Annotated in this window: 54 protein-coding genes (2 of these 54 cut by a window edge); 22 read left to right on the top strand and 32 right to left on the bottom strand. The window is 63.8% G+C overall.

Annotation, left to right across the window (positions count from 1 at the left end; all coding sequences use genetic code 11):
* The 5 genes from FJ426_RS22075 to FJ426_RS22055 all read left to right on the top strand — a co-directional run.
* Positions 1–571: the 3' portion of an RNA methyltransferase gene (locus FJ426_RS22075; protein WP_140560244.1), read on the top strand. The gene continues 290 nt to the left of window position 1, outside the view; only the last 571 of its 861 coding nucleotides appear in the window; the start codon falls outside the window, past its left edge; it ends in the stop codon at positions 569–571.
* 13 nt (positions 572–584) lie between these two features.
* Positions 585–1,073: a signal peptidase II gene (lspA, locus tag FJ426_RS22070; protein ID WP_140500223.1), complete on the top strand. Its 489-nt coding sequence runs from the start codon at positions 585–587 to the stop codon at positions 1,071–1,073.
* A 62-nt stretch (positions 1,074–1,135) separates the two neighbouring features.
* Positions 1,136–2,128 carry an MDR family oxidoreductase gene (locus FJ426_RS22065; RefSeq protein WP_140500225.1) on the top strand — a complete coding sequence of 331 codons (993 nt, stop codon included), beginning with the start codon at positions 1,136–1,138 and terminating at the stop codon, positions 2,126–2,128.
* Positions 2,129–2,213: 85 nt separating this feature from the next.
* The gene (locus FJ426_RS22060; protein ID WP_140500227.1) at positions 2,214–4,523 is read left to right on the top strand and encodes a PAS domain-containing hybrid sensor histidine kinase/response regulator; all 2,310 of its coding nucleotides are present in this window, start codon (positions 2,214–2,216) and stop codon (positions 4,521–4,523) included.
* 183 nt (positions 4,524–4,706) lie between these two features.
* A complete protein-coding gene (locus FJ426_RS22055; protein ID WP_140500229.1) occupies positions 4,707–5,594 on the top strand; it encodes a GNAT family N-acetyltransferase in 888 nt (295 codons plus the stop codon).
* 145 nt (positions 5,595–5,739) lie between these two features.
* Here FJ426_RS22055 and FJ426_RS22050 read toward each other — a convergent pair whose 3' ends face one another.
* Both FJ426_RS22050 and grpE read right to left on the bottom strand, forming a co-directional pair.
* Positions 5,740–6,372, bottom strand: a complete 633-nt coding sequence (locus tag FJ426_RS22050; RefSeq protein ID WP_140560243.1) for a trimeric intracellular cation channel family protein — start codon at positions 6,370–6,372, stop codon at positions 5,740–5,742.
* 123 nt (positions 6,373–6,495) lie between these two features.
* Positions 6,496–7,131 (bottom strand): nucleotide exchange factor GrpE, encoded by a 636-nt coding sequence (grpE, locus tag FJ426_RS22045; protein WP_140549492.1) that lies wholly within the window; start codon positions 7,129–7,131, stop codon positions 6,496–6,498.
* A 239-nt stretch (positions 7,132–7,370) separates the two neighbouring features.
* Between grpE and FJ426_RS22040 the strand changes: the two genes are divergently transcribed.
* Positions 7,371–7,571 carry a hypothetical protein gene (locus FJ426_RS22040; RefSeq protein WP_140500234.1) on the top strand — a complete coding sequence of 67 codons (201 nt, stop codon included), beginning with the start codon at positions 7,371–7,373 and terminating at the stop codon, positions 7,569–7,571.
* Positions 7,572–7,736: 165 nt separating this feature from the next.
* The gene (locus FJ426_RS22035; protein ID WP_140560242.1) at positions 7,737–8,759 is read left to right on the top strand and encodes a fatty acid desaturase; all 1,023 of its coding nucleotides are present in this window, start codon (positions 7,737–7,739) and stop codon (positions 8,757–8,759) included.
* 110 nt (positions 8,760–8,869) lie between these two features.
* On the opposite strand, the gene FJ426_RS22030 is transcribed toward FJ426_RS22035, so the two are convergent.
* The 5 genes from FJ426_RS22030 to cysG form a co-directional block, all read right to left on the bottom strand.
* The gene (locus FJ426_RS22030; RefSeq protein ID WP_140500236.1) at positions 8,870–9,403 is read right to left on the bottom strand and encodes a DUF934 domain-containing protein; all 534 of its coding nucleotides are present in this window, start codon (positions 9,401–9,403) and stop codon (positions 8,870–8,872) included.
* A gap of 161 nt (positions 9,404–9,564) precedes the next feature.
* Positions 9,565–10,329: a phosphoadenylyl-sulfate reductase gene (locus tag FJ426_RS22025; protein WP_140500238.1), complete on the bottom strand. Its 765-nt coding sequence runs from the start codon at positions 10,327–10,329 to the stop codon at positions 9,565–9,567.
* Positions 10,304–11,974: a nitrite/sulfite reductase gene (locus FJ426_RS22020; RefSeq protein WP_140500240.1), complete on the bottom strand. Its 1,671-nt coding sequence runs from the start codon at positions 11,972–11,974 to the stop codon at positions 10,304–10,306. Before FJ426_RS22020 ends, FJ426_RS22025 begins: the two co-directional genes overlap by 26 nt.
* 48 nt (positions 11,975–12,022) lie before the next feature.
* Positions 12,023–12,316: a DUF2849 domain-containing protein gene (locus FJ426_RS22015; RefSeq protein ID WP_140584591.1), complete on the bottom strand. Its 294-nt coding sequence runs from the start codon at positions 12,314–12,316 to the stop codon at positions 12,023–12,025.
* A complete protein-coding gene (gene cysG / locus FJ426_RS22010) occupies positions 12,313–13,758 on the bottom strand; it encodes a siroheme synthase CysG (RefSeq protein WP_140522532.1) in 1,446 nt (481 codons plus the stop codon). The genes FJ426_RS22015 and cysG overlap by 4 nt, the downstream gene beginning before the upstream one ends.
* A gap of 432 nt (positions 13,759–14,190) precedes the next feature.
* On the opposite strand from cysG, the gene FJ426_RS22005 reads away from it, so the two are divergent.
* Positions 14,191–14,640, top strand: coding sequence for a host attachment family protein (locus tag FJ426_RS22005; RefSeq protein WP_140500246.1), 450 nt, complete (start codon positions 14,191–14,193; stop codon positions 14,638–14,640).
* Positions 14,641–14,856: 216 nt separating this feature from the next.
* Positions 14,857–16,641, top strand: a complete 1,785-nt coding sequence (locus FJ426_RS22000) for a cation:proton antiporter (RefSeq protein WP_140558380.1) — start codon at positions 14,857–14,859, stop codon at positions 16,639–16,641.
* Positions 16,642–16,767: 126 nt separating this feature from the next.
* Here FJ426_RS22000 and FJ426_RS21995 read toward each other — a convergent pair whose 3' ends face one another.
* Positions 16,768–17,205, bottom strand: coding sequence for a VOC family protein (locus FJ426_RS21995; protein ID WP_140500250.1), 438 nt, complete (start codon positions 17,203–17,205; stop codon positions 16,768–16,770).
* A gap of 90 nt (positions 17,206–17,295) precedes the next feature.
* The gene (locus FJ426_RS21990) at positions 17,296–18,105 is read right to left on the bottom strand and encodes a helix-turn-helix transcriptional regulator (RefSeq protein WP_140558379.1); all 810 of its coding nucleotides are present in this window, start codon (positions 18,103–18,105) and stop codon (positions 17,296–17,298) included.
* Positions 18,106–18,248: 143 nt separating this feature from the next.
* On the opposite strand from FJ426_RS21990, the gene FJ426_RS21985 reads away from it, so the two are divergent.
* On the top strand, positions 18,249–19,169 hold the full coding sequence (locus FJ426_RS21985; protein ID WP_140558377.1) for a zinc-binding dehydrogenase: 921 nt from the start codon (positions 18,249–18,251) through the stop codon (positions 19,167–19,169).
* A gap of 27 nt (positions 19,170–19,196) precedes the next feature.
* Here FJ426_RS21985 and FJ426_RS21980 read toward each other — a convergent pair whose 3' ends face one another.
* From FJ426_RS21980 to FJ426_RS21945, 8 genes are all read right to left on the bottom strand, one after another.
* Complete coding sequence (locus tag FJ426_RS21980; protein ID WP_140500256.1) at positions 19,197–19,949, bottom strand: SDR family oxidoreductase; 753 nt, start codon at positions 19,947–19,949, stop codon at positions 19,197–19,199.
* A 50-nt stretch (positions 19,950–19,999) separates the two neighbouring features.
* Complete coding sequence (locus FJ426_RS21975; RefSeq protein WP_140825524.1) at positions 20,000–22,264, bottom strand: transglycosylase domain-containing protein; 2,265 nt, start codon at positions 22,262–22,264, stop codon at positions 20,000–20,002.
* A 219-nt stretch (positions 22,265–22,483) separates the two neighbouring features.
* A complete protein-coding gene (locus tag FJ426_RS21970; protein ID WP_140825523.1) occupies positions 22,484–23,560 on the bottom strand; it encodes a type I restriction enzyme HsdR N-terminal domain-containing protein in 1,077 nt (358 codons plus the stop codon).
* Between the two features lie 185 nt (positions 23,561–23,745).
* Positions 23,746–23,892 (bottom strand): hypothetical protein, encoded by a 147-nt coding sequence (locus tag FJ426_RS21965; RefSeq protein WP_140500260.1) that lies wholly within the window; start codon positions 23,890–23,892, stop codon positions 23,746–23,748.
* A 23-nt stretch (positions 23,893–23,915) separates the two neighbouring features.
* A complete protein-coding gene (locus FJ426_RS21960) occupies positions 23,916–24,170 on the bottom strand; it encodes a GlsB/YeaQ/YmgE family stress response membrane protein (protein WP_140500262.1) in 255 nt (84 codons plus the stop codon).
* 110 nt (positions 24,171–24,280) lie between these two features.
* Positions 24,281–24,484 carry a hypothetical protein gene (locus tag FJ426_RS21955; RefSeq protein ID WP_140657278.1) on the bottom strand — a complete coding sequence of 68 codons (204 nt, stop codon included), beginning with the start codon at positions 24,482–24,484 and terminating at the stop codon, positions 24,281–24,283.
* 83 nt (positions 24,485–24,567) lie between these two features.
* Complete coding sequence (locus FJ426_RS21950; protein ID WP_140500266.1) at positions 24,568–25,188, bottom strand: ribonuclease D; 621 nt, start codon at positions 25,186–25,188, stop codon at positions 24,568–24,570.
* Positions 25,189–25,336: 148 nt separating this feature from the next.
* A complete protein-coding gene (locus FJ426_RS21945; RefSeq protein WP_140500268.1) occupies positions 25,337–26,719 on the bottom strand; it encodes a M20/M25/M40 family metallo-hydrolase in 1,383 nt (460 codons plus the stop codon).
* Between the two features lie 472 nt (positions 26,720–27,191).
* On the opposite strand from FJ426_RS21945, the gene polA reads away from it, so the two are divergent.
* On the top strand, positions 27,192–30,143 hold the full coding sequence (gene polA / locus FJ426_RS21940; RefSeq protein WP_181176984.1) for a DNA polymerase I: 2,952 nt from the start codon (positions 27,192–27,194) through the stop codon (positions 30,141–30,143).
* A gap of 39 nt (positions 30,144–30,182) precedes the next feature.
* On the opposite strand, the gene FJ426_RS21935 is transcribed toward polA, so the two are convergent.
* The 8 genes from FJ426_RS21935 to FJ426_RS21900 form a co-directional block, all read right to left on the bottom strand.
* Positions 30,183–30,587 (bottom strand): Fur family transcriptional regulator, encoded by a 405-nt coding sequence (locus FJ426_RS21935; RefSeq protein ID WP_140500273.1) that lies wholly within the window; start codon positions 30,585–30,587, stop codon positions 30,183–30,185.
* Between the two features lie 183 nt (positions 30,588–30,770).
* Positions 30,771–31,817 (bottom strand): L-glyceraldehyde 3-phosphate reductase, encoded by a 1,047-nt coding sequence (gene mgrA, locus FJ426_RS21930; protein ID WP_140560237.1) that lies wholly within the window; start codon positions 31,815–31,817, stop codon positions 30,771–30,773.
* 134 nt (positions 31,818–31,951) lie between these two features.
* On the bottom strand, positions 31,952–33,094 hold the full coding sequence (locus FJ426_RS21925; protein WP_140560236.1) for a Gfo/Idh/MocA family oxidoreductase: 1,143 nt from the start codon (positions 33,092–33,094) through the stop codon (positions 31,952–31,954).
* A gap of 11 nt (positions 33,095–33,105) precedes the next feature.
* Positions 33,106–33,852 carry a sugar phosphate isomerase/epimerase gene (locus FJ426_RS21920; protein ID WP_140560235.1) on the bottom strand — a complete coding sequence of 249 codons (747 nt, stop codon included), beginning with the start codon at positions 33,850–33,852 and terminating at the stop codon, positions 33,106–33,108.
* Between the two features lie 39 nt (positions 33,853–33,891).
* Positions 33,892–34,992: a sn-glycerol-3-phosphate ABC transporter ATP-binding protein UgpC gene (gene ugpC, locus FJ426_RS21915; protein WP_181172749.1), complete on the bottom strand. Its 1,101-nt coding sequence runs from the start codon at positions 34,990–34,992 to the stop codon at positions 33,892–33,894.
* The gene (locus tag FJ426_RS21910; RefSeq protein ID WP_224618053.1) at positions 34,992–35,885 is read right to left on the bottom strand and encodes a carbohydrate ABC transporter permease; all 894 of its coding nucleotides are present in this window, start codon (positions 35,883–35,885) and stop codon (positions 34,992–34,994) included. The genes ugpC and FJ426_RS21910 overlap by 1 nt, the downstream gene beginning before the upstream one ends.
* A gap of 34 nt (positions 35,886–35,919) precedes the next feature.
* Entirely contained in the window at positions 35,920–36,813 is an 894-nt protein-coding gene (locus tag FJ426_RS21905) for a sugar ABC transporter permease (RefSeq protein WP_140500283.1), read from the bottom strand.
* Between the two features lie 99 nt (positions 36,814–36,912).
* On the bottom strand, positions 36,913–38,151 hold the full coding sequence (locus tag FJ426_RS21900; RefSeq protein WP_140500285.1) for an ABC transporter substrate-binding protein: 1,239 nt from the start codon (positions 38,149–38,151) through the stop codon (positions 36,913–36,915).
* Between the two features lie 404 nt (positions 38,152–38,555).
* Here FJ426_RS21900 and FJ426_RS21895 point away from each other — a divergent pair, with 404 nt between their 5' ends.
* Positions 38,556–39,599, top strand: coding sequence for a LacI family transcriptional regulator (locus FJ426_RS21895; protein WP_140500287.1), 1,044 nt, complete (start codon positions 38,556–38,558; stop codon positions 39,597–39,599).
* A 102-nt stretch (positions 39,600–39,701) separates the two neighbouring features.
* Here FJ426_RS21895 and gndA read toward each other — a convergent pair whose 3' ends face one another.
* The 6 genes from gndA to FJ426_RS21865 form a co-directional block, all read right to left on the bottom strand.
* Positions 39,702–41,150: an NADP-dependent phosphogluconate dehydrogenase gene (gene gndA / locus FJ426_RS21890; RefSeq protein WP_281405498.1), complete on the bottom strand. Its 1,449-nt coding sequence runs from the start codon at positions 41,148–41,150 to the stop codon at positions 39,702–39,704.
* Between the two features lie 115 nt (positions 41,151–41,265).
* Positions 41,266–42,903, bottom strand: coding sequence for a copper resistance CopC/CopD family protein (locus FJ426_RS21885; RefSeq protein WP_140560234.1), 1,638 nt, complete (start codon positions 42,901–42,903; stop codon positions 41,266–41,268).
* A 51-nt stretch (positions 42,904–42,954) separates the two neighbouring features.
* A complete protein-coding gene (locus tag FJ426_RS21880; protein ID WP_140560233.1) occupies positions 42,955–43,473 on the bottom strand; it encodes a YcnI family protein in 519 nt (172 codons plus the stop codon).
* 38 nt (positions 43,474–43,511) lie between these two features.
* Positions 43,512–44,054, bottom strand: coding sequence for a copper chaperone PCu(A)C (locus tag FJ426_RS21875; protein ID WP_140522558.1), 543 nt, complete (start codon positions 44,052–44,054; stop codon positions 43,512–43,514).
* 102 nt (positions 44,055–44,156) lie between these two features.
* Positions 44,157–44,513 (bottom strand): DUF2946 family protein, encoded by a 357-nt coding sequence (locus FJ426_RS21870; protein ID WP_140549462.1) that lies wholly within the window; start codon positions 44,511–44,513, stop codon positions 44,157–44,159.
* A 138-nt stretch (positions 44,514–44,651) separates the two neighbouring features.
* Positions 44,652–45,554, bottom strand: coding sequence for a GntR family transcriptional regulator (locus FJ426_RS21865; protein WP_140513783.1), 903 nt, complete (start codon positions 45,552–45,554; stop codon positions 44,652–44,654).
* A gap of 252 nt (positions 45,555–45,806) precedes the next feature.
* Between FJ426_RS21865 and FJ426_RS21860 the strand changes: the two genes are divergently transcribed.
* From FJ426_RS21860 to FJ426_RS21835, 6 genes are all read left to right on the top strand, one after another.
* Entirely contained in the window at positions 45,807–47,312 is a 1,506-nt protein-coding gene (locus tag FJ426_RS21860) for an altronate dehydratase family protein (protein WP_140825521.1), read from the top strand.
* Positions 47,313–47,424: 112 nt separating this feature from the next.
* On the top strand, positions 47,425–48,423 hold the full coding sequence (locus tag FJ426_RS21855) for an aldo/keto reductase (protein ID WP_140560232.1): 999 nt from the start codon (positions 47,425–47,427) through the stop codon (positions 48,421–48,423).
* 336 nt (positions 48,424–48,759) lie between these two features.
* Positions 48,760–49,755, top strand: coding sequence for an ABC transporter substrate-binding protein (locus tag FJ426_RS21850; RefSeq protein WP_140513786.1), 996 nt, complete (start codon positions 48,760–48,762; stop codon positions 49,753–49,755).
* A gap of 62 nt (positions 49,756–49,817) precedes the next feature.
* The gene (locus FJ426_RS21845) at positions 49,818–51,371 is read left to right on the top strand and encodes a sugar ABC transporter ATP-binding protein (RefSeq protein ID WP_140500305.1); all 1,554 of its coding nucleotides are present in this window, start codon (positions 49,818–49,820) and stop codon (positions 51,369–51,371) included.
* A complete protein-coding gene (locus tag FJ426_RS21840; protein ID WP_140825520.1) occupies positions 51,368–52,336 on the top strand; it encodes an ABC transporter permease in 969 nt (322 codons plus the stop codon). Before FJ426_RS21845 ends, FJ426_RS21840 begins: the two co-directional genes overlap by 4 nt.
* Positions 52,337–52,397: 61 nt before the next feature.
* Entirely contained in the window at positions 52,398–53,417 is a 1,020-nt protein-coding gene (locus FJ426_RS21835) for a zinc-binding alcohol dehydrogenase family protein (RefSeq protein WP_140513788.1), read from the top strand.
* Positions 53,418–53,540: 123 nt separating this feature from the next.
* On the opposite strand, the gene phnF is transcribed toward FJ426_RS21835, so the two are convergent.
* Positions 53,541–54,290: a phosphonate metabolism transcriptional regulator PhnF gene (gene phnF / locus FJ426_RS21830; protein ID WP_140825519.1), complete on the bottom strand. Its 750-nt coding sequence runs from the start codon at positions 54,288–54,290 to the stop codon at positions 53,541–53,543.
* A gap of 116 nt (positions 54,291–54,406) precedes the next feature.
* Here phnF and phnG point away from each other — a divergent pair, with 116 nt between their 5' ends.
* The 4 genes in view from phnG to FJ426_RS21810 are tightly spaced (at most 2 nt apart) and all read left to right on the top strand, a layout consistent with a single transcriptional unit that may run on beyond the window.
* Entirely contained in the window at positions 54,407–54,868 is a 462-nt protein-coding gene (gene phnG / locus FJ426_RS21825) for a phosphonate C-P lyase system protein PhnG (RefSeq protein WP_140560231.1), read from the top strand.
* The gene (phnH, locus tag FJ426_RS21820; protein ID WP_140500314.1) at positions 54,868–55,479 is read left to right on the top strand and encodes a phosphonate C-P lyase system protein PhnH; all 612 of its coding nucleotides are present in this window, start codon (positions 54,868–54,870) and stop codon (positions 55,477–55,479) included. Before phnG ends, phnH begins: the two co-directional genes overlap by 1 nt.
* A gap of 2 nt (positions 55,480–55,481) precedes the next feature.
* Complete coding sequence (locus FJ426_RS21815; RefSeq protein ID WP_140560230.1) at positions 55,482–56,594, top strand: carbon-phosphorus lyase complex subunit PhnI; 1,113 nt, start codon at positions 55,482–55,484, stop codon at positions 56,592–56,594.
* Positions 56,591–56,663: the 5' portion of an alpha-D-ribose 1-methylphosphonate 5-phosphate C-P-lyase PhnJ gene (locus FJ426_RS21810; protein ID WP_246675580.1), read on the top strand. It continues 887 nt past the right edge of the window; only the first 73 of its 960 coding nucleotides appear in the window; its start codon is at positions 56,591–56,593; its stop codon lies off the right edge, out of view. Before FJ426_RS21815 ends, FJ426_RS21810 begins: the two co-directional genes overlap by 4 nt.

The raw sequence follows: 56,663 nt of genomic DNA, 5'->3' as shown, positions 1-56,663 counted from the left end.
TGTCGCCATAACCCGCCGCGACAATCCGCAAATGGTGATCGGCGTTTTCTCGCAGAAATTCCTGGCCCTGAAGGATATCCGCGCCGACAATGGCGATGTCTGGGTGGCGCTCGACCGGGTGCGTGATCCCGGCAATCTCGGCACCGTCATCCGCACGGTGGACGCCGTAGGCGCGAAGGGCGTGATCCTGGTCGGAGACACCACCGATCCCTTTTCGGTGGAGACGGTGCGCGCCACCATGGGCTCGATCTTCGCCGTTCCGGTGGCCAAGGCGACGACCGACGCATTCCTCGCCTGGCGCGGCGGGTTTTCTGGCCTCGTCGCCGGCACGCACCTCAAAGGCGCGGTCGACTACCGCTCGGTCGATTTTTCCCGGGGGCCGGTGCTGCTGATGATGGGCAATGAACAGCAAGGCCTGCCCGAAAGCCTGGCGGCGAGTTGCGACAGGCTGCTCAGGATTCCGCAGGCAGGCCGAGCCGATTCGCTCAATCTTGCCGTCGCCACCGGCGTCATGCTGTTCGAGATCCGCCGCGGCGCGCTGAAGCTGGATCCAATGGTGGATCCGCAATGAGGGTTGCCCAATCGTGAAATCATGGTCTCCCTATGCGCTGCTGGTCGTCGCGGCGATCGCGCTCGACCAGTGGATAAAACATTTGGTCGAGATCGGCCTTCCCTTTCAGGAAAAGCTCGATCTCCTGCCCTTCCTGGCGCTGTTTCGCACCTATAATACCGGCATCGCCTTCTCGATGTTCTCATCCTTCGGCGATACCGGGCTGGTGATCATCGCCGTTCTCGTCGTCGCCTTCGTGCTCTATCTGGCCACGCACACGCCAGCGGGCCATGTTATTGCCCGCACCGGCTTTGCCCTGATCATCGGTGGCGCGCTCGGCAATCTGATCGACCGCGCCGTCTACGGCCACGTCATCGACTACATCCTGTTCCACACTCCGGTCTGGTCCTTCGCCGTGTTCAATCTCGCCGATGCCTTCATTTCGGTCGGCGCCGCGCTGGTCGTGCTTGACGAAGTTTTGGGCTGGCGGCGCCAGCCCAAGCCCCAGGGTCCCGACGCCTGACCGATTGACCCGGCGCGGCCGCCGCAGCAGAGTCCAAACGTCGATAGATCGAGGAGAGAAAAATGCCCGAAACCTTCAAAGCCATCCTCGTTTCGCGCGACGCCGAAAAGAAACAGTCGGTGGCGGTGACCGACCTCACCGAAGCCGATCTCATGGACGGTGACGTCACCGTCGCAGTCGAAGCGACGACGGTGAACTACAAGGATGGGCTCGCAATATCAGGCAAGGCGCCGGTCATTCGCCGCTGGCCCTTGGTGCCAGGCATCGATTTCGCCGGAACGGTCTTATCCTCTTCCCATCCCGACTGGCGCAAGGGAGACAAGGTCATCCTGAACGGCTGGGGTGTCGGCGAGACGCATTTTGGCGCCTATGCCGGGCGCGCCCGCGTCAACGGCGACTGGCTGGTGCCGCTCCCCGACGGCATCAGCGCGCATGACGCGATGGCGGTCGGCACCGCCGGCTATACCGCAATGCTGTGCGTCATGGCACTGGAGCGGCACGGCATCGTGCCCGATCGCGGGCCCGTGGTGGTGACGGGCGCGGCCGGCGGCGTCGGCTCGGTCGCGGTCTCCATCCTGTCCAGCCTGGGCTATCACGTCATTGCCTCGACAGGGCGCAATGCCGAAAGCCCGTATCTCATCGATCTTGGCGCCGCGGAGGTGATATCGCGCGACGAACTCAGCCAGCCGACCAAGCCGCTCGCCAAGGAGCGTTGGGCGGGCGGCATCGATTCCGTCGGCAGCCACACACTGGCCAATGTGCTCTCTATGACCTCCTATGGCGGTGCCGTCGCGGCCTGCGGCCTGGCCGGCGGCATGGACCTGCCGTCGAGCGTGGCACCTTTCATCCTGCGCGGCGTTTCGCTGCTCGGCATCGATTCGGTGATGGCGCCGAAACCGGTGCGGCTCGAGGCCTGGCGCCGCATCGGCGCCGACCTGGATCTGCGCAAGCTCGCCAGCCTGTCCACGACCATCGGCTTCGACAACATCATCGACGCCGCGCGCGACATCGTCGACGGCAAGATCCGCGGCCGCGTCGTCGTAGACATGCAGTGAGTTCGCCGGGGTAAAACAACCTATCCGCTAAAATTCGAACGATCCCCCGCAGGCTTCCATAATTTCTGTCCGGTAGGGTTTTCGCATGGTCGCGGAATCCGGCATCCAGGAAGCGGAGACTGGCGAAGACGTCGATGCGGTACCCCCGCCGGCGTCGGCGCGGCGGTTCGTCGCCGCACCGCCGCTGGCGCCTGAGCCGCAACAGGCCAGGAATGAGCCGCGATTGGCCGGCCGCGAAGGCTTGCCGCTGCTGACCTTCGTCGCCATCATCATGCTGGCGGGGTTGACCCACCTGACCGGCGCGCCGATCTTCATCAGCCTCGCTTTGCTGGCGACCGGCCTTGCCGGCTTCGGCCTGCACCTGCGCGCCAGAAGGAACGAATACCGCACCGCCGCGCTGCTTGATGAAACCACGGCTCGCAGCCGTGCCGAGATCGAGACGCTGGCCGATCGCATGTGGGAGATGCAGGAGAGCGAAGAGCGCTTTCGCGGCCTGATCGACGCGCTTGGCGATCTCGTCATTCATCGCGACCGCGACGGCTATATCGTCTATGCCAACAAGGTGTTCGCCGATCTCGTCGAGGTCGATCAGCGCGACCTCGCCGGCAAGACCCTGGCGGAACTTGGCATCGAAGTCGGTATCGTTCCCGACGCCGCCTTTTCCGACCATGAATGCCTGAGTTCCACCGACGTCGCCATCCGCACCCCTGGCGGTTCGCGCTGGTTCTCGTGGATCGAACTGTCGGTGCGCGACAAGGACAGCGGTTCTGTCTCGCATCGCGCCATCGCCCGCGACATCACCGCCCGCAAGCGTGCCGAATCCTCGCTGATCACCGCGCGCGAGCGGGCCGAATACGCAAGCCAGGCCAAATCGCGCTTCCTCGCCACCGTCAGCCATGAAATCCGCACGCCGATGAACGGCATCATGGGCATGGCCAGGCTGTTGGCCGATACCAGCCTGTCGCCGGAGCAGCAGACCTATGTCGGCGCCATTTCGACCTCGGCCAGCGCGCTGCTGGCCCTCATCGAGGACCTGCTCGACTATTCCAAGATCGAGGCGGGACGCTTCGATCCCGAACCGCAGCCAATGTCGGTGCGCGAGATCGCCGACAACGTTGTCGAGCTCCTCGCCGCGCGCGCCTTCTCCAAGGATATCGGCCTCGGCTGCCATGTCGAGCCCGACGTGCCGCAATTGATCACCGCAGATCCGGGCCGGGTCAGGCAGGTGCTGCTCAACCTGATCGGCAACGCCATCAAGTTCACCGACAGCGGCGGGGTGCTGGTGAGTATAGCGCGCGCCCGCACTGAAACCACCGACCGCATATGCTTCACCATCGCGGATACCGGGCCAGGCCTGCATGAAGACGACATGGAGCGCATTTTCGAGGAGTTCGAGCAGGCCGACGGCACCTCGACGCGCGCGCATGGCGGAGCCGGTCTCGGTCTTGCCATCTCCAAGCGCCTGGTGACCGCCATGGGCGGCACGATTTCCGTCTCCAGCCGGTTGGGTCAGGGTTCGGAATTCGTCTTCGATATCCCGGCCATCTCCGCGAGCGAGCCACCACCGGGCCGGGTGGACGCGCTTCAGGGCAGGCACGCGGTAATCCTGTCGAGAAATATCGTCGAGGCCGACGCCATCGCCCGCAGCATCCGCGCCAATGGCGGCGCGGTCGATATCGCCACCACCGTGGCGCAGGCGGCATCGTTCTCCGGCGATTGCGACGTGCTGCTGGTCGACGCGGCCATGGAAGAGGGCGACGGAAGACTGCTCAAGCGGCTGCGCCAAAGCGGTTTTTCCGATTGCGAAGCCATCACGCTGATCGCCCCGACCGATCGCGGCATGCTCGGCGAGTTCCGCGCCAGCGGCTACGCGACCTTCCTCGCCAGACCGGTGCGAGGCGGAACACTTTTGCGTGTGCTTCTGAGCAGTCATGCGCCGGCGCTTGCCCCGACACGGCCGGAAAAGCCCCACCCGCCGGCGCTTCGCGCCGCCAGTGATCGCCAGCGTGGCCTGTCGGTGCTGATCGCCGAGGACAATGACATCAACGCCATGCTCGCTCGCGCCACGCTGCTGAAGGCCGGTCATCGCGTCAAGGTTGTCGGCAACGGCAAGGCGGCGGTCGAGGCCGTTACCGGTGCCGGACACAAACACCGCTTCGACGTGGTGCTGATGGACCTGCACATGCCGGTGATGGATGGGATGGACGCCATCGCCGCCATCCGCCGCCATGAGGAGGAGACGGCCGTGCCGCCAGTGCCCATCATGGTGCTGTCGGCCGACAGCCAGGAAAAGACCCGCCATGCGGTGCTCGCCCACGGCGCCAGCGGCTTTGTCACCAAGCCGCTCGACCCCGATGCACTGGTCGACGCCATCGAGGGGCAGGTCGCCGCCTGAGACTTTTTTTCTTCAATCTCCTGCCGAGCGGCGCCACCTTGCTTTTGCATAACGTAGCCGGTTGACCGTATTCGCCAGCCGACGAAGTATTGCCCGCGACGCCGTATCACGGTACTGTCACAATCCTGTTGCACCTACACCGTATCCCCGTGCCAAGAGGGATGGCTCGAAGGAGAATCACTCGTGCATACAGTTATGCCGGAATGTGACACTCGGCCGAACGCCGGCGGCGCCTTGCTTGCCGGGCGCAATGTCGATTCCGTCACAAAGGGCGCAGCGCTCGGCCGTATCGGCAACCTCGAAGTGCGGCTGGCCCGCAACGAGGCCGAGATCGCGGCCGCGCAGGAAGTGCGCTACCGGGTATTCTACGACGAGCTTGGCGCCAGGAAGAACCTGTTTCAGGTGCAGGACCGCCGTGATGCCGACCGCTTCGATCCGCACTGCGATCACCTGCTCGTCTTCGATACCTCGCTTTCCGGCCCCGAACATCGCCGCATCGTCGGGACCTACCGGCTGCTGCGGCAAGAAATCGCTGCGGCCGCCGGCGGCTTCTATTCCGAAGGCGAGTTCGAGCTGACCAAGCTCATCGCCCGTCACCCCGGCCAGCGCTTTCTCGAGCTCGGCCGCTCCTGCGTCCTGCCGGAATACCGTTCGAAGCGCACCATCGAGGCGTTGTGGCAAGGCATCTGGGCCTACATCAACCACTACGGCATTGGCGTGATGACCGGCTGTGCGTCTTTCCAGGGCACGGTGCCGGCGGCCCATGCCGAGGCGCTCACCTATCTGGCGCATCACTGCCGCACGAATTCGGCTTGGGACGTGCGCGCCGTCGCAGGCCGCTATTGTTCCATGGACCTGATGCCGATCGAGGCGGTCAATGCCAAGGCAGCGATCGCTGCGATGCCGCCCTTGGTCAAGGGCTATCTCAGGGTCGGCGCCCGCATCGGCGACGGCTGCGTCATCGATCGTGAATTCTCGACGGTCGATGTGTTCGTGGTGATGCCGGTCAAGGAGATCGGCGCCCGCTACGTCAATTATTACGGCGGGGAAGCGCAGCGTTTTGCGGCGTGAGTAGTAGTCGGTAGTCAGTAGTCAGTAGTCAGTAGTCAGTAGTCAGTAGTCAGTAGTGAAGACATCATAATTTACATCTACTGATTAACCCTACTCACTACTCACTACTCACTACTCACTACTCACTACTCCCTAATCCCTTCTCTCACGAAATATCCTCCGGCCGCCTGCCGGGCCGGCTCTTGTAGGACGCAAACGACCAGCCGAATTTGAGCGCGCCGCCGCGCACGGCGAATGCCGCGGCGAAACCGGCCAAGCCTGACACGATCTGCGGCAGTCCGGCGACATCGCCCAATGTGAAGATCGACGCGCCAACCAGGGCGGCCGTAACATAGATTTCCGGCCTCAGCAGCACCGAAGGCTCCCCTGCCAGCACGTCGCGCAGGATGCCGCCGAATGTGGCGGTCAGCACGCCGGTGATGACGGAAACGACCGGCGAACCGGTGATGGCCAACCCTTTGGCCGCACCCATCACCGAAAAAGCGGCTAGCCCGACGGCGTCGAGCCAGAGCAGCCACTTCCAGCGGGATTCGACACGGTGCGCGCTGAAAAACACCAGCACCGAAACCGCCGCGCAGATCAGCACATAGCTGGAATTGGCGATCCAGAAAACCGGCAGGTTAAGGATGACGTCGCGAAGAGTGCCGCCGCCGATGCCGGTGACGCACGCCAGGAAAAGGAAGCCGATAACGTCGAGCTGCTTGCGCGACGCGGCAAGCGCACCTGTCGCCGCGAAGACCGCAACGCCGGCATAGTCGAGAAGCGCGATGGGGTTCAAGGGCGGGACCAGGGAGTAAGGCAGCAGGGGAGTAGGGAAGTATGTTTAGCACGAAGCCGTACTGTTGATACGCCCCTTACTGCCTTACTGCCTTGCCCTATTCCCTATTCCCTATTCCCCTAACTACGCGTCCTTCTCCGCCTGCTCGTTGACGGGCCCCGGCTCGACCGGCGCTTCGCCAGCGGCGAGTTTCGGGCCGCCCTTGGCAACGCCGACCATGGCCGGGCGCAGCACCCGCTCCCCGATCGAATAGCCCGGCTGCACGACCTGCACCACCGTGTTGGCCGGCACATCGGGATTGGGCACTTCGAACATGGCCTGGTGGAAATTGGGATCGAACTTCTCGCCTTCCGGCGCGAGCTTCTTGACGCCGTGCCGCTCCAGTGCGGACAGCATGGCACGCTCGGTGAGATCGACGCCGTCGATCAGCGCCTTGAAACCCGCATCGCCGGACGCCTTGGCCTCGGCGGGAATAGCGTCCAGCGCGCGGCGCAGATTGTCCGAAACCGACAGCATGTCGCGGGCGAAGTTCGCGACCGCATAGGTACGCGCGTCATGCACGTCGCGCGCGGTGCGGCGACGCAGGTTCTCCATCTCGGCCGCAACGCGAAGCGCCCTGTCCTTCAGCTCTTCATTCTCCTTCAGGAGCCGCACAACCGCTTCATAATCGCCATCGACGCCACCTTCCGTGCGCTCGGCATTGGCTTCGGTCGCCTCAATTTCGTCGGGCGCGCGTTCGTCTTTTGCCTGGTCGCTCATCGCCGTTTCCCATCATCTCGAATAGTGTGGATTTTGAGCCCGATATCGAGGTTTGGTGGGCAAAAATCAAGGGGTAAGCGAAGGCACGCGCCCAGCCGTTCAAACCGAATGGCGATCAGTGCGATGCTTCGATTTTAATTCAAACTTTACCATAGCTTCCACCTTTGCTTGCCCCGGCGGCGCGATCGGGGAACCATTTGCTGGCTGGAGGATTTTCGAACCGACACAGGATTTTTGAAATGACACCCCGCGACAAGGGCGAAAAGAAAGATCGGATCGCCGCCGAAATCCGGCGCCAGCTAGGCACGGCGGCGGTGAGACGCTTTCTGCATGCGCTGCCGGCCTTTCGCGCCGAGAAAGACATTCCCGACCGCTTCCGGGACCAGCTCGAACGTCTCGACGGCCTGGAAAACAGCATGGCTGGCGGCGCGCGCCATTGATGCATGTGACCGGATGCGATCCGGGTTGGCAGAGTTGCAAGGGTTAGAACAGAACCTGAAGTCGCGGCCTGGATCGAGGATCCCGCGCCCCATCGCGACAATTACGCGCGGTAATTTCTCGTGATTAGCCTTGCGGGAGCCGGGCCCCTCCGCCTATGCTTCATGATGAACATGATTTCCCCTGAGACTGCCGCCAACAGTAAGCGCGCCTGGTTGAAGATCCTGGCGGGCTACAAGAAGCCGGACAGGCGGCGCAGCGCCGTCGAACTGGCGATCACCCTGATCCCTTTCGCAGCACTCTGGGCGCTGTCCTCGATCGCCTTTGCCTATGGCCATTGGTGGGGGCTGGTGCTGATCTTGCCGGCGGCGGGCTTCCTGGTGCGGATTTTCATGATCCAGCACGATTGCGGGCACGGATCTTTCTTCGCCAACCGCACCGCCGATGACTGGATAGGCCGCGTCCTGGGCGTGCTTACGCTGACGCCTTATGATTGCTGGCGGAGTGCTCATGCCACCCATCATGCCAGCGCGGGTAATCTCGACGAGCGCGGCGTTGGCGATATCAAGACGTTGACGGTCGCGGAGTACCGGCGGATGTCCTGGAGAGGTCGCCTCGCCTATCGTCTCTATCGCCATCCCTTGGTCATGTTCGGACTGGGGCCGATATGGCTCTTCATCTTCGAGCAAAGGCTGCCGGTCGGGATGATGCGCGGTGGCCTGAAGCCCTGGGTATCCTCGATGGCCACCAACCTCGCCATCGTTCTGGCAGCGTCGATCCTGATATGGTTCGTCGGTATTGGCGCTTTTCTGGTCGTCCACCTGCCGATCGTCATCCTTGCCGGATCCGCCGGCATCTGGCTGTTCTATGTCCAGCACCAGTTCGAGGAGACCGAATGGGCGAAGGACGATGAGTGGGAGTTCCAGCGTGCCGCCTTGCACGGATCCTCCTATTATGACCTGCCGCCGGTGCTGAACTGGTTCACCGGCAACATCGGTGTCCATCATGTCCATCACCTCTCCGCGAAGGTGCCAGGCTACCGCCTGCAGGAAGTGCTGCGCGATTATCCGGAACTGCGCGGCATAGGCCGCATCACCCTTCTTGAGAGCCTGCGCTGCGTCAAGCTGGCGCTGTGGGATGAAAACAGCGGCAAGCTGGTATCGTTTCGTCAGGCACGGATGGCGACGTAGCCGTCTTCTGCCTGGCTCTGCTGTCCCCGATCCGCTGACCGGCGCCTTCCCGCCGTCGTGACGGGGAGAGGACAGGCGGCCGCAAACCTGTCGCTGGAAGTGTCGTGACGTCAGCCGGCACGCAGCCGACGCCAGGAGTATTTTGGTCCCTTGGGCTTCGGCACGGCGGCAGGCTGGTAGTAGAGTCCCAATCCGCCGGTGCGGCCTTCGTCCAGCCGCTTCAAGAGCACGGGATTGGAGATTTCGAATTCATCGAAACCGAGCCGCAGCATATGCGGCAGTTGGTCGACCAGCACCTGGCCGGTGGCGCGCACGGCACCTTCGAAATGATGTCGGCTGCGCAGCAATTCGCCCTTTGAGAAGGAGCGGCCATCGCTGAACGACGGAAAAGCCAGCGCCACCAGCGACAGTTGGTCGAGCAGGCCAGCAATCCTTTCGAGCTGATCGCCGGGTTGCAGCACGACACCGATCCTTTCCTTGGCCGACCGGCGCACCTCCGGATCGAGATCGAGAAACGCCTGAAGCGGCAGGATGAAGCGGCCATTGCCAGACAGTGCTTCCGCGCCTTCGGCATGAGCCCACTCATCCTCGCGAAAACCCGTCGGGGTCCAGAGGCGGGTCTCCGGTATCGTCGGTTCAGTCATCGAAATTTCCTAAAATTCAAAGAGCTCAAGGTGTGTGTTGAGATTCAAGCAGGCCCGAGTCGAAACGGTAGCTTCCGAGAGCCGGAGCGGAGCGTACTTGTAGTACGTGAGCCCCCGAAGCCGCCGTTTGCAGGCCGGCCTCACCTGAATATCAGCATACCCTATAGCGATGCGTCGGTCAGCGACTTCTCCAGTCCCGACAGGTGAATGCCGCACTCGGTCTTGGCATGGCCGGCCCAGCGGCCGCTGCGCGCGTCCTCGCCCGGCTGCACCGGCTGGGTGCACGGGAAGCAGCCGATCGACAGATAGCCATAGGCGACCAGCGGATTTTCCCGCAGTGCATGCGCGCGCATGTAGTCCGCCTGGTCCGACGTCGTCCAGTGCGCCAGCGGATTGATGCGGATACGTGGGCCGACCGCCTCGAACACCGGAAGTGCTGCGCGCGTCGAGGCCTGGAAGCGTTTGCGGCCGGTGAACCAGGCGCGGAAAGGCGCTACGCCCCGAGCCAGCGGCTCGACCTTGCGCACATCGCAGCAGGCGTCGGTATTAGTCTGGTGCAGATTGCCGGTCGGATCGATCCGCTCGAGTGCTGCCTCGTCGGGCTTGATCACCTGGATGTTGGTCAACCCGAAATCGGCGACCAGGGCGTCGCGATAGCCGAGCGTCTCCTCGAAATGCTTGCCGGTATCGAGAAAGATGACCGGCAGCGAGCGATCGACTTCGGAAATCATGTGCAGTAGCACGGCCGAATCGGCACCGAAGGAAGACACCGCGGCAATCTCGTCGTGAAACAGGTCGCCTGCCGCGCGTTCGATGATGTCGAGCGGATTCAGGTGGCCGTAAAGCGCGTCAAACCCCGCCGCTTTGGCGGCGATGCCGTCATCGGCGTCGACGATAGGGTCAAGCGGCCTTGGCTTCGCCAGCATAGAGCGCCTCCTTGAACGGCGCTGGACCGACACGGCGGTAGGCGTCGATGAATTTCTCTTGTGAGTTGAGCCGAAGGCCGAGATAGGTCTCGACGATCTGCTCGATGGCGTCGGTGATCTCTTCCGACGAGAAGCCGCGGCCGATGATCTCGCCCACCGAAGTGTTCTCGTCGGCCGAACCGCCAAGCGTCACCTGGTACAGCTCGGTGCCTTTCTTTTCGACTCCGAGAATGCCGATATGTCCGACATGGTGATGGCCGCAGGCATTGATGCAGCCGGAGATCTTCAGCTTCAACTCGCCGATCTCGCGCTGCCGCTCCAGCGAGGCGAAGCGACGCGAGATCTCCTGCGCGATCGGGATCGAACGCGCTGTGGCCAGCGCGCAATAGTCGAGGCCCGGGCACGAGATGATGTCCGATATCAGGTTCGAATTGGCGGTCGCCAGGCCGATATCGACCAGCGCGTCATAGACCGCCTTCAGGTCGGCGCGCGCCACATGCGGCAGGATCAGGTTCTGCTCGTGGCTGACGCGCAACTCGTCGTATCCATACTTCTCGGCGATATCGGCAATCGCTTCCATCTGGCTGTCGGTCGCATCGCCCGGCACTTCGCCGATACCCTTCAGCGAGATGGTCACCGCCGCATAGTCGGGGTGGCGATGCGTCACCACGTTCTGGTCGAGCCAATCCGAGAAGCCCTTGGAATCGAGGCGTGCCAGCTTTACAGCCTCGTCGCCGTCCGGCCGCGCGGTCAGCGCTGGTGGCGCGAAATAGGCGTCGATGGCGCGGATGTCTGCTTCCGGCAGCTTCAACTCGGCGTCCTTCAATTGCTGCCATTCCGCCTCGACCTGGCGCGTGATCTCCTCGACGCCGGTCTCGTGGACCAGGATCTTGATGCGCGCCTTGAACTTATTGTCGCGGCGGCCATGCAGGTTGTAAACGCGCAGGATCGCCGTGCAGTAGGACAAAAGGTCGGCTTCCGGCAGGAAATCGCGGATCTTCCTGGCGACCATCGGCGTGCGCCCCTGGCCGCCGCCGACATAGACGGCGAAGCCGAGCTCGCCGGCCGCGTTCTTCTTCAGGTGCAGGCCGATGTCGTGGGTCTGGATGGCGGCGCGGTCGCGCTCCGCGCCGGTTACCGCGATCTTGAACTTGCGCGGCAGGTAGGAAAACTCCGGATGAACAGATGACCACTGGCGCAGGATTTCCGCATAGGGACGCGGATCGGCGACCTCGTCGGCCGCCGCACCCGCGAAATGGTCCGCGGTGACGTTGCGGATACAATTGCCGCTGGTCTGGATGGCGTGCATCTCGACACTCGCCAGATCGGCCAGGATCGCAGGAATGTCGGACAGCGCCGGCCAGTGGAACTGGATGTTCTGGCGCGTGGTGAAATGGCCGTAGCCCTTGTCGTATTTGCGCGCGATGTGGCCGAGCATGCGCAACTGCTTGCTGTTCAGCGTGCCATAGGGCACCGCGATGCGCAGCATATAGGCGTGCAATTGCAGGTAGACGCCGTTCATCAGCCTGAGCGGCCGGAACTGGTCCTCGGTGATCTCGCCGGCGAGCCGGCGCTGGACCTGGTCGCTGAACTCGGCGACGCGGGCCTGGACAAAATCGTGATCGAACTCATCGTAGCGGTACATGCTTCGTCTTTCAGGGCGCGTCCGCCCGTGTTCACTTCTGGTCTGGGCTTACGCCGCCCGGGAGGCCTGCTTGCCAAGATCGTTGCGAATGGTCGGGCCCGCGGCGCGGATCTTCTCGCGCAACCGCACCGGCTCGACAACGCCGTTCACGATTTGGGCATCGATGAGGTTGACGTCGAGGACTTCGTTGTCGGCGTGGGCCTTGGCACCGATCGCTTCCAGGCGATCCTCGGCCGCCTTGTCATGGGCGAGGTCGGCATGGTCCGCCCTCTCGGCCCAGCCGCCGTCTGCGTACCAGACGGCGATGCCGTCGGCGAGCCGGTTGGCGGTCAGTATCTTCATTGCTGAACTCCCTCGGTGGCAGCTATGGGCGCACCTTCATGCCTGTGTGCCGCGAGCGGTTCGGACCGTTCGAAATTGGCGCCGGCGACCGCATCGCCGATGATGGTCATGACCGGACCTGAGAGATCGGCGCGCGCTTCCAACGACGGCAGGTCGGCAAGCGTGCCGTGGAAACGGCGGCGATTGCCGAGGCTGGCATTCTCGACCACGGCTACCGCCGTATCGGGCGAAAGCCCGGCCTCGATCAGCCGGCCGGCAACCTCCGCGGCCACCGAGCGGCCCATATAGACAGCAACGGTGGCACCCGAAATGGCAAGCTTGGCCCAGTCGGGCAGCGAATTGCCTTTGAGATCATGACCGGTGGTGAACACCATCGAGGAGGAAACCCCACGCAGCGTCAGCGGCAATTCGAAATCGGCGGCGGCGGCGAAAGCAGCGGTAACGCCCGGAACCACCTCATAGGCGATGCCGGCATCACGCAGCGCCGCCATCTCCTCGCCGGCCCGGCCGAACACCAGGGGATCGCCCGACTTCAGCCGCACCACACGCTTGCCTTCGCGGCCAAGCTCGACCAGCAGCGCGTTGATCTCGGCCTGGCTCTTGGTGTGACAGCCCTTGCGTTTGCCGACCGCCAGCCGCTCGGCGTCGCGTCGGCCCATGGCGACGACAGCCTCCGGCACCAGCGCGTCGTGGACGATGACATCGGCCTCCATCAGCAGGCGATGCGCACGCAGCGTCAAAAGGTCCTCGGCACCGGGGCCCGCGCCAACCAGGGCGATATGGCCTGAAGCGGATGCAGCCGAACGCAGAAGATCGGCGGCTGCGTCATGCGCCTGCGAAAGCTTGCCAGCTTCGACGGCGCGCGCCGGCGCACCGCCGAAGAACTCGCTCCAGAACCGGCGGCGCGAATTGCCCCTGGGCAGGCTTTCAGCGGCGGCCCGGAAGGACGCGGCGAGAGCCGCCAACCTGCCCAACGAGGGCGACAGCATGCGGTCGATGCGGGCACGCAGCATTTGCGCCAGCACCGGCCCAGCGCCTTCCGTGCCGATGGCGATCGCGACCGGTGCGCGATTGACCAGCGCCGGGGTGAAAAAATCGCAAAGCTCCGGCCGGTCCACCGCATTGACGGGGATGCCGAGCCGGCGCGCATCCTGGACAACGCGCCGGTCGAGCGCCTCATCGCCGCTGGCAGCGAACACCATCACCGAGCCTTCCAGCCGACTCGCCTCATAGGCCGCGATGTGGGTGGCGCCGCTCTGCGCGATGAAGCCGAGCATGTCCGGTGAGGCGCTCTCCGCGACGATGCGCAGCGTAGCGCTGGACTGCCCAAGCAATCGTGCCTTGGCCAACGCTTCGTCGCCGCCGCCGACGATCGTTACGGCTTCGTCCTCGACCCGTACGAAGACGGGGAAGGCATTGAGCTTGGGGGCGGGCTGCGGCATGGATACGAACGGAATCCTGATCTGGTCTTCACTTCTACGCGTGGGCGCGAAAAAGCTGAAGAAACCCACTCGCGCATCACCTTCCGGGATGCAATCGCTTTTTCTAAAGGGCCGCAGCCAAGAGAAAAATATTCCACCTTGTTGCGGAGACCGGCATCAAGCCGCTGTCGCGGGCCTTGATTTCTCCTCTTTTTTGGGCCGAACGCGCTTTATGACAAAACCGTTTTTTCTAAATTCTACTAATTTAGTAGATTAAAGCTGCCTGGCGGTCGTGCGCGCGCCTCCACCTCGACGGAGCGCCCGTATGACCTGGCTTTTTGGCTGGAACATTACCGGATCGAGGCGCGTTCCTTCCGCATGCGCAATTCAAAATCATACCTGGCCGCGGCGTGAAGCCAAGCGTGGCGGCAGCGAAGGAAGGAGCCCGGCGTCATGAGCGCGATCAAGTTGAAGCACGGCATCTGGATCATGGTGGCCGACGGAGAAAAAGCGCTCTTCCTCAGAAATGCAGGTGACACCAAATTTCCGAACCTCGAAGTGGTGCAGGAAGTGAGGCAGGACAACCCGCCAACGCGCGAGCAAGGCAGCGACAGTCCCGGTCGCTACAATGACGGTCCCTCGGTTCACCGCAGCGCGGTCGAGGAGACGGATTGGCATCGGATCGGCAAGGAGCGCTTTGCCGACGAACTCGCCGAACGGCTCTACAAGCTGGCTCATCGAGGCTCTTTTGACGAAATCATCCTCATCGCGCCGCCGCTCGTGCTCGGCGCGATGCGCAAGATCCTGCACAAGGAAGTCAGCGACAAGGTCAGCGCGGAAATTCCCAAGACGCTGACCAACCACGCGGTATTCGAGATCGAGGCCCTGTTGCGGGCAGCTTGATCGTTGGCGATCGAGCGCCGCCGTTGCGGCGCATGATTTCGGCTGACCTTCGAATTCCGGCTTGCTTGCCCACCGGCGAGGTATTTGTCGCTTCACCGGCAATTCCCGGTTTAGCGGGGTTGCGTGGCCGACACCCAATCCACCATATTGCAAACAGGCGGCGGCTTCGGGCGGCGCATATCCTGCATCGCTGGCTTGAAAGGCGCTCCATAGACAATGCCGCATGACACTCCCCTTATCGCCACCATCGTAGCCGGTCTGGGGCTCGCTTTCGTCTTCGGCGCTCTCGCCAACCGCTTCCGCATTCCGCCGCTGGTCGGCTATCTCGTGGCCGGCGTGCTGGTTGGGCCGAACACGCCCGGTTTCGTCGCTGACGCCGGCCTTGCCAATGAGCTCGCCGAAATCGGCGTCATCCTGTTGATGTTCGGCGTCGGCCTGCATTTTTCGCTGAAGGATCTCCTGTCGGTCCGCGCCATCGCCGTGCCCGGCGCCATCGTCCAGATCGGCTTTGCCACGGCACTCGGCGCGGGGCTTTCCTGGATGCTCGGCTGGTCGGCTGGAGCAGGACTGGTCTTCGGCCTGGCGCTGTCGGTGGCCTCGACCGTGGTGCTGCTGCGCGCCCTGCAGGAGCGCCGCCTGATCGAGACCGAGCGCGGCCGCATTGCCGTCGGCTGGCTGATCGTCGAGGACCTGGCCATGGTGCTGGCCCTGGTGCTTTTGCCGGCGCTTGCCGGCGTGCTTGGCGGCCAGGAGCAGGCGGATGCCCATGCGAGCGGCCTGCTGTCGCTGCCCGCGAGCTACGGCATCTGGGGCGTCGTCGGCATCACGCTGGCCAAGGTCGCCGCCTTCGTCATCGTCATGCTGGTGGTAGGCCGCCGCGTCATTCCCTGGATCCTGCACTATGTCGCCCATACCGGCTCGCGCGAGCTGTTTCGGCTTTCGGTGCTGGCGATAGCGCTTGGCGTCGCCTTCGGCGCGGCCAAGCTGTTCGGCGTCTCGCTGGCACTGGGCGCTTTCTTCGCCGGCATGATCATGAGCGAGTCCGAACTCAGCCACCGCGCCGCGGAGGAATCGCTGCCGCTGCGCGATGCCTTCTCGGTGCTGTTCTTCGTCTCGGTCGGTATGCTGTTCGACCCGTTCAGCCTGTTCAGCAACGGCTTGCCGATTCTGGCAACGCTCGCCATCATCGTCGTCGGCAAGTCGCTGGCGGCCTTCCTCATCGTCGTCGCCTTCGGTTATCCCCTGGCGACGGCGCTGATGATTTCGGCGAGCCTTGCCCAGATCGGCGAGTTCTCCTTCATCCTGGCCGAACTCGGCGTCGGGCTGAAACTGCTGCCCGAACAGGGGCGCGATCTCATCCTGGCGGGCGCCATCCTTTCGATCGTGCTCAACCCGGTGATGTTCCTGGTCATCGACTGGATGAAGCCATGGCTCGAGGCCCGCGCCGCCAGGACGGCGCCGCCTGTGGAGCCCAAACCGGTCGGCCTGGCGACGGAGCCCGGCCAGGTGGCTTCCGTCGCCTCGGCGGCGAAGCAGGAAGATGGGCCGCCGCCAAGAACAGCCCTTAGCGGCCACGCGATCCTGATCGGCTACGGCCGTGTCGGCAGTCTCGTCGGCGCTGCGTTGAACGAAGCCGCCCTGCCCTTCCTGGTGGTCGAGGATGCCGACAAGACACTGGTGAAGCTCAGGGCCGAGGGCATCGAGACCGTGGCCGGCAACGCCGCCAATGCCGAAGTGTTTGCAGCCGCCAACCCCGAAGGCGCGAAACGGCTGATCCTGGCCATCCCCAATGCCTTCGAGGCCGGTCAGATCGTGCTGCGTGCGCGCGCCGCCAATCCCGCCATCAACGTCGTCGCCCGCGCCCATTCCGATGCCGAGGTCGAGCATCTCAAGGGGCTCGGCGCCGATACGGTGATCATGGGCGAACGCGAGATCGCGCGCGGCATCGTGGAAGAGGTGCTTGGTCCCAAGCCGCGGGCGGCTGAACCGTCCGCCGCCTGAGCCGATCCTGCTCCGTGCTTAGCGAGAACGCGGCCGACCCCGGAGGGCTGGACCTCGAACAGGTGGGGCGGCCTTGGACGCGCCCGCTGACATCGGTCACTCCTGCCATTTGTCTTCGTATCGCGCTCAACCGAGTTCTTGGGCGAGTCCGATGAGCAACCCCTCAGGCCCACGGATGTAGCAGAGCCGATACACGTCTTTATACTGGACTACTTCGCCTACGAGCTGCGCGCCGCGCGTGCGGAGCCTTTCAAGCGTCTCGTCGATGTCATCCACGGTGAACATGACGCGCAGGTACCCTAGGGCGTTGACCGGGGCGTTCCGGTGATCTGCGACGACAGGCGGCCTGAGGAAGCGGGAGAGCTCGAGCCGGCTATGGCCGTCCGGTGTGCGCATCATGGCAATCTCGACATGCTGATCGCCCAGTCCAGTGACACGTCCGGCCCATTCTCCTTCGATCGTGGCCCGTCCTTCAAGCTCAAGGCCGAGTTCGCGAAAGAAATCAACCGCCTCTCCGAGGTCTTCGACGACGATTCCTACGTTGTCCATCCGCTTGAGCGCCATGTTTCCATCTCCAAGGTGTCGTTCGAATCTACAAGGCGTCGCCTGGTCCAACAATGGATGCTCGAGGTGCTCCGCCTGCAGCCAGGTTGATCACGCCACGAAGGCAGAGCCGCCATTTTGCGCGACGCTGCCGAGGTATTTTGCCGGCGGCTTGCCAAGCGCCTTCTTGAACATGGTGATGAAGGCGGTGACGGAATCATAGCCGAGATCGCCGGAGACCTGCTGCACGCTCGCACCGGAGGCAAGTTCTCGAATTGCGACGATCAGATGCAACTGCTGGCGCCAGCGTCCGAAGCTTAAGCCAGTCTCCTTCACGACGAGACGGGCGAGACTGCTCTCGCTGAGCGCAACCCGGCTGGCCCATTCCGACAATGTGCTGCGGTCGGCGGGATCCTGCGCCAACGCTTCGGCGATCCGCCTCAATCGCGGCTCGGATGAGATCGGCAGATGCAGCCGCTGGACAGGCATGCGCGGCAGCTCGGCAAGCAGCATCCTGATCAAAAGCGCATCCCTCGCCTCATCATCCCCCACGCCATCGGACAGTTCGATGATCAGTTCGCGCAGCAGCGGCGAGACCGAAAGGGTGCAGCACCGGTCCGGCAATTCGGCGGCTCCCGGCTCGATGTAGACGAAGAAGATCCGGGCGTTGGCGGTCGCGATATTGCTGTGCTCCATGTCGCCGGGAATCCACACCCCGCAATGCGGCGGCACCATCCACAGGCCGCTCGGGACGCGGCATGTGACGCCACCGCCGAGCGCGAAGACGAGTTGGCCTTTGCGATGCCGATGGGAGGGGACTTCGGCCCTGGTTTCGGTAACGTCGACGCGCACGGCGATTGCCGGTGCGAGGACGTCATCCACATTGAAATCGAGCCATGGGTAACGAAGAGGTTGTCTCATGATTGACGGCTTTTAGCGATTAAACGCCACGATAGCTAAATTCTTCAAGCTGGGAAGTCGATAGGTTCCAGCTTGCCCATGCACCCGGTTGATCAGGATGCCACCGCGCTTTGCATCCACAAACCAGCAGGAAGGTACGTCTCATGCTCGCCCTAGCCATATCTTCCGACAGCCCCGCCGGACTGACGCTTGCCGAGGTCGAGGACCCACGGCCTCTCGCAAACGAGGCGCTTGTCTCGGTCCACACAACCTCGTTGAATCGCGGCGAATTGCGCCTGCTCACCATACGCCCGGACGGCTGGATACCCGGCCAGGACATCGTCGGGATCGTCGAACGGCCAGCGGCCGACGGCTCCGGGCCAGCCGTGGGCGCCCACGTCGCGGCCTTGGTCGACCAGGCCGGCTGGGCCGAACGCGTCGCGGTTTCGACCGACCGCCTCGCCGTCCTGCCGGATGAGGTCAGCTTCGTTTCCGCGGCCACGCTTCCGGTCGCGGGCACCACCGCGCTCAGGACTTTGCGCCATGGCGGCGACCTTGCCGGCCAACGGGTCCTGATCACCGGCGCAAGTGGAGCGGTCGGCCGTTTCCAGATCCAGATCGCGCGCGAACAGGGCGCGAGCGTGACCGCGGTCGCGGCCTCCCGGCATGGCGAGGATCTCCGCCGCCTGGGTGCCGGGCAAGTCGTCGAGTCGATCGAACTGGCTGAGGGGGCGTTTTCGCTGATTACCGAATCGGTCGGTGGCCAAAGCCTCGCCCACGCGATCGAACGCGTCGCTCCTGGCGGGACGATCGTCATGTTCGGCTCAAGCAGTGGCGAACTCACGCCAATTGGGTTCCGCCAGTTCGTTCCGGGTCACGAGGGGGCGAGGCTTCAGACTTTCGCCTACTACACGTCTGGCGCGGGCATTGGCTCGGACATCGCCTCGCTGCTCGCTCTCGTTGCGGCCGGCCGGCTGGAAACCCGCGTCGCCCTGACCATGCCATGGACCGACATCGCCCAAGCCCTGGATGCGCTGCGACAGCGCAGCTTCAGCGGCAAGGCCGTTCTCACCATGACCGGATGAACGATCCCTAGGCTGAGACCTGCCCCATCACACGTGCTGGCCGCCATTAATGTGGATTTCCGAGCCGGTCACATAAGACGCCTGCCCGGAGCACAGGAAGAAGATGATGTCGGCGACCTCGGCCGTGGTGCCCAGCCGCCTGAGCGGAATGGTCTCGACGATCTTGTCCGTGCCCGGCGACAGGATCGCGGTGTCGATTTCGCCCGGCGCAATGGCGTTGACGCGGATCCCGTGCGGGCCGAAATCATGCGCCATCTCGCGCGTCAGCGAGCCGAGCGCCGCCTTCGATGTCGCATAGGCGGTGCCGGCGAAGGGGTGCACCCGGGTGCCGGCGATCGAGGTGACGTTGACGATCGACCCTTTCGCCGATGCCAGTTCCTTGAACAGCCCGCGCGCCAGCATGATCGGCGCGAAGAAATTGACCTGGAACACGTCGCGCCAGACATGCATCGGCGTGTCGATGGAGTTCATGCGGCTGTTGCCGTCCTTGAGCTTTGGCGAAATGCCGGCATTGTTGACCAGCGCGTGCAGCTGCCCGCCATGCGCCTCAAGCCGGTGGCGGATTTCGGAGACGGCGATGCCGACATCCTCCTGGTCGGCGAGATCGACCTTGATGTGGTCCTCGGGCCCGGCCGGCCACGGGCAATCCTCGGCAAACGCCTGGCGCGAGCAGGTGATGACGCGCCAGCCCTCGCGCGAGAAACGCTTGACCGTGGCATGGCCGATGCCACGGCTGGCGCCGGTCAGCACAATGGTCTTCCTGGTGTCGATCTCAGCCATGTCGGGAGGTGTAGCCGAACGGTGTGGCGCTGGCGAGAGGCGAGTTGCCGCTAGCCTCCGCCGAGAATGTCGAGGATCGAGGTCTGCCGCTTCTTGAGCGGACCGCCGACGCTGCCCGGCGGCACCGGATGTCTGACCGACGCGGTGGTTCCGGAATCGCCCGGCATATCGAAACCGTCGGCGTCGACGGTCTGGGCCGGGCGGGGCGCGCGAACCGGCGCTGGCTGCGCCGCGACGGCAGCGGGCGCCGACTGGCCGACAGGCGCTTGCGGCTTCGGAGCCGGCTGCGTCGCATCGGCCGACGGGATTTCGTCCGGCACGATCCTATCGGCCGGCGTCGACTTCCAGGTACCAGGCAGCGGCCGCACGGGCACGCCCTCATGCGCGGCGACCATGAACTCGTGCCAGGCCTGCGCAGGCAGCGCGCCGCCGGTGACCTTCTTCATCGGGCTGCCGTCGTCATTGCCGAACCATACGCCGGTGGTGAGATTGGCGGTGTAGCCCACGAACCAGGCGTCGCGCGAATTCTGGCTGGTGCCGGTCTTGCCGGCCGACGGCCAGGTGAAGGCCGCCTTCCTGGCCGTGCCGATCTCCACCGTCCCGGTCATCATCGAGTTCATCATGCCGACGATCTCGGGCTTCACCACGCGCGGCGCGCTGCCGCTGCCGGCGTCGTACAGCACCTTGCCCTCGGCTGATGTCACGCGGCGGATGAAATGGATGTCCGGCTTGTAGCCGCCATTGGCGAAAGGCACATAGGCCGAGGTCAGCTCCAGCGGCGTCACTTCCGACGTGCCGAGCGCGATCGAGGTGTTGGCCTGCAAATCGGACTGGATGCCCATGCGATGCGCCGCCTCGACCACTGCGTCCGGCCCCACTTCCATGGTCAGCTGGGCCGCCACCGAGTTCAGCGACTTCGCCAAGGCGGTTGCCAGCGTCACCTTCCCGAAATACTTGCCGCCGTAATTGTCGGGTGTCCATTTGCCGATCTTGATCGGCGCATCGTTGCGCACGCTGTCGGGCGTGCGGCCGGCCTCGAGGGCGGCCATGTAGACGAACGGCTTGAACGCCGAACCGGGCTGCCGGCGCGCTTCCGAGGCGCGGTCGAACTGGCTGGTCGAATAATCGTAGCCGCCGACCATGGCACGCACCGCGCCCGAATCGTCGATCGACACCAGCGCGCCCTGGGTGACGTTGAGCTTCTTGCCGCTTTCGTCGATCAGCCGGCGGATCGATTGTTCCGCGAGCTTCTGCAGGTTCAGGTCGACGGTGGAATCGATGACGATGTCGCCGCGCACGTCGCCGATCAGATCGGGCAGTTCTTCCATGATGGTATCGGCGACGTAGTTTTCCGAGCCTGTCCAGTAGGACGGCGCGCGCGTTGCCGGCGCGCTCATCGCCGTGGTCAGCTCCTTGGCGCTGATCTTGCCTTCGTCGCGCATAGCGGCGAGCACCAGCTGCGCGCGGTCCTCGGCGGCCTTGGGATCGCGCGCCGGCGACAGTCGCGACGGCGCCTTCAGGAGACCGGCAAGCAGCGCCGCCTCCGACAAGGTGACGTCGCGCGCGCTCTTGCCGAAATAACGGCGCGAGGCCGCTTCGACGCCATAGGCGCCCGAGCCGAAATAGACCCGGTTGAGGTACATTTCGAGGATCTGGTCCTTGGTGTGCTTGTGCTCCAGCCACAGCGCCAGCAGCACCTCCTGCACCTTGCGCTCCAGCGTGCGGTCCGGCGTCAGGAACAGGTTCTTGGCCAGTTGCTGCGTCAGCGTCGAACCGCCTTGCGAGAAATGCCCGCCGGCGAGGTTGGCGACCATGGCGCGCGACAGGCCGATCGGATCGACGCCGAAATGCGAATAGAAGCGGCGGTCCTCGATGGCGATGACCGCCTCGGGGATGTAGGGCGACATTTCGTGCAGGCCGACCGCCTCGCCGCCGCTCATGCCGCGATTGGCGAGCAGCTGGCCGTCGGCGGAGACGATCTTGATGTTGGGCGCGCGATCGGGGATCGACCAGGTCGTGGCCGCCGGCATCTTGGCGCCGTAGTAGACGACGACTCCGGCCACCGCGATGCCGCCCCAGATGGCCAGCACGAAGCACCAGTAGACCAGCCGGCCGAGCACGCCGAACAGGCCGCGCCGGCTTCGGCCGCGCCTGGCACGCGACGACTTTGCCTTCGGCGATTTGCGTTTGGCGGAGGCTTTGCGGTTGCTGGGCACGACGCGGTCCTCCTCGCTCACCGAAAGACCTGTCTGGGATCTCGCTTGTGGCGGTCCCTCGAAACTGGGTTCGATCCGGCTGTCTCTGCGGTTCGCCATGCGCTGCGCTTGATATCCCGATGCCTATGGCGTTCGGGTTGCAGAGTAGATGCGGCGGTTTAAAGGCGGGTTAAGTCACCCGCTTCTGCGCAAAAGCCATATCAGGTGGCGAGAGCTCTCCCACCGCAGTGCCTGTCACATCTCACGCCTACATTCGGCGGACTTGTCGAACCACGACCCTCGGCATAGTTTTTTTCAGAGAGGCCCCCTGTACTACCCCTACGAAATAACTTCCGGCGCCAAAACATGTACAGGCGCTGTGTATTCCTTCGCGGTAACCCTCAGGCGATCTGAATAATCATAGATCTCGTCAAGCGTGTCGATCTTCACTTTATTCTCTTTTTCACCATCAAAGAGTCCCAAATATTTTATGGAGCGATTGAACCACAACCGCGCGAGTGGTTTACGATTGTTATTATCGATCAAGATGCCGCAATAGCTTTTCTGATCCCTCATCACTACACGGGCAGGCTTCAAGGTGTCTCGCACGATCGCTCTTATGATCATGAATCCCTCGCGCTCCTCCTCCGTTGTAACGACCTCCTCGGCCTCTTCTCCCTCGACGCCGATCTCGGAAACCTCCGTTTCCGCTAACGCCGTTGACAATCTTGACTGAACAGACTCCCTCACAATTTCACGAAACGCGGCCTTCACCATAGGTGTGAACTGTTCTTTCACCTGGCTCGTAAAGCGACCTTGGTAGAGTCCTCCCGTCACCATCCGAACAAAGTCCTCGGGAGGGTTCTCCATGACGTTCGCGATCTCTTTCTTGATTGCAGACGTGTATTTCAGCCTATGTGCCGACTGAAGAATCCCGTCGATATTGAATTCAGCTTTGGCGAATTTTTTCAGCTCGGTAACGAGTTGCCCCTGCATGTCGGACAAGTCGAAGGTGAGAAACGGTCGATCATCGAGGCGATTGGGCGCAACCAAATCGGTATGGAAATGGAACGTTCGACCGTTTGTGAGAATTGCAAATTTTGCGTTCGTCACTGAAAAGTAGCGATAGAGCTGAGCTAGATGGACCTTTTCAAGCGTCATAGATATAGGTTTGCATTCAATAAGTATCCGGATCTCTCCGTCTAACTTGATTGCATAGTCGACTTTTTCCCCTTTTTTCCCAACAGCATCTGCGCAAAATTCAGGGATTACCTCGTCCGGATTGAAAACATCATAATCGAGGGCAGATAAGAATGGCAGGATAATCGCCGTTTTGAGTGCTTCCTCCGTGAGCATTGCGCTCGAATGGGTTCTGATCCGGTCCGCCAGTACACGCAGTTTTTCTTCAACGCTCATTGTCCCCTCCCAAGTATTCAAGGAGGATCACGCAAAAATAATAAAGACGCAAGATGGCAGACGATCGAACTTCAGGCTGGCAGTCGCCACGGGCTCAGATTTTGCCATGCATTTTTTGAAGCCGAGGCCAGGAACAACTAGGGTGTTCCGGTGGCGCCCCCCGTGACAGCATGGCGAGGAACCGTTCAGTTCTGCTGGATCGAGATGCCCTTGTCGTCGATCTTGAGCTCCACGCCTTTCGGCTTGGTCTGTTCGCGGTAGACGTAGACGCCGAGCGCGATGACCACGACGACGAGCGCGCCAATGACGAGATAAAGCGTATTCTGTTTCATGGCGCGCTCCTCGGTGCCCGGCCTCAGGCTCGCTTCAGGACCCTGACCAGGATCAGCAGGATGATGGCGCCGATCGTGGCGTGGATGATCGAGGCGAGGATGCCGCCGCCGATGGACAAGCCGATCCGCGGGAACAGCCAGCCCGCGATGAACGCGCCGATGATGCCGACGATGATGTTGCCGATCAGGCCGAAGCCGAAACCGGAGACGATGAGACCGGCGAGCCAGCCGGCGATGGCACCGATGATGATGAAGACGAGCAGGCTTTCGACGCCCATGGCGATTTCCCTCCGAGCAAGAGGCGAGCGCGGAGCGGAAAGCCCCGAATCGGCCTCGATATCAACGGCTTCAGGCTATGCGAAAGCCGCCGCCCTCGCCAGCGGCCTGCTCATTGGTCGCCGTCGTCGCTCGCGGCGGGCCGCCAGCTCGTCGGCTCGACCTTCTTCTGCGTATCGCTGTCGATGTAGACCCACCAGCCGCCGTCCCGGTATTGCGCGATGGATTCGTTGAGCACGCCGTCGCCGTCCTTCCAGGTCACGGTGACCTTGGAGCCGTCGGTGGGCGCGGTCGATATGGGCTTCCTATCCGCCATGTCATCCCTCTTTTCGAGCCGACGGAACACGACGGCCGGCATCTGGTCCCGGACGGAACATCGGCGGCAGCGCCGCGACGCCGTCAGCTATGAGCGAAAATATCCTCTTCGTCCCAGCCCATGAGGTCAAGCTTGGCGCGTGTCGGCAGGAAGCGGAAACAGGCGTCGGCCTCTTTCGTGCGATCCTCGCGCGCCAGCCGCGCCGCCAGCACGTCGCGCAGCCGGTGCAGATAGAGCACGTCGGATGCGGCGTATTCGAGTTGTTCGGGCGACAGCGTTTCGGCCGCCCAGTCCGACGATTGCTGCGCCTTGGACAGGCCGACGCCCAGAAGCTCGAAGCAGATGTCTTTGAGACCATGCCGGTCGGTGTAGGTGCGGGTCAGCCGCGAGGCGATCTTGGTGCAGAATACCGGCTCGGGCATCACACCGAACGCATGGTAGAGCACGGCAAGGTCGAAGCGCCCATAGTGGAACAGCTTGGTCACGCTGTGGTTTCCCAAGAGCTTGACGAGGTTCGGCGCTTCCTTTTGGCCCGGCGCGATCTGGATGACGTCGGCGCTGCCGTCGCCGGGTGAAATCTGCACCACGCACAACCGGTCGCGATGCGGGTTCAGTCCCAGCGTTTCCGTATCGATGGCAACCGCCCCGACATTGTAGCGGGACAGGTCGGGCAGATCGTTTTTGTGGAAACGGATATCGCTCATCGTCTTCTCCGGGGTCGCGCTTTCGGCATCGCGCATCCATCGAGCGGACGCGCGCGCTCCAGCACGTTGCGCTGGCAACCCGTCCTTGCCGTGATCGGTGGAAAAATCAACATAAACTTGATTTTCCCGCCTTTCGTGAGTTCCCGGCTCAGCGCGTCAGCGCGTCCAGAATGCGTGCCCAGGAGCGCTGGCCCTTGTGGAACGAACTCAACTCATACTTTTCGTTGGGCGAGTGGATGCGGTCGTCGTCGAGGCCGAAACCGACCAGCAGCGATTCCATGCCGAGATAGGTCTGGAAATCGCCGACCACGGGGATCGAGCCGCCGCTGCCGATCGTCACCGCCGGCTTCGGCCATTCGTCCGACAGCGCCGTCTTGGCCTTGGCCAGGAACGGCGAGTCGTAGGAAAGCTGGATCGCCGGCGAGCCACCATGCGGGTGGAACTCCACCGAACAGTCGGCCGGAATGCGCTCCCTGACGAATTGCTGGAAGGCGGCGCGGATCTTCTTGGGATCCTGCTTGTGGACGAGGCGGAAAGATACTTTCGCCGAGGCCTGCGCCGCAATCACTGTTTTGAAGCCCTTGCCGGTATAGCCGCCGGTGATGCCGTTGAACTCGGCCGTCGGCCGTGCCCAGGTGAGTTCCAGCAGCGAGCGGCCCTTTTCGCCCGACGGGATCGAAAGGCCGACGGGGCCAAGGAACGTCTCGGCCGTTTCGCCCAGCGTTTCCCATGATTTCAGGATCTGCGACGGCGTTTCCTCGACGCCGTCATAGAAGCCCGGGATGGTGATATGGCCGTCCTTGTCGTGAATGTCGGCCAGCACCTTGGCCAGGATGCGGATCGGGTTGGCAGCGGCGCCGCCATAGAGACCCGAATGCAGGTCGCGGTCGGCGGCCTTCACGATGATCTCCTCGCCAACCAGCCCGCGCAGCCCCACGCAGATCGACGGCGTGTCGCGGTCCCACATGCTGGTATCGCAGACCAGCGCGAAATCGGCCTTGAGTTCATCGGCATTGGCCTCGAGGAAGGGCTTCAGCGACGGCGAGCCCGACTCCTCCTCTCCCTCGAACAGGATAGTAATGCGGCACGGCAGATTGCCATGCACCTGCTTCCAGGCCCGGCAAGCCTCGACGAAGGTCATCAACTGACCCTTGTCGTCGGCCGAGCCGCGCCCGGTGATCACCTTGTGGCCGGGCTCGATCTCCTTGACCGCCGGCGCGAACGGGTCGTTTTCCCAAAGCTCGATCGGATCGACCGGCTGTACGTCATAGTGGCCATAGAACAGCACATGCGGTGAACCGGCCGGCCCATCATGATGCGCAACCACCATCGGGTGGCCGGGCGTGTCGCGGACGCTGGCGTCGAAGCCGATCACCTTGAGTTCTTCCACCAGCCATTCGGCCGCCTTGCGGCAATCGGCGGCATAGGCCGGATCGGTGGAGATCGACCTGATCCGGAGCAGACCGAACAGGCGCTCCAGGCTCTGGTCGAGATTCTTGTCGAGACGGTCGAGAACGGGGGAAATTGACATTGGCGAGCCTTTCGATTCAGTGCCGGAACCGTAAAGGCAGAGCGGGCAAACGAAAAGCCCGCGAGCATTGGACCACGGGCTCAAGCGTTATTCGAAACAAAAAAGACCGCCGTGGTGGAGGGGGAACCACGGCGGCCCTTCTACTCGAAACGATGCGGCAGCCCGGAGAGGGGGGATAGGCTGCCGCAGGTGTCCGGGATAGGCGGGGGACGGGCCTTGCTCCGGACGTCGGCGAAAATTGCCGATGACATTTATCTGTGTCCTCGAACGTGGCGATTCAAGGGCACGAATATTACACTTTTGTAACATGGCCGTGAGCTGCCGTTCGACAGGCGGGACCAAGCCCTCCCGCGGGCGAAAATAATGCCATTTCAGCTCTTTCCAACCAACCCGTCGCCTGCCTGTCAGGGTGTTGCTGGAAGCGGTGCCTTTGGCATGGACCAAGCCGCCGCGCCGCGCTATCCCTGCCGGCATGAAAAAAGGCGATCATCTCTTTCTTGTCGACGGCTCCGGCTACATCTTCCGTGCCTATCATGCGCTGCCGCCGCTGACCCGCAAGTCCGACGGCCTGCCGGTCGGCGCCGTGTCCGGCTTCTGCAACATGTTGTGGAAGCTGATGCAGGATGCCCGCAACACCGATGTCGGCATCGTGCCGACGCATTTCGCCGTCATTTTCGACTATTCGTCGAAAACCTTCCGCAACGATCTCTATCCCGAATACAAGGCCAACCGTTCGGCGCCGCCGGAAGACCTGATCCCGCAATTCGGCCTCATCCGCCAGGCGACCAGGGCGTTCAACCTGCCCTGTCTCGAGATGGAAGGGTTCGAGGCCGACGACCTCATCGCGACCTATTGCCGGCTGGCCTGCGAGGCCGGCGGCGACACCACCATCATCTCCTCCGACAAGGACCTGATGCAGTTGGTCGGCCCGACGGTGAGCATGTACGATCCGATGAAGGATCGCCAGATCGGCATTCCCGAGGTCATCGAGAAATGGGGCGTGCCGCCGGAGAAGATGATCGACCTGCAGGCATTGACCGGCGATTCCGTCGACAATGTTCCCGGCGTGCCGGGCATCGGACCGAAGACTGCGGCGCAATTGCTCGAACAGTTCGGTGACCTAGACGGACTGCTTGAGCGCGCCGGCGAGATCAAGCAGGAGAAACGACGCGAATCCATCATCGCCAATGCCGACAAGGCGCGCATCTCGCGCCAGCTGGTGACGTTGAAGAACGATGTGCCGGTGGCCGAGGGGCTGGACGAATTCGTCCTGCACGCGCCGGACGGGCCGAAGCTGATCGGCTTCCTCAAGACCATGGAATTCTCTTCGCTGACCCGCCGCGTGGCGGAAACCACGGGAACCGAGGCAAGCGACGTCCAGGCGATCGCTGTGACGGTCGAACGCGCCGACTCCGCGCATGGGCCGGATGTCGGCGCCGGCGCGCCGGTCGCGCCCAGCGCCGAGGCGAAGCAGGACGGCGAGACGGCCCTAGCCGCAGCCGGCGGCACCAAGGAGGGCAACACCCCCTCGCTTCTGTCGGCGCTTCGCCTGGAGGCCGCCACCGCCCGCAAGATCGACATTTCGGCCTATCAGTGCATCCGCGACGTCGCCAGCCTGAAGGCCTGGGTCGCCGAGGCGCTGGAGACCGGCATCGTCGCCTTCGATACCCGCGCGACGTCGCCCGATCCGATGCAGGCCGAACTGATCGGCTTGTCGCTGGCGACGGCGCCAGGTCGCGCCGCCTATGTGCCGTTCGCCCACAGGAGCGGAAATGGCGACCTGCTCGGCGGTGGTCCGATCGACAACCAGATCCCGCTGCGCGAGGCGCTGGCCGTGCTGAAACCGCTGCTCGAGGACAAGTCTGTCCTCAAGATCGCGCAGAACCTGAAATACGATCTCGTCATCATGAGCCGCTACGGTATCGACGTCGGCCCTTTCGACGACACCATGCTGATCTCCTACGTGCTCGATGCCGGCACCTCGCATGGCCACGGCATGGACGCGCTTGCCGAGAAATGGCTGGGCCACAGTCCGCTTCAGCTCAAGGACGTGACCGGCTCCGGAAAAAATTCGGTCGGCTTCGACCAGGTCGATGTCGACAAGGCGACCGCCCACGCGGCCGAGGACGCCGATGTGACGCTCAGGCTCTGGCTGGTGCTGAAGCCGCGGCTCGCCGCCAAGGGCCTGGTGTCGGTCTATGAGCGGCTGGAACGGCCGCTGGTGCCGGTGCTGGCGCGCATGGAACAGCGCGGCATCTCGGTCGACCGGCAGATCCTGTCGCGGCTGTCGGGCGAACTGGCCCAGGGCGCAGCCCGGCTCGAGGAAGAAATCTACCAGCTCGTCGGCGAGCGCATCAACATCGGCTCGCCCAAGCAGCTCGGCGATATCCTGTTCGGCCGCATGGGTCTGCCCGGCGGCTCCAAGACCAAGACCGGCCAATGGTCGACCTCGGCGCAGCTTCTGGAAGACCTCGCCGCCGAAGGCCACGAACTGCCGCGCAAGATCGTCGACTGGCGCCAGCTGACCAAGCTGAAATCGACCTACACCGATGCGCTGCCCGGCTTCGTCAACCCGGACACCAAGCGCGTCCACACCTCTTACGCGCTCGCCGCGACGACGACGGGGCGGCTGTCATCCTCCGACCCGAACCTGCAGAACATCCCGGTGCGCACCGCCGAGGGGCGCAGGATCAGAACGGCCTTCATCGCCGACAAGGGCAACCGCCTGGTTTCGGCCGACTACAGCCAGATCGAATTGCGCGTGCTCGCCCATGTCGCCGAGATCCCGCAATTGCGGCAGGCCTTCGCCGACGGCGCCGACATCCACGCCATCACGGCCTCGGAAATGTTCAACGTGCCCGTGGAGGGCATGCCTTCGGAAGTGCGCCGCCGCGCCAAGGCGATCAATTTCGGCATCATCTACGGCATCTCGGCTTTCGGCCTTGCCAACCAGCTGTCGATCCCGCGCGAGGAGGCCAGCAACTACATCAAAAAATATTTCGAGCGCTTCCCCGGCATCCGCGACTATATCGAAGAGACCAAGGCCTATGCCCGCGAGCACGGTTTCGTCGAAACCATCTTCGGCCGCCGCATCCACTACCCCGAGATCCGGTCTTCCAATCCCTCGATCCGCGCCTTCAACGAGCGCGCCTCGATCAACGCGCGCCTGCAAGGCACCGCCGCCGACATCATCCGCCGCGCCATGGTGCGCATGGACGAGGCGCTGGAGAAGGCCAGGCTTTCGGCCCGCATGCTCTTGCAGGTGCATGACGAGCTGATCTTCGAGACGATCGAGGCGGAAGTGGAGGCGACGATCCCCGTCGTGCGCCATGTCATGGAGAACGCGGCCATGCCGGCGGTGTCGATGTCGGTGCCGCTGCATGTGGACGCTCGAGCGGCGAACAATTGGGACGAGGCGCACTAGCGCCAGGCCGGCATCACCTGAATATCGATACACCTTAGACTAGGCAGCTTGCGCCCGGCACTTGGCACAGGTCCCGCGGAACTCGATCACCGCCTTCTTGGCGGCAAAGCCGGTGGAGCGCACCCATTCGTCCAGCCGGTGACCGACATCATGGTCGGACATTTCGCTCACCTGGCCACATGTGTCGCAGATGGCGAAAGCGGTCATGGAATGGCTGTGATCGTGCGGTTCGACGCAGGCGACGAAGGAATTGAGGCTTTCCAGCCGATGCACGAAGCCGGACTTCACCAGCGTGTCGAGCGCGCGATAGACCTGCAGCGGCGCGCGGAAACCCCGCTCGCGCAGCTGGTCAAGCAAGGTGTAGGCGCTGAGCGGCCCGCTGGCGGCCTCGAGTTTCTCGAGCACGCACAGCTGGTTCTTCGTCAGCACATCCCTTGCCGCCATGATCCTGTTTCCGACCTGCCTTGTGTCACATACGGGCCGTTTCCATATGCAAACGGCCCGTCCCATTCAGATAGCGACGAACCGCTGTCTTTGCTACTCCTCTGTTGAAACGCGCTGGCGCGGCATTCCGCGAATGACAACGGCGGGAGGGCTCCCACCGTTGTCGTTTGCCGGCTCCGATGCCTACTTCCTCGGCGGGCCGTTGCGCTCGGCCGAGGCTGCCCACAGATTGATGTCGGACTCGCGCGCGTAATTGTCGATCTCGGCAAGCTCGGCGTCGCTGAAGTCGGGCGCCTCCAGCGCGCCGACACAGTCCTCCACCTGCTCCGGCCGGCTGGCGCCGATCAGCGCCGATGTCACCTTGCCCTTGCGCAGCACCCACGCCAGCGCCATCTGCGCCAGCGTCTGGCCACGGCGGCCCGCGATCGCGTTCAACGCCTGTATGTTGGCGATGGTGTTGTCGTTGATGAAGGCCGGCCGCAGCGACTTGCCCTGGGAGGCACGGCTGCCCTCGGGGATGCCGCCGAGATATTTGTCGGTCAGCATGCCCTGTGCCAGCGGCGAGAATACGATCGAGCCGACGCCCAGCCCATCAAGCGTATCGAGCAGGCCATCGTCCTCGACCCAGCGGTTCAGCATCGAATAACTCGGCTGATGGATTACGCAAGGCGTGCCGAGCCGCTTCAGTATATCGGCCGCCTCGCGCGTGCGCTGCGAATTGTAGGATGAGATGCCGACATAGAGTGCCTTGCCCGCGCGCACCGCATGGTCGAGCGCGCCCATCGTTTCCTCCAGCGGCGTATCCGGATCGAAGCGGTGCGAATAGAAGATGTCGACATAGTCGAGCCCCATCCGCTTCAGGCTCTGGTCGAGGCTGGCCAGCAAATATTTGCGTCCGCCCCATTGGCCGTAGGGCCCCGCCCACATCTCGTAGCCGGCCTTGGTCGAGATGATGAGTTCGTCGCGGTAGGCGGCGAAGTCGGTGCGCAGCATCTCACCGAACGCAATTTCGGCCGAGCCGGGCGGCGGCCCGTAATTGTTGGCGAGGTCGAAATGCGTGATGCCGAGGTCGAAGGCCTTGCGCACGATCGCCTGCTTGGTCCTGTGCGGCGTGTCGTTGCCGAAATTGTGCCACAGCCCCAGCGAGATCGCCGGCAGCTTCAGGCCGGACCGCCCGCAGCGGTTATAGACCATTTTTTCATAGCGGTTTTCGGCGGCGACATAGGGCATGGGGAAAATCCTCGAAGCTGGATGGACTGGGCACTGTCATCGCGAACGCGACGCGCAGGCCCTGCGCCCCAACCCTTACCCTCTCCCCGCGAAAACGGGGAGAGGGTTCATCAAAATTATCGATAATCCGCGATCTAGTTCTTCTTCGCCATCAGCGCCTTGGCTTCCTTGATGCCGAGCGCGGCTGGACGTTCGCAGGTGGTCTGCATGGCGACGAACTTGCCGGTTTCGCCCGAGCGCAGGATTCCCGTCATGACGTCGACGGCGTGCAGCGCCAGCTCCATCGAGCAGCGGTGCGGCCTGCCCTCGGAGATCGCAATCGCCATGTCGGCGAGGCCGGCGGTGCGATAATTGGCCATCATGCCCTGCGAATGCATCTCATTGGGCACGCCGAACGGATGCTGCCATTTCGGCAGCTTCTTGACCGGCTTGGCCGCTTCGGTGAAGCGCACGTCGCCGCCGAAGAAGTTCGGATCCGGTACGAACACGCTTCCCATCTCGCCATAGAGCTCCATCGGCGCATGGCCATGGCTCCAGACGTCCCAGCTGGTGTTGAGCGTGATCACGGCTCCGTTCTCGAACTCCAGCAGGCCGTGGATGGTTGTCGGCGTGTTGACCGGGATCCTTTCGCCCGCGCGCGGCTTCGAACTGATCGTGCGTTCCTTGGCCGGGGTTGTGGCGAAGGCCGCCACCTGCTTCACCGGTCCGATCAGCTGGATCAGATTGGTGATGTAATACGGCCCGATGTCGAGCACCGGGCCGGCGCCCGGCTGGAAGAAGAAGTCCGGATTGGGGTGCCAGTGCTCCATGCCGTGCCCCATGACATGGCAAGTGCCGCTGGTGATCCTGCCGAGCTTGCCGGTATCGATCAGGTTGCGCACCAACTGATGCGCGCCGCCGAAGAAGGTGTCGGGTGCCGAGCCGATGCGAAGTCCCTTCTTCTCCGCCCGCTTCTTCAAGTCGAGCCCCTCCTTGACCGAAAGCACGAAGGGCTTTTCCGAATAGACATGCTTGCCCGCGTCGAGCACCTGTTTCGACACTTCGTAGTGCACGGCCGGAATGGTCAGGTTGACGATGATCTCGATGTCGTCGGCCTTGAGCAGGTCCTCGACCGTCTCGGCGCGCAGCTTGAACTCCTTCGCCCGCGCTTTCGCGGCGTCCATGTTGATATCGGCGCAGGCCCGCATCTTGATGCCGCGAAACAGCGGCGCCAGCGAGAAATATGCCTTCGAGATGTTGCCGCAGCCGATGACGCCGACGCCAAGTTTGTTTGCCATGATGATTGTTCCTAGTAGGCCTTTACGGTTGCAATCGAACGGCGGGCGAAGCGCTCGATGTCGTTGGGATTGTCCTGTTCCATGACGAAATATTTGGCCGCGCTCTTGGCCCGCAGCGCCTTGATCAGGCCGGCCCAGTCGATCGTGCCGTGACCGACATCCGACCAGCCGTCCTCGTCCAGCCCCTCGCCCGGCCTTGCCATGTCCTTGACGTGGACGGCAACGATGCGCTTGCCGTGCTGTTCGATCCAGGGCAGCGGATCGGCGCCGCCGCGCACCACCCAGGCGACATCCATCTCCCAGCCGATGTCGGGCGCGGAAGCCAGGATGTGAGCCTGTGGCAGCGAGCCGTCGGCGAGCTTCTTGAACTCGAAATCATGATTGTGCCAGGCAAAGCCGTAGCCGGCCTTCTTCGCCGTCTCGCCGACCTTGGCCAGGCGCTCGCCGAAGCCGCGCCAGCCGGCAGCGTCCGAAGGCCTGGACTCAGGCATGAGAAAGGGGCAGATCAAAAGCTTGATGCCGAGCGCTTCAGCTATCCTGCGCACGCCGTCGAAATCCTTCTCCAGCGCATCGATGGAGAAATGCCCGGTCGGCATGGCAAGGCCGTTTTTGTCGAGTTGAGCGCGGAAGGCCTTGGGATCGTCATAGACCCCGCCGAAGCCTTCGACCTCTGTGTAGCCGAGCTTGCCGAGCATCTCGAGCACGCCTTCCCAGGGCTGAAAATTGCGTGCGCTGTAAAGTTGGAATGACCAGTTCATCGTCTTTGTCCGTTCTGCTTGGGGGATGGTTATCGGGCTTTAGATGCGGCTGCCGGTTTGGGCATCGAAGAGCGAGGCGCGCATCGGGTCGAAGCCCACCGTCACCGCCTCATCGTTTTTGGGCGTCCGTTCCGAGGTGACCCGGACGCTGAAATTCTGCTTTGCAAGCTTCAGCCACACCAGCGTGTCGGACCCCATCGGTTCGACCACCTCGACATTGGCCGCCGTCGAGAATGGCCAGCCCGTGCCGCTGTTCAGGCTGACATGCTCGGGCCTGATGCCGAACACGGCAGGGCCGGCGTCCGGTTGCTTGTCGAATTGATAGGTGCCGAGTGGAACCTTGAGATTGTCGGCCACGAAAAACCAGTTGCCAGCGTCTTTCTCGAGCCTGCCGTCAATGAAGTTCATCGCCGGCGAACCGAGGAAGCCGGCGACGAAGCGGTTGACCGGTTTGTTATAGATGGTCTGCGGCGCGTCGAGTTGTTGGATGACGCCGCCGCGCATGACCGCGATACGGTCGGCCAGCGTCATCGCCTCGATCTGGTCATGCGTGACGTAGATCATGGTGTTCTGCAATTTGCGGTGCAAAAGCTTGATCTCGACGCGCAGTTCGGAGCGCAGCTTGGCGTCCAGGTTCGACAGCGGCTCGTCGAACAGGAACACGTCGACGTCGCGCACCAGCGCGCGCCCGATCGCCACGCGTTGGCGCTGGCCGCCGGAGAGCGCCGCGGGCTTGCGCTGCAACAACGGCTCGATCTGCAGGATCTCGGCGGCGCGCGCTATGCGCTTCGCGATCTCGTCCTTGGGCACGCCCGCGACGCGCAGCCCGAAGGATAAGTTCTTCTCCACCGTCATCTGCGGATAGAGTGCGTAGGACTGGAACACCATGCCGATGCCGCGGTCCTTGGGCTCTTCCCAGGTGACGTTCTTGCCCTTGATGAAGATGCGGCCGTCCGAAATGTCGAGCAGTCCGGCGATGCAGTTGAGCAAGGTCGACTTGCCGCAGCCCGAGGGTCCGAGCAGCACTATGAACTCGCCCTCGGCGACGTCGAGGTTGAGCGTCTGCAGCACCGAGACCAAGCCGAAGTTCAGCGACAGGTCCTGGATCGAAACGCTGGTGCCGTTTGCCGCCATCGACATCACCCTTTCACCGCGCCGGCGGCAATGCCGCGCACGAACAATTTGCCGGAAATGAAGTAGACGACCAGCGGCACCAGCCCGGTCAGGATGGTGGCGGCCATATTGACGTTGTATTCCTTCACCCCCTGCACCGAGTTGACGATGTTGTTGAGCTGAACCGTCATCGGATAGGTGTCGGGGCGCGTATAGACGACGCCGAACAGGAAGTCGTTCCAGATGCCGGTCACCTGCAGGATGACGGCGACGACGAAGATCGGCAGCGACATCGGCAACATGATGCGCAGGTAAATGCCCCAGAAGCCGGCGCCGTCGACGCGCGCAGCCCTGAACAGTTCCTCCGGCATGGAGGTGAAATAGTTGCGGAACAAGAGCGTCAGGATTGGCATGCCGAAAATGGAATGCACGATCACCAGGCCGCTCAGGCTGCCATAGAGGCCGATCTCGCGCAGGATGATGACGATCGGATAGATCATCACCTGATAGGGGATGAAGGCCCCGACGATCAGGATGACGAAGAACGTGTCGGCGCCCTTGAAGCGCCAGTTGGCGAGCGCGTAGCCGTTCACCGAGGCGATTGCGATCGACAGGATCACCGAGGGGACGGTGATGCGCACCGAGTTCCAGAAGCCGCGAGAGAGACCGTCGCAGTTGAGACCGGTGCAGGCCTGCGACCATGCCTTGACCCACGGCTCGAACGTGATCTCGACCGGCGGCGAGAAGATGTTGCCGAGACGAATTTCCGGCATGCCCTTGAGCGAGGTGACAACCATCACATAGAGCGGCAGCAGGTAATAGAGCGCCACCACGATGAGCGTGCCGTACAGGAAGATGTTGCGGCGCGAGAACATGTGCCGGGGCTTCGGTCCGCTCGGCCCCGAGGCATCGGCGCGAATGGCGGCGGGGGACGCGGCCAGGGAGACGGCATGATCAGACACGCTTGCGGCCCCCGAATTCGAGATAGGCCCACGGCACGATGACGATCATCACCGACAAGAGCATCATGGTCGAGGCGGCAAAACCCTGGCCGAGGTTCTGGGCGAAGAACATGTAGTCGTAGACATATTTGGCTGGCACTTCAGAGGAAATGCCGGGACCGCCGCTGGTCTGCGCGACGACGAGGTCGTAGACCTTGACGATGCCCGACGCGATGATCACCAGCGTGGTTATGAAGACCGGCCGCATCATCGGGATGATGATGAAGAGATAGGTCTTCCAGGTGGGGATGCCGTCCACCCGCGCGGCCTTCCAGATGTCCTCGTCGATGCCGCGCAGGCCGGCCAGCATCAGGCACATGATCAGCCCGGTGCCTTGCCACAGCGCGGCGATCAATATGCCGTAGATGACGATGCTCGAATTGTAGAGCGGATCGAAATTGAAGCTTGTCCAGCCGAGGTCGCGAACCACTCCCTGAATGCCAAAATCGGGATTGAGCAGCCATTGCCAGACGAGGCCGGTGACGATGAAGGAAAGCGCGAAGGGATAGAGAAAGATGGTGCGGAACGTGTCCTCGAAACGGATCTTCTGGTCGAGCAGGGCCGCAAGCAGGAAGCCGATTACCAGCGAGAAGACGAGCGACAGCACGCCGTAGATCAAGAGATTCTCGATCGAGACGAGCCAGCGCGGCGTCGCCCACAGCCGGTAGTACTGGTCGAGCCCGACGAAATGCAGCCGCGGCAGAAGCTTCGAATTGGTGAAGGAATAAAGCACCGTCCAGGCCGTGCCGCCGACAAACACCACCAGCGCGGTGAGGATCATCGGGATCGAGGCGACCTTCGCATTGAGATTGCGGAAGAGTTGGCTCGGGCGTTCGCTCTTGCTCATCGGTGCAGCCATGCTGGATCGGGTAAGGGCGGCAAGGTCGGCACGCCTCGCTCCCGGCCCTGCGGTGGCCGGGTCGGGAGCGAGACGGCTCGTCGGCGGTCAATCGGCCGAGGCGATGATGTCGGCGAAGCGCTTCTGCGCCTCTTCAAGCGTCATGTCGGGCTTGGCGAAGAACTCCGAGAACAGGTCCTCCTTCTGCTTCTGGCTGTCCTGCGAGAGCAGTTGGTCCGTCCAGGGCATGACAGCGCCCTTGGCCAGGATGTCGAGGCCCTTCTTCATGCAATCGTTGGCCGCGTTGAGGTCGACGTCGCCGCGCACCGGCAGCGAGCCTTTCTTGAGATTGAAGGCGACCTGGGTCTTGGGATCGAGCAAGGTCTCGGCCAGCACTTCCTGCGCCTTGGACTTGTCGGGGTCCTTGAGCAGCGGGAAGTAGAAGGCGTCGCCGCCGGTGGCGATGACCTCGTTCAGGCCAAGCCCGGGAAGGCAGGTATAGTCCTTGCCGGCGGTCTTGCCGGCGACCTGGAATTCGCCTTGCGCCCAGTCGCCCATGATCTGGCCGCCGGCCTTGCCGGTGATGACCATGTTGGTGGCCTGGTTCCAGTCCTGGACATTGGTGTTCTTGGCCATCTTGCGCGCATCGTCGGCCGCCTTGAAGACCTTGGCGACTTCGGGACCGGCGGCGAACGTCGCATCCTTGTCCTTGTAGACCTTGAGAAAGGTGTCGGTGCCGCCCACTGCGGCGAGCAGCACGTCGAAGGCGCCCGACGCCTGCCAGGCCTGCCCGCCGACCGCGAGCGGGACGATTCCGGCCTTTTCCAGCGCCGGGGCGGCGGCGACATATTCGTTCCAGTTCTTCGGCACCGGCACGCCCGCCTTCTCGAAGGCCGCGTTCGACAGCCACAGCCACTGCCAGGAGTGAATGTTGACCGGCACGCAATAGATCTTGCCGTCGATGGTGCAACCGTCGAGCAGGCTCTTCGGCCGCACGACCTCGGTCCACTTGCCCTTGGTGGCGACATCGGTGAGATCGCGCATCAGGCCTGCCTGCACCAGCTCTTCCGCTTGCCGGCCGTGGTTGAACTGGGTGGCGCCCATCGGGTCGCCGCCGGTAATGCGGCTGATCATGATCGGCCGCGCCGTGCCGCCGGACCCGGCGATGGCGCCGTCGACCCAGTGGTTGCCGGTTGCGTCGAAGGCTTTGGCGAGTTCGGCGACCGCCGCCGCCTCGCCGCCGGACGTCCACCAATGGGTGACTTCCAGATCGGTTGCGGCCGCCGGCCCGGCAAAATTCAACGCCACCGTCGCCGCAAGCGCGGCGGTCAGGAATTTGTATCGCATTTCGGTTTCCTCCCAGAATCTGAAACGTTACAGATTTTCGATACGGCAATTGTAAGACATGCGCAACCCTTCCCTTGAAAGTCAGCTTGATATTTTTCGAGCTGCGAACAAAATCCTTTCGCGGCGGTACCCATTGTGCAGCGCAATACGCAAAAATCACACATGACAAGGCAGAACGCTCGCAAGAAGCTTGCTCCCAATGCCTTTCTCGCTGATTCCCAATGCTTTTCGACGGCGAGCCCGTGCGGGCTTTCGACCTCGGCCACGGCCTGGTCGCACACCGGTCGTGACAAGCTGTAACGTTTCAGTATAGGCTTGTTCAGCGCAGGAGACGCGCCATGGGAGCGACGGCGGCGATTGCCGGCCTGGCCGGCGGCTGCTAAGCGCCTGACGGGGCGGGACGAATGGACAGACGGCGCACGGACAGCGATGACGAGACGTCGGCCAGGGAGCGGCCGACGCTGAAGACGCTTGCCTTCATGACCGGGCTCGGCGTCACCACCGTGTCGCGGGCGCTGAAGGACGCGCCGGAGATCGGCGCCGAGACCAGGCGCCGCGTCCAGCTCGTGGCCAAGCAGATTGGTTACCGGCCGAACCGCGCCGGCGTGCGCCTGCGAACCGGCAAGACCAACGTCATCAGCCTCGTGCTCAACACCGAGCACGAGATCATGAGCTTTGTCTCGGACATCATCTACGGCGTCACCGAAGTCATCGCCGATACGCCCTACCATCTGATCGTCACGCCCTACTCGCGCTCGCAGGATCCGCTGGATCCGGTGCGTTATCTGGTGGAGACCGGCTCCGCCGATGGCGTCATCATTTCGCGCACCCAGCCCAACGATCCAAGGGCCCGCTACATGCTGGAGCGCGGCATACCCTTTGCAACGCACGGCCGCACCGATATGGGGCTCGTGCACCCCTATCATGATTTCGACAATTACGCCTTCGCGGCCGAGGCGGTGCGCCATCTGGCCGGCTTGGGCCGGCGTCGGCTGGCCCTGGTGACGCCGCCGGTCGGCCTGACCTATCACGGCCACACCGTGAACGGCTTTGCCGACGCGCTGAGCGAAGTCGGCGCCTCGGAGGTGCCGTTCAACACCGTTTCGATCGACCACTCGATCGAGCAGATCAGGATGAGGACCGCGCAGCTGATGCGGCGCGACATCAGGCCGGACGGCATCGTCAGCAGCGCCGCGGCCGCCACGCTTGCCATTGTTGCCGGCATCGAGGACGCCGGGTTGAAACTCGGCCGCGACATCGACGTGGTGTCGAAGCAGTCGTCGGAACTGCTGCATCTGTTCCGCCGGGAACTGCTGATCGTCAACGAGAACTTCCGGCTGGCCGGCTCCGAGCTCGCCCGCGCCGTGCTCGGCTGGATCGGCGGCGCGGCGCCCGGCTCGCTGCAGTCGCTCAGCGCGCCGGGCGAAGTTGTGGCCTATCGCGGCTGATTGAAGCCCCGCCGCCAGAGCAATTCCCGCGTAGCTTTCCTAAGGCATTGCCCAAAAAACAAAGAGATAGAGCGGTACGCCGTTCCGCGAAACGCTGAACCGCTAGCCGGCGGCGCCGCTCCCCCAGGGTCCATGGAAGGCGCCCTTGTCATCGATACGCTCGAAGCCATGCGCACCGAAGAAATCACGCTGTGCCTGGATCAGGTTCGAGGTCCCGCGGCCCTGGCGATAGCTGTCGAAATAGGCAAGGGCCGAAGACAGCGCCGGCACCGGCGATCCGGCTTCGGAAGCCCTGGCCACGACGCGCCGCAGTGACGGATGCGCCTCCTGCATCATGGTGATGAAGGCCGGCGCCATCAGGAGATTGGTCGAAGCGCCGCCGCGGCCGAAGGCTTCGGCCATGGTGTCGAGCATCTGCGATCGGATGATGCAGCCGGCACGCCAGATCTTGGCGATGGTCGGCATCGGCAGGTTCCAGTTGAACGCCTTCGAAGCGCCGCTCATCACGGCGAAGCCTTGCGCGTAGGCTGATATCTTGCCGGCGAACAGCGCCAGTTCCAGATCCTTGAGCAGGTCTGCCTTGTCGCCCGAAATCCTGGTGACGCCGATGTTGCCATAGGCTTTTTCCGCCGCAAGCCGCTCGTCCTTGATCGATGACAGGACGCGTGCCGCCACCGCCGCCTCGATGGCGGTCGCCGGAATGCCGAGTTGCTGTGCCTCGATAACCGACCATTTGCCGGTGCCCTTCTGGCCGGCGCGGTCGAGGATGATGTCGACCACCGGCTTGCCGGTCTTGGGATCATCTGACGCCAGCACCTTGGCGGTGATCTCGATCAGGTAGGAGTTGAGCCGGCCCTTGTTCCAGCCGGCGAATACGGCGCCGATCTCCTTCGGCGCCATGCCCAGGCCGTCGCGCAGGATGCCGTAGATCTCGCCGATCATCTGCATGTCGGCATATTCGATGCCGTTGTGGATGGTCTTGACGAAATGGCCGGCGCCGTCGGTGCCGAGCCAGGCCGCGCATGGCTCGTCCTTGAACTTGGCGGAGATTGCCGTCAGTACCTTCTCGACGCGCTTCCAGGACTCCTCGGTGCCGCCGACCATGATCGACGGCCCGTGGCGCGCACCCTCCTCGCCGCCGGACACGCCCATGCCGATGAAGGTGAGGCCGGAGCCCGCCAGCTCGGAAAAGCGCCGCATCGTGTCGCGGAAATTGGCGTTGCCGGCATCGATGACGATGTCGTCATGGGACAGCACGCCGCGCAATGCGGCGATCTGTTCATCGACCGGCTTGCCGGCCAGCACCATGATGATGATCGGACGCGGCGGCCGGATCGCGGCGGCGAGTTCTTCCAGGCTGTAGCAGGGGACAACCATATCCCTGAGCGCGCCGGCATTCTCGACAAAGGCATCCGTACGCGCCTTGGTGCGATTGAAAACGGCGATGCGGTGCCCGTGCTCGGCGATGTTGAGCGCCAGGTTGGAGCCCATCGTGCCAAGGCCGATCAGGCCGATTTCGGCTTTTTCCATGTTTCTTCCCTGCTTTCGGATCTTGTTTGTTCGAGCCCGCGATTGCCCGGGTTTTTGCCAAGATGCATCCTGCCAGGATGATTGACGGGCCTTCAGGCTCGCGTCAACCGCCTCGCCGAATTGTGTTGGAGAGCCATCACGGCCTGATGTCTACCGGCGCCTCGATCTTCACCATCTCGAAATCGGAGACCAGTATGTCGATGCGCGCCATCCACCGGCCAGGGACCGGGATGACGAGATCGTCGACACGCCAGCTGCCGTCGCCGGGCTTTGTCGCGGCCCGCTTCAGCGGCTCGATGCCGGAGTCCGGCTTCGACAGCACCAGCGTCACCTCCTTGGCGTCGAGCGGCCCGAAATCGCCGGTCATGATGATCATCGAGGCGGCGACCGGCCCGGCATGGCCGGGCGTGATGCTGAGGTCGGCCATCGCCTTCAGCGCGTGGATATGAACCGACACCGGCTGCGCCGCGGCAATCGCCAGCGCCCGTGGCGGCGGCGTGAAGCGCCAGCCGGCGGCAACACCGAAGATGGCGAGTACGATCAGTATTTCGACGCCGATCGAACGGGTGAGCCTGCGCCGCACTTCCGTCGCCCCCGCCTCGGCCATTGCCGTCAATCTCCAGCGGTTGACGGCGGCGAGCGTGAACAGGAAGACCAGCAGCGCAAGCTTGACCAGCAGCAGCCGGCCATAGGCGGTGTTGACCAGCGCTGCGGGTGTTTGCACCTGGATGACGGCCAGCACCACGCCCGCGGCGGCGAGCAAGGCCACCACCGGCATGATAGCGGCGGAGAACCGGCGAAGGAACGTGACGGCTTCGGCATCCTGCCGTTTTAGCGCGAGTCCGAGCGGCGCCAGCGCACCGGCCCAGAAGGCAATGCCGGCGCCGTGCAGGAACACCATCGGCCGCGTCAGCCATTGTGGCTCGGCGGCACTTGCGTGGCCGCTGGCGGCGAGCGCGAGGCCCGTTCCGGCCAGGCCGACGAGCGCGAGGGGCCTGGCGGCCGCGCGCGGTCCGGCCAGCGACAAAAGGCCGAGCCCCAGCGCGATCAACGCGATCAACACCGTCCAGCCGAAGCTGGTGCCGAGACCGGCGGTCCAGATGGCCGGCTGCGCCATATGCGAGAGCGGTGCGCCGAGCGCATCCAGCCCTTGAAAGCCAAGCGACATGGGTGCCGCGACCAGCCCGCACAGGATTGCGGCGGCAACGAAGCGCTGTCCGGCGCGGCCACCCCGCGCCAGCCAGGCGAGAGCGAAGGCGCCGCCGACGCCGAGGAACAGGCCGATATAGAGGCAGACCTTGCCGATCCAGATCGCCGAGCGCAATTGCCAGTCGACGGCTTCGGAAACAGCCGGCGGCTGGCTCGCCGCGCCGATGGAAAACAGCAGAGAGCCGCCGACCGGATGACCGTCGGCGGAAATCACTCGCCAGCTCAGCACATGCGTGCCCGATCCAAGTGCCTGCGGATCGTCGATCACGACGGTCTGGTCGCTGAGGCGGAAGGACGTCAGCGGAACGGGCGTGCCGTCGGGCTTCACCAGCGTCAGCACCAGTGGCGAGACCGGTTCGCTGAAAGTCAGCGCGAATTGCGCCGGGGCCTGCGCCAACACGGCGCCGTCGGCCGGATCGGTCTTGATCAGCGCGGCGTGGGCGAAAGCCTGATTTGTCGCCGCCATGGCAATCAGCAGCACGGCCACGACCAGCAGCCCAGCAGAAACCCGGCCGATGAGCTTGCCGGCCGCGCGAACCGTCCTGAAAGGGAATATCACCGTCATGTCATTGCCATAAATGCAGCGCGCTCCTGACATGGAGCGCGCCGCGAGAGTTTACTTTTTCGGCGTGAGCTTGATGCCGGGCGCGGGGTTCTCCAGGGCGTCTTCGTCCTGCCCGGCCGCCGGGATTTCGATCCAGCGGTCGGCGGCGCCATCGCACTCCTGCACCACCGGGAAATAGAGTTTCTGACCCGCCGGGAGGTCTGCCGTCAGCATCGCACGGAAGACGAACTCGTCGTAGAATTCGTCTGGCAGATTGCCGCCGCTCCAATCGACCTCCTTGACGCCGTCGGCCACCGCCTGGCCGTAGAGCTGGTAGGATTTCTCGTACTTGCCCTTCTTGGTCTGCAGCGTCCAGCCCGGCTTCGGCATCGGCTTCACCGCGATCACCCCTTCCGGGATCTGCACGCGCACGGCGGTCGTCGCCTTGCCGTCACAGCCATGCGGCACCCGCAGGATGGCCTTGTAGGTCGAACCGACCGCCGCTTCCTGTGTTTCGAGCGTGACATGCGCGAAGGCGGCACTGGTCCCCAGCGCCAGAAGCGCGCCGGCCGACAAAAGATACTTGTTCATGATGGTCCCTCTGAATTCAATAGTTGTGGATGGCGCGGTCAATTGGCGTGGTCGTCCATGCCGCCGCCCATGCCTTCGACAGCGAACTCGACGTTGACGGCGCCAGCCTTTTCGAAGGTCAGCGTGGCGGCGAATTCTTCGCCCTGCTTGGGTTGCCGCTTCAGGCCGATGAACATCAGGTGATAGCCGCCGGGTGCTAGCGCCACCTTGCCGCCGGCCGGGATTTCCAGGCCGCCCGTCACCGGCCGCATGGTCATGACGCCGTCCTTGACGCCCATTTCATGCAGCTCTGCTTTTTCGGAGACGTCGGAGGAAATCGACAGCAGCCGGTCGGGTGCATTGCCCTTGTTGGTGATGGTGAAATAGCCGCCGGCCACCTTGGCGCCTGTGGGTGTCGCGCGCGACCAGGGATGCTCGATCTCGAGATCGCCGGCCTTGAATTCATGCGCGCAGACGGCCTGGGCACCGAAGAACAAGAGCACAAACGCCAGCACGGCAAGGCCGACACGTTCATTGAAACGGCGCAGGAATTTGGTGCGGCCGCCCGAAGGAGGCGCCGCGATATGAAAAGCTTGGGACATGGTTTGCTCCATGAATAGGGGATCGCGCCGTTGGCCGGTCGCGAACGATTCGTTATTTGGATGAAAGCACCGGCGGAAGGTTCCGCCGGGCGTACAGCAGGCTCAGGCCGAAAGCGGCGGCGCGCGCGGATTCGACGGCGAGCGTTGGCGCGCGAAATCGAGATGCGTGGCCGCCGGAAAGATGAAAACGACGGCTTCGAACGAAAGCGAGGCCAGCGCAAGCCCGGCATCGGGTGGCGGCGCAAAGGCCGCTGAAACCATGCTGCAGCCCAGCATGCAGCATGCCGGCAGATGCGACGGATGCGGGCCGCCATCGGGAAGCTGGGCAGTGCCCTCGTGGGTGCAGATGACGTTGCCGAAGGCGTCGATTTGCGAGGCGGCCGGTCCGGTGGCGAAGGCGAATGCGCTCAGCGTCGACTGAAGCAGCAGCAGGTAGGCCGCGACAAGCGCGACCGGAATGCTCCACCGTCTCCCCTTTTTGGTCAAATGACTTGCCTGTTCAAACCATCTGCATCTTCAAGCGATCACCGGAAGATGTCTACCACGGCAGCAAGAGACGGAAAATCGGCAAATCGGTGCTGCGGCAACGCGGCGCGATCAGGGCCTCTGTGGATGCCGGCTCTCGGGGATCGAGGTCAGCAGCGTCTGGCGCGCCGACTTCAAATGCTTGCGGCAGGCGGCATCGACCTTGCCCAGGTCGCGTGATTTGAGCGCCGCGATATAGGCCAGATGCTCGCCGATCGCGATTTCGTTGCGCTCGCGCTCCTGCGCCTTGTTCCACTGGTAGTGGTAATGGAAGATCATGGCGATGACATCATAGAAATCGACGATGAAGCGGTTGTGCGAGGCGCGGTGGATCAGCCGATGGAAGCGCTCGTCGAGCTCCGAGAACTCGTTGAAGCGCGTGGCGATGTCACGGGCGAGGCCGCGGTGTTCCTCTTCGAGATTGTCGAGATCGACCCACACCGCGCTGTCCTGCGGCAGTGCGGTGAACGCCGATGCCGAGCGCAGCTCGAACATCTCGCGGATTTCCGTCAACTCCAGCGCGAAGGCGCGGGTGAAACCCTTCAGCACCCAATGGCTGTTACGGCGCTTCTCGATCAGGCCGAAGCGGGAGAAGCGGATCAGGAACTCGCGCACGCTGGTGGTGCCGACGCCGATCTCGCGCGCCAGTTCGAGCTCGTTGATCTGCATGCCGGCCTCGGCGCCGCCGGCGAGCAGCCTGCGCATGAACGACCGCTCGATGATCTCGGCCAGCGTGTCGGTCTCTTCCTCGGGAAAGAAATCATCGGGGCGCGTTTCGCGCAGCACCGTCTTGGCGCGCTTGTTCCAGGCGATCAGTCCGGTTTCTTCCATGCGCCCAAGGATGCTGCGCACCGTGGTGCGGCTGACGCCGAGCAGCGTACCCAGCTCCGGTTCCGAAGGCAGGCTGCGCGTCTCGTCGAGCAGCCTGAGGCACCTGTTATAGGCATCCTTGTAGACGTTGTTGCTCTTCGACATGCCCTGACCCATCGCTGGCCGGCGCTTGCGGCGGCCGGCTTGAAGCGCAATATGACGTTCCTATCACCCTCGAAAGCGGAATCGCTTTGCCGAGGGGCTCGCTTACCGGTTGCAGCGCCGCTACTCATCCAGCCGCACAGGAACTGCCGGAAAAAACAATTGACGCAAAACTGTTTTTTCACGATAAAAGACATTAACTCTTAACAAGCGCGTGTCAATCCGCGCCTCCCAGGATCACCCCAGGAAACGCCCGTGAACGCCTCCAACTCAATTCTTCTGTCCCCAGCCGACAATGTCGCGGTCGCCAACGGCCGCATCGAGACCGGCACCGCGCTGCCCGGCGGCGCGCTTGCCGCCGCCGTCATCGAGCCCGGCCACAAGGTGGCGATCAAGCCGATTCCCGCCGGGTCCGCCGTGGTCAAATATGCCCAGGCGATCGGCCGCGCCACGCAGGACATCGCGCCCGGCGAGCATGTCCATTCGCACAATCTGGTGTTCGAGGCCGGCCGCCTGCCGGTGGTGCCGCCAAGCGAGGCCGAGCATGCGACCGAGGCCGACCGCGCCCGCACCTTCATGGGTTATCGCCGCGCCGACGGCCGCGCCGGCACGCGCAACTTCATCGGCATCATCGCCAGCGTCAACTGTTCGGCCACCGTCTGCCACGCCATCGCCGACGCGGCCAACCGCACGCTGCTGCCAAAATATCCCGGCATCGACGGCTTCGTCCCGATCGTCCACGGCCAGGGCTGCGGCATGAGCGCCACCGGCGACGGGATGATGGTGCTGCACCGCACATTGGCCGGCTATGCCCGCCACCCCAATTTCGGCGGCGTGCTGATGGTCGGGCTCGGCTGCGAGGTCAACCAGCTCACGCTGTACGGCCAGAAGGGTGCAGCCGCCGGTAAGCGCCATTTCAACATCCAGGACGCCGGCGGGTCGCGCAAATCGGTCGAAAAGGCCATGGGCGTACTGGCCGAGATCGCCGAGGAAGTCGGCGAGCTCAAGCGCGAACCGATCCCCGTGAGCGAGATCGTCGTCGGCCTGCAATGCGGCGGCTCCGACGGCATGTCGGGCATCACGGCCAATCCGGCGCTGGGCGCTGCGGTAGACATTCTGGCCGGCGTCGGCGGCATCGGTATTCTCTCCGAGACGACGGAAATCTACGGCGCCGAACATCTGCTCGCCTATCGCGCCGCGACGCCCGAGATCGCCAAGAAGCTCGATGGCTACGTCAAGTGGTGGGAAGACCACGTCGCCAAGCACGGCGCCTCGATCGACAACAACCCCTCGCCCGGCAACAAGCGCGGCGGCCTCACCACCGTCCTGGAGAAATCGCTGGGCGCGGTAGCCAAGGGCGGCCAGACGCCGCTCAACGGCGTCTTCGGCTATGCCGAAAAGGTCACCGGCAGCGGGCTGGTGTTCATGGACACGCCCGGCTACGACCCGGTGTCCGCCACCGGCCAGGTGGCGGGCGGCGCCAACATCATCGTCTTCACCACCGGCCGCGGCTCCTGCTTCGGCTGCCGGCCGACGCCGTCGATCAAGGTCGCCACCAACTCGACCATGTATCATCAGATGGAAGAGGACATGGACGTCAATTGCGGCGTCATCGCCTCCGGCGAGAAGACCATCGCCGGCATGGGCCGCGAGATCTTCGAACTGATCGTCGAGACGGCCTCCGGCCGCAAGACCAAGAGCGAGGATTTCGGCTACGGCGACAACGAGTTCGTGCCCTGGCATCTCGGCGCGACGCTCTAGCTCTTTGAAGTCGCGCAGTCCGGAAAGTGGCCACGAACTTTCCTGGAATGCTGCGGCTTGAGGTCTTGGAATCTGCCGCGCCGGATAATGGCGGGCAACGGGGAGGTTGTGCATGGAAAAACGCCGCATCGGCCAGACGGCGCTCGAGGTCACCGAAGTAAGCTTTGGCGGTGCCGCGATCGGCGGGCTATACCGCGCCTGTTCGCGCGAGGCGGCGATGGAAACGTTGCAAGGCGCGTGGGAGGCGGGCCTGCGCTATTTCGACACCGCGCCCTTCTATGGTTTCGGCCTGTCGGAGCGGCGTTTCGGCGACTTCCTGCGCTATAAGCCGCGCGATTCCTATGTGCTGTCGACCAAGGTCGGGCGCCTGTTCCGGCCCGTTCCGGAGGATCAGGTTCCCGATCACTCCTATGTCGATCCGCTGCCCTTCGCGCTCGACTACGACTATTCCTATGACGGCATCATGCGCTCGGTCGACTTCAGCTATGCGCGGCTTGGTCTAAACAGGATAGACATCCTGTTTGTGCACGACATCGGCGTGTACACGCATGGCGTCGAGAAGACCAAAATGCACTTTCGCCAGTTGATGGACGGTGGGCTCAAGGCGCTCGAAGAACTGAAAAACTCCGGCGTCATTTCCGCCTACGGGCTCGGCGTCAACGAAGTCCGGATATGTCTCGACGTGATGCGTCGCGCGCCGCTCGATTGTATCCTGCTCGCCAGCCGCTATTCCTTGCTCGATCGCAGCGCCGAAGCCGAACTTTTGCCGCTCTGCCGCGCCCGACAGACTTCGCTGGTCATCGGCGGTGTGTTCAACTCCGGCATATTGGCGACCGGACCGGTGCAGGGCGCCCATTTCGACTACAAGCCCGCCAGCGGTGACGTGCTCGACCGCGTCGGCGCGATGGAGCGGATCGCCGCCGAAGGTGGTTACCCGCTCGCCGCCGCCGCGTTCCAGTTCCCCCTCCAGGAATCCTCGGTCGCCACCGTGCTGACCGGCACCGCCAAGCTGGCGAACCTGACCCGAAATCTCGAACTGCTCGATGTCGACGTGCCTCAGGCGGACTACGCCAGATACCGCCCCTGCACCGTAGTGCAGGAATCGGCATGAAGTGTCCGATCCGCCCGGGCGAAGGCGTGCGATCGCGGGGCTTCACGATCCCGCGAACCGAAGAAGGAACGGGCATTCTATATTGACTAATTTATGGAATTAATATTCCATACGTTAGTCACACGAAACGGAAGCGTCGGGCAGCGTGGGGAGAGCAAGGCGCCAGTGCTGTCATGACCGCCATGCCCCGAGGATGGCATAAACACCGCTTGCATCGACCGGATCGATGCACTATCAAAATACTGCAACTGTTTTTTATTGATAAAGTTCTGTTTGGCTACGCCTATCCGAACCGAGCTTCCGTATCGTTCACCGGGCGACCTAGGGAGGAATTCCATGAAATTCGTGACCAGCATTCTCAATCGCCGCGCTGTCATGGCGCTGGCGGCCGCGTCGATGCTTGCCGGCGTCATGCACTCGGCGCCGGTTTCGGCGGCGGACGTGACCATTCCGATCATCGTCAAGGACACCACGTCCTTCTACTGGCAGATCGTCCTGGCCGGGGCCCGCAAGGCCGGCAAGGATCTCGGCGTCAACGTGCCGGAGCTCGGCGCCCAGGCAGAGACCGACGTAAACGGCCAGATCTCGATCCTCGAAAACGCCGTCGCCAGCAATCCGGCGGCGATCGTCATCTCGCCGACCGAGTTCAAGGCGCTCGGCAAGCCGATCGACGAAGCCGCCGCCAAGGTCAAGGTTATCGGCATCGATTCCGGCGCCGACTCCAAGGCCTTCACCTCCTTCCTGACCACTGACAACGTCCAGGGCGGCCGCGTCGCCGCTGACGGCCTCGCAGCGGCCATCGGCGAAGCCAATGGCGGCAAGATCGAGGGCGACGTTGCCCTGATCACCAACACGCCTGGCGCCGGCTCGCTCGAACAGCGCAAGCAGGGCTTCATCGAACAGCTCAAGGCGAAATATCCGGGCCTGAAGCTGGTCGCCGACAAATATGCCGACGGCCAGGCCACCACCGGCCTCAACATCGCCACCGACCTGATCACCGCCAATCCGAACCTCAAGGGTATTTTCGCTTCCAACCTGATCATGGCGCAGGGCGTCGGGCAGGCTGTCGCCGAAAACAGCCTCGGCGGCAAGCTGGCGCTGGTTGGCTTCGACAGCGACGAGAAGCTGATCAAGTTCCTCAACGACGGCGTCATTTCCGCCCTCGTCGTCCAGGATCCCTACCGGATGGGCTATGACGGCATCAAGACCGCGCTTGCCGCCTCCAAGGGCGAAAAGGTCGAGACCAATGTCGACACCGGCGCCAACCTGGTCACCAAGGCCAACATGAAGGATCCCAAGATCGACGCGCTGCTCAACCCGAAGCTCAACTGAGCATCGGCACGCGCAACTGTTTCCGGGGCCTCTGCGCCCCGGAAACAACAGGGAGGATTGCCATGACGTCGACCGCGCAGGAACTGCATCCGGCCCCCGTGCTGGAGCCCGGCAGGACGATCCTCGAGCTGCAGGGTCTGGAAAAGCGGTATCCCGGCACGCATGCGCTGAAGCCTGTGACCCTGGCCTTCAAGGCGGGAGAGATCCACGCCATCGTCGGCGAGAACGGTGCCGGCAAATCGACCCTGATCAAACTTCTGACCGGCGTCATCCCGCGCACCTCCGGAGAGGTTGTGTGGGAAGGCAAGCCGGCTGCCCTGGCGACGCCGCACGAAGCCATGGCGCTCGGCATCAACGCCGTGCACCAGGAAGTCGTGCTCTGCCGTCACCTGACCGTCGCCGCCAACATGTTCCTCGGCGAGGAGAATTCGCGCTTCGGCATCCTCCAGCAGCGAGCCATGGTCAGGGAAGCGCAGAAGATCATCGACGGTCTCGGCTTCGACCTGCCGGCGCATGTCGTGCTCGGCGATCTCACCATCGGCCAGCAGCAGCTGATCGCCGCCGCCCGCGCCACCGTGCGCGGCACCAAATTCCTGATTTTCGACGAGCCCACCGCGTACCTCACCCGCAAGGAGGCCGACCAGCTGTTCACGCTGATCCGCCGCCTGAAGGGTGAAGGCGTCACCATCATCTACATCAGCCATCGCATGGAGGAGGTGTTCGAGCTCGCCGACCGCGTCTCGGTGCTGCGTGACGGCACGCTGGTCGGCACCCGCAACATCGCCGAGACCAATGAGCCGGAGCTGGTCAAGCTGATGATCAACCGCTCGATCGAGCAGATCTATCACAAGGAGCATTTCACGCCGGGCGCCGTCATCGCCGAGGCGCGGAATCTGTCCGGCAAGGGTTTCGAGAATGTCTCTCTGTCGGTGCGCGCGGGAGAGATCGTCGGGCTCTACGGCCTGATCGGAGCCGGCCGCAGCGAATTCGTCACCACCCTCTACGGCCGCCACCGCAAATCGGCCGGCCAGGTGTTGTGGGAAGGCAAGGAGGTGCAGGTCAACTCCGAGCACGACGCCATCAAGCTCGGCATGGCGCTGGCACCGGAAAGCCGCCGCGACCAGGGCCTGTGTCTCAACCTGCCGGTCGCATTGAATCTCAATTTGCCGATCTACAAACGCATATCGAAAAATCTGCTGATCTCGTCTGCGCAGGAGAAGGCCGAGGCGGACCGGCAGATCGCCGACCTCAGGATCAAGACGCCGACGCGCGGCGCGCTGGCCTCCAGCCTGTCGGGCGGCAACCAGCAGAAGATCGTCATCGGCAAGTGGCTGGCGCACGGCGCCAAACTGTTCATCTTCGACGAGCCGACGGTCGGCGTCGATGTAGGCACCAAGGCCGAGATCTACCGGCTGTTCAGTGTGCTGTTGTCCAAGGGCGCGGGCATCATCCTGATCTCGTCCTATCTGCCTGAGGTCTACGAACTGGCTGACACGCTGCATGTGTTCAGGCGCGGCAAGCTGGTGGCCACGCATGGTTTCCGCACCGCCGATCACGAGGACATTCTGAGCCAGGCCCTGGCCGAGAAACAAGAAAAGACGGGAGGACAGACATGAGCACCGAGGCGATCCCTGCCGAAAAGCCGAAGCGCAACTACAATGCCCTGTTCGGGCTGACGCTGCTTGGCCTGCTGCTTCTGATGTGGGTCATCCTGGCGGTCGCCACGCCGTCCTTCGCTTCGGCGCTCAATATCACCAACCTGCTGCGCCAGGGTTCTCTGATCGCCATCCTGGCCGTCGGCCAGACCTTCGTCATCATCACCGGCGGCATCGACCTTTCCGTCGGCGCCATCGTCGGCTTCGCCACCGTCATCGTCGCGCTGCTGATCAATGCCGGCTGGCCGGTCTGGATCGCGGTTCTGGCGACGCTGCTGGTGGGGGTCGCCATCGGCCTGTTCCACGGTTTCGGCATCGTCAGGATGGGCCTGCCGCCCTTCATCATCACGCTGGCGACCATGACCTCGCTGCGCGGCATCGGTCTCCTGATGACCAATGGCAATTCGATATCGATCAACAGCGACGCGTTCCAGGCGTTTTCGCGCGGCTCGCTGCTGGGGATCCCCTATCTGTTCTGGATGGTAATCGTGGTTGCCCTGCCCTCCTACGTCTTCCTGCACCACACGCGATGGGGACGCTATCTCTTCTCCGTCGGCTCGAACGCGGAAGCCGCGCGCCTCTCCGGCGTCAACGTGCCGCGCACGATCTACATGGCCTATGTGCTGTCCGGCCTGTGCGCGGCTTTCGTCGGCGTGCTGCTCGCGTCCCGCATCGGCATCGGCAATCCGACGCAGGGCGACACCTACGAGCTGCAAGCCATCGCCTCGTCGGTGATCGGCGGCACGTCGTTGTTCGGCGCTATCGGTTCGGTGCACGGGCCGCTGATCGGCTCGTTCATCCTCTCCACCATCAACAACGGCGCCAACCTGCTCAACGTCAACACGTTCTGGCAGCGCGTCATCACCGGCATGTTGATCATCGTCATCGTCTACTTCGACGGCCTGCGCCGCCAAGGTGGCAAGTAAAATCGATCGCCGGCCGGGTCGAAAATCGACCGACGATTCCATGAACCGACTGGATTGAAGCATGAAAGCCGTTGTCTGCCGTTCGCCCGGCGACCTTGTCGTGGAAGACCGTCCCGCGGCTGGCTCGCCGCCTCCCGGCTGGGCGCTGGTGGCGGTCAGCCATGTCGGCATCTGCGGCACCGACTACCACATCTTCGAGGGCAAGCATCCCTTCCTCGCCTACCCCCGCATCATGGGCCATGAAGTGTCGGGGACCATCGTCGAGGCGGGCGAAGGCGTTGGTCTTGCCACGGGCGAGCCGGTCATCATCAATCCCTATCTGGCGTGCGGCAAATGCATCGCCTGCCGGCACGGTAAACCCAATTGCTGTGTCCGGATCGAAGTGCTCGGCGTGCATCGCGACGGCGCCATGTGCGAACAGATCCTTATCCCGGAACAAAACCTCTATCCAGCCAACGGCCTGTCGTTGGCCGATGCCGCGGCCGTCGAGTTCCTGGCCATCGGCGCCCATGCGGTGCGGCGCTCGCGTGCCGATCCCGGCGCACGGACGCTCGTCATCGGCGCCGGACCGATCGGGCTCGGCACCGCCATCTTCGCCCGCATCGCCGGGCTCGACGTGACGCTGCTCGACATGAGCAGCGAAAGGCTCCGCTTCGCCGCCAATGAACTCGGCTTCAAGACCCTCGACGGGTCGCGCGGCGCGGCATCCGATCTGGTCAGCGAAGCGACATCAGGCGAAGGCTTCGACGTGGTCTTCGACGCCACCGGCAACACCGGCTCGGTGCAGTCGGCCTTCGCTCATGTCGCGCATGGCGGGACATTGGTGCTGGTCAGCGTCGTCAAGGACGACATCGCCTTTTCCGACCCCGAATTCCACAAGCGCGAGATGACGCTTGTCGGCAGCCGCAATGCCTTGCGGGCCGATTTCGACCACGTCGCCGCTTCGATCCGCGATGGCGCGGTGCCGCTGGCCAAGCTCGTCACCCACCGCACCACGCTTGCCGACACGCCACGTGACCTCGCCCGCTGGGCGCATGAGAAATCCGGGCTGATCAAGGCCGTGATCGAGGTAGGGGCATAACATGGCAGGCCGTGAACCCGGCCCGAATTGACCACACCCCCGCGCAGGTCGACCCCCAAACGCCAAGCCGCTGACAAGTGCGCGCGACCGGGCTGGTCTGATTCCAGCGTTAGGCCGACACGCCTACAGCGCCGACAGTTTCAGCTCCACCCGCTCCGCCGGGAAGCGCGCCTCGGCGAATTGGATCGGCCGGCCGTCCGGCGTCATGTTGACGACCACCGTGACCAGCACGATGCCGCCCGGCTGCAGATCGAGGTCGGCAAGGTCGGAAGCATCGGCGTGACGCGCCGACAGCACCGTCGATTGCCTGAGATAATCGTCTATGCCGAAACGCTTGAGCGATGCGGTGATCGACCCGGTCTCGGCCATGGCCACATCGATGCCGGCGAAGCGCCTGGCGTCGAACCAGCCGGAAGCGCGCGACACCGGCTTCCCATCGGCCTCGCCGCGCGTCTCCAGGCGAATCACATCCGATCCCCTGGCAACGCCCAGGGCTTCGGCGACGCGCCGGCTGGCGGGCTCGACCGATGAGGCCAGCAGCACGATATGCCGCTCCGACGCCTGGCCCTGCAAGCCGGTTGAAAATCGCGTGCGCGCGCCGATCGGATAGGACAGCCGCTTGCGCGACAGCACGAAAGTGCCGCGCCCCTGCTCGGCCCGCAGTACCCCGTCTTGCACGAGCGCCGCGATGGCGCTGCGCACCGTGTGACGGTTGACGCCATAGCGCTCGGCCAGCGCCACCTCCGGCGGCAGCGCGGCATTCTCGGCAAAATCGCCGGCAGCGATCGATTGCAGGATTCGGTCGGCGATCTGGCGCCACAACGAGACGCCGCTGCGCCGCTCGATACCGTCAGCCACGTGTTTTCCGTTCACGGTTTCGCCCCTGGCCGGCCCCTGTCACGCACCCGTCATGGACTCGCGTTAGGTAATGGGTATAATTCGTATGGTTGTCTATATCAATAGATAAATTAGAAGCAAGGATGTTGCTCATGCGAGGACGGGAAGCGCGCGACCAGGCCGAACGCAAGGCGGCCATGGCAACCCTGGCGCAGTCCAGCGGCGACGACATCGTTCGCCTCTGGAACGAATCCGGCCTGCCTGCCGAGGCCGAACTGCTGCGCGGTCCCGAGACCGGCCTGGTTACCATGCGCGGCCGCATCGGCGGCGGCGGCGCGCCGTTCAATGTCGGCGAGGCCACCGTGACCCGCGCCACAGTGCGCCTGCCGTCCGGACAGGTCGGCCATTGCTATGCGCTCGGCCGCGACAAGCAGAAGGCGAAGCTGGCGGCCATCGCCGACGCGCTGTGGCAGGACCCCGCCCACCGAGAGGCGGTCGAAACGGGCCTTCTCGCGCCGCTGCGGGCTGCCTTGACCACGGCACGAGAAAGGCGCCGCGCCGAAACGGCGGCAACGAAGGTGGATTTCTTCACCATGGTTCGCGGAGAAGATTGATGGATATCGCAGCGCAATCGATCGAGGGCGGGTTCGCCGATCCGGTGTTCAACGCCCAGACGGTGTTTCGCGCCGTCATGGACGCAATGGCGCGGCCGGGCAGCGTGCAACCCTTGCCGGCCCTGGCCCGCCCGCCGGCGCCGCTTTCGGCGACATCGGGCGCGGTTGCGCTGGCATTGTGCGACAATGACACGCCGCTCTGGCTCGACCCGGCCCTGCATGCCTCGGCAGCGGTCATGTCCTGGCTCGGCTTTCACAGCGGTGCGCCGCTGGCCAACACCCCGGCCGACGCGCATTTCGCGTTTGTGGCCTCGCCGGCCGAGATGATGGCGCTCGACGGTTTCTCGCAAGGCACGCAGGACTATCCCGACCGCTCGACCACATTGATCCTGCAGGTCGGCGATCTCACGTCAGGCACGCCGCTGCTGCTCGAAGGTCCTGGCATCGAGAAGACGGCGACGATCGCGCCGGCCCGCATGCCGCGTCATTTCATCGAGCAGTGGAAGCAGAACATCAACCGCTTTCCGCGCGGCGTCGACATCATCCTGGCGGCACATGACAGCCTCGCCTGCCTGCCGCGTACGACACGCATCAAGACGACGGAGGCCTAGCGATGTATGTTGCGGTAAAAGGCGGCGAAGCCGCGATCGCCAACGCCCACAGCCTGCTCGCTGACCGTCGGCGCGGTGACCGCTCGGTACCGGCACTGCGCCTCGACCAGATCGTCGAACAGCTGGCGCTCGGCGTCGACCGGGTGATGAGCGAAGGCTCGCTTTACGATCGCGAACTCGCCGCACTCGCTATCGTGCAGGCGCGCGGCGACATGATCGAGGCGATCTTCCTGGTGCGGGCCTACCGCACCACGCTGCCGCGCTTTGGCTATACAAATGCCATCGACACCGCCACCATGCTGGTCGAACGCCGCGTTTCGGCGACCTACAAGGACCTGCCCGGCGGCCAGTTGCTTGGGCCCACCTTCGACTACACGCACCGGCTGCTCGATCCCGAGCTTGCCGCCGGCGCCGATGTCGCCGCGCCCGTGCGGCGCGAGACGGAAGCGCAGGCAATGCCGCGCGTCTCGGCGATCCTCGCTCGCGAAGGGCTGATCGAGCCGGACGGAGACATGCCTCAGGACCATGTCCCCGGCGACATCACCCGCGAGCCGCTGGAGTTCCCGATGGCTCGCGACAGCCGCCTGCAGGCGCTGTCGCGCGGCGACGAGGGGTTCCTGCTGGCGCTCGGCTATTCCACGCAGCGCGGCTATGCCCGCAACCATCCCTTCGTCGGCGAGATCCGCATCGGCGAGGTCGAGCTGGAGCTCGACGTGCCCGAACTGCCTTTCGCGGTGCCCCTCGGTACCGCGCGCGTTACCGAATGCCAGGTGGTCAATCAGTTCAAGGGCTCGGCCAAGGCGCCACCGCAATTCACACGCGGCTACGGGCTGGTCTTCGGCCAGAGCGAGCGCAAGGCGATGGCCATGGCACTCTGCGACCGCGCTCTTCGTGCAAGCGAACTCGGCGAGGACATTGTCGCCGCCGCCCAGGACGAGGAATTCGTCATCTCGCACTCCGACAACGTCCAGGCGACCGGCTTCGTCGAACATCTGAAGCTGCCGCATTATGTCGACTTCCAGGCCGAACTCGACCTCGTGCGCCGCATGCGCGCCGAGTACGACGCCCGCGAAAATCCCGGCAAGATTGAAGAGAAGAAAGAGGCCGCGGAATGAGCGCGCAACCGACCGACATCGCCGCCTATAACTTCGCTTATCTCGACGAACAGACCAAGCGGATGATCC

Source organism: Mesorhizobium sp. B2-6-4 (assembly GCF_006441495.1).
Taxonomy (GTDB): Bacteria; Pseudomonadota; Alphaproteobacteria; order Rhizobiales; family Rhizobiaceae; genus Mesorhizobium.
This window is presented reverse-complemented; position numbering and strand designations above follow the sequence as displayed.

Coding starts and splice junctions, on each gene's coding strand:
- FJ426_RS22065 (WP_140500225.1), top strand. CDS start 1,136: ATGCCCGAAACCTTCAAAGCCATCCTCGTTTCGCGCGACGCCGAAAAG.
- FJ426_RS22060 (WP_140500227.1), top strand. CDS start 2,214: ATGGTCGCGGAATCCGGCATCCAGGAAGCGGAGACTGGCGAAGACGTC.
- grpE (WP_140549492.1), bottom strand. CDS start 7,131: ATGAGCGACCAGGCAAAAGACGAACGCGCGCCCGACGAAATTGAGGCG.
- FJ426_RS22040 (WP_140500234.1), top strand. CDS start 7,371: ATGACACCCCGCGACAAGGGCGAAAAGAAAGATCGGATCGCCGCCGAA.
- FJ426_RS22035 (WP_140560242.1), top strand. CDS start 7,737: ATGAACATGATTTCCCCTGAGACTGCCGCCAACAGTAAGCGCGCCTGG.
- FJ426_RS22030 (WP_140500236.1), bottom strand. CDS start 9,403: ATGACTGAACCGACGATACCGGAGACCCGCCTCTGGACCCCGACGGGT.
- FJ426_RS22025 (WP_140500238.1), bottom strand. CDS start 10,329: ATGCTGGCGAAGCCAAGGCCGCTTGACCCTATCGTCGACGCCGATGAC.
- FJ426_RS22020 (WP_140500240.1), bottom strand. CDS start 11,974: ATGTACCGCTACGATGAGTTCGATCACGATTTTGTCCAGGCCCGCGTC.
- FJ426_RS22015 (WP_140584591.1), bottom strand. CDS start 12,316: ATGAAGATACTGACCGCCAACCGGCTCGCCGACGGCATCGCCGTCTGG.
- cysG (WP_140522532.1), bottom strand. CDS start 13,758: ATGCCGCAGCCCGCCCCCAAGCTCAATGCCTTCCCCGTCTTCGTACGG.
- FJ426_RS22005 (WP_140500246.1), top strand. CDS start 14,191: ATGAGCGCGATCAAGTTGAAGCACGGCATCTGGATCATGGTGGCCGAC.
- FJ426_RS22000 (WP_140558380.1), top strand. CDS start 14,857: ATGCCGCATGACACTCCCCTTATCGCCACCATCGTAGCCGGTCTGGGG.
- FJ426_RS21995 (WP_140500250.1), bottom strand. CDS start 17,205: ATGGCGCTCAAGCGGATGGACAACGTAGGAATCGTCGTCGAAGACCTC.
- FJ426_RS21990 (WP_140558379.1), bottom strand. CDS start 18,105: ATGAGACAACCTCTTCGTTACCCATGGCTCGATTTCAATGTGGATGAC.
- FJ426_RS21985 (WP_140558377.1), top strand. CDS start 18,249: ATGCTCGCCCTAGCCATATCTTCCGACAGCCCCGCCGGACTGACGCTT.
- FJ426_RS21980 (WP_140500256.1), bottom strand. CDS start 19,949: ATGGCTGAGATCGACACCAGGAAGACCATTGTGCTGACCGGCGCCAGC.
- FJ426_RS21975 (WP_140825524.1), bottom strand. CDS start 22,264: ATGGCGAACCGCAGAGACAGCCGGATCGAACCCAGTTTCGAGGGACCG.
- FJ426_RS21970 (WP_140825523.1), bottom strand. CDS start 23,560: ATGAGCGTTGAAGAAAAACTGCGTGTACTGGCGGACCGGATCAGAACC.
- FJ426_RS21965 (WP_140500260.1), bottom strand. CDS start 23,892: ATGAAACAGAATACGCTTTATCTCGTCATTGGCGCGCTCGTCGTCGTG.
- FJ426_RS21960 (WP_140500262.1), bottom strand. CDS start 24,170: ATGGGCGTCGAAAGCCTGCTCGTCTTCATCATCATCGGTGCCATCGCC.
- FJ426_RS21955 (WP_140657278.1), bottom strand. CDS start 24,484: ATGGCGGATAGGAAGCCCATATCGACCGCGCCCACCGACGGCTCCAAG.
- FJ426_RS21950 (WP_140500266.1), bottom strand. CDS start 25,188: ATGAGCGATATCCGTTTCCACAAAAACGATCTGCCCGACCTGTCCCGC.
- FJ426_RS21945 (WP_140500268.1), bottom strand. CDS start 26,719: ATGTCAATTTCCCCCGTTCTCGACCGTCTCGACAAGAATCTCGACCAG.
- polA (WP_181176984.1), top strand. CDS start 27,192: ATGAAAAAAGGCGATCATCTCTTTCTTGTCGACGGCTCCGGCTACATC.
- FJ426_RS21935 (WP_140500273.1), bottom strand. CDS start 30,587: ATGGCGGCAAGGGATGTGCTGACGAAGAACCAGCTGTGCGTGCTCGAG.
- mgrA (WP_140560237.1), bottom strand. CDS start 31,817: ATGCCCTATGTCGCCGCCGAAAACCGCTATGAAAAAATGGTCTATAAC.
- FJ426_RS21925 (WP_140560236.1), bottom strand. CDS start 33,094: ATGGCAAACAAACTTGGCGTCGGCGTCATCGGCTGCGGCAACATCTCG.
- FJ426_RS21920 (WP_140560235.1), bottom strand. CDS start 33,852: ATGAACTGGTCATTCCAACTTTACAGCGCACGCAATTTTCAGCCCTGG.
- ugpC (WP_181172749.1), bottom strand. CDS start 34,992: ATGTCGATGGCGGCAAACGGCACCAGCGTTTCGATCCAGGACCTGTCG.
- FJ426_RS21905 (WP_140500283.1), bottom strand. CDS start 36,813: ATGAGCAAGAGCGAACGCCCGAGCCAACTCTTCCGCAATCTCAATGCG.
- FJ426_RS21900 (WP_140500285.1), bottom strand. CDS start 38,151: ATGCGATACAAATTCCTGACCGCCGCGCTTGCGGCGACGGTGGCGTTG.
- FJ426_RS21895 (WP_140500287.1), top strand. CDS start 38,556: ATGGACAGACGGCGCACGGACAGCGATGACGAGACGTCGGCCAGGGAG.
- FJ426_RS21885 (WP_140560234.1), bottom strand. CDS start 42,903: ATGACGGTGATATTCCCTTTCAGGACGGTTCGCGCGGCCGGCAAGCTC.
- FJ426_RS21880 (WP_140560233.1), bottom strand. CDS start 43,473: ATGAACAAGTATCTTTTGTCGGCCGGCGCGCTTCTGGCGCTGGGGACC.
- FJ426_RS21875 (WP_140522558.1), bottom strand. CDS start 44,054: ATGTCCCAAGCTTTTCATATCGCGGCGCCTCCTTCGGGCGGCCGCACC.
- FJ426_RS21865 (WP_140513783.1), bottom strand. CDS start 45,554: ATGTCGAAGAGCAACAACGTCTACAAGGATGCCTATAACAGGTGCCTC.
- FJ426_RS21855 (WP_140560232.1), top strand. CDS start 47,425: ATGGAAAAACGCCGCATCGGCCAGACGGCGCTCGAGGTCACCGAAGTA.
- FJ426_RS21850 (WP_140513786.1), top strand. CDS start 48,760: ATGAAATTCGTGACCAGCATTCTCAATCGCCGCGCTGTCATGGCGCTG.
- FJ426_RS21845 (WP_140500305.1), top strand. CDS start 49,818: ATGACGTCGACCGCGCAGGAACTGCATCCGGCCCCCGTGCTGGAGCCC.
- FJ426_RS21840 (WP_140825520.1), top strand. CDS start 51,368: ATGAGCACCGAGGCGATCCCTGCCGAAAAGCCGAAGCGCAACTACAAT.
- FJ426_RS21835 (WP_140513788.1), top strand. CDS start 52,398: ATGAAAGCCGTTGTCTGCCGTTCGCCCGGCGACCTTGTCGTGGAAGAC.
- phnG (WP_140560231.1), top strand. CDS start 54,407: ATGCGAGGACGGGAAGCGCGCGACCAGGCCGAACGCAAGGCGGCCATG.
- phnH (WP_140500314.1), top strand. CDS start 54,868: ATGGATATCGCAGCGCAATCGATCGAGGGCGGGTTCGCCGATCCGGTG.
- FJ426_RS21815 (WP_140560230.1), top strand. CDS start 55,482: ATGTATGTTGCGGTAAAAGGCGGCGAAGCCGCGATCGCCAACGCCCAC.